General features: G+C 71.7%; 56 protein-coding genes and 3 pseudogenes (1 of these 59 cut by a window edge). 38 read left to right on the top strand and 21 right to left on the bottom strand.

Features of this window, described 5'->3' with window-relative positions; genetic code table 11:
- Nucleotides 1-602, top strand: partial view of a membrane integrity-associated transporter subunit PqiC gene (locus LRS14_RS00295; RefSeq protein ID WP_257798162.1) — the 3' portion only. 10 nt of this gene lie to the left of the window's left edge; 602 of the gene's 612 nt are visible here — the last part of the coding sequence; the start codon falls outside the window, past its left edge; it ends in the stop codon at nt 600-602.
- On the opposite strand, the gene LRS14_RS00290 is transcribed toward LRS14_RS00295, so the two are convergent.
- A complete protein-coding gene (locus LRS14_RS00290; protein ID WP_257798161.1) occupies nt 599-1,357 on the bottom strand; it encodes a Crp/Fnr family transcriptional regulator in 759 nt (252 codons plus the stop codon). The two genes, LRS14_RS00295 and LRS14_RS00290, sit on opposite strands and share 4 nt — an antisense overlap.
- Nucleotides 1,358-1,435: 78 nt before the next feature.
- Here LRS14_RS00290 and LRS14_RS00285 point away from each other — a divergent pair, with 78 nt between their 5' ends.
- Together LRS14_RS00285 and LRS14_RS00280 are read left to right on the top strand one after the other, a co-directional pair.
- Complete coding sequence (locus LRS14_RS00285) at nt 1,436-1,840, top strand: BLUF domain-containing protein (RefSeq protein WP_257798160.1); 405 nt, start codon at nt 1,436-1,438, stop codon at nt 1,838-1,840.
- Nucleotides 1,841-1,892: 52 nt separating this feature from the next.
- A complete protein-coding gene (locus LRS14_RS00280; RefSeq protein ID WP_046115477.1) occupies nt 1,893-2,315 on the top strand; it encodes a DUF2177 family protein in 423 nt (140 codons plus the stop codon).
- A gap of 22 nt (nt 2,316-2,337) precedes the next feature.
- On the opposite strand, the gene LRS14_RS00275 is transcribed toward LRS14_RS00280, so the two are convergent.
- The gene (locus tag LRS14_RS00275; RefSeq protein ID WP_257798158.1) at nt 2,338-2,841 is read right to left on the bottom strand and encodes a hypothetical protein; all 504 of its coding nucleotides are present in this window, start codon (nt 2,839-2,841) and stop codon (nt 2,338-2,340) included.
- Nucleotides 2,842-2,853: 12 nt separating this feature from the next.
- Nucleotides 2,854-3,408 carry a hypothetical protein gene (locus LRS14_RS00270; protein WP_046115479.1) on the bottom strand — a complete coding sequence of 185 codons (555 nt, stop codon included), beginning with the start codon at nt 3,406-3,408 and terminating at the stop codon, nt 2,854-2,856.
- 416 nt (nt 3,409-3,824) lie between these two features.
- On the opposite strand from LRS14_RS00270, the gene LRS14_RS00265 reads away from it, so the two are divergent.
- Complete coding sequence (locus tag LRS14_RS00265; protein ID WP_157039755.1) at nt 3,825-4,235, top strand: response regulator transcription factor; 411 nt, start codon at nt 3,825-3,827, stop codon at nt 4,233-4,235.
- Between the two features lie 47 nt (nt 4,236-4,282).
- Here LRS14_RS00265 and LRS14_RS00260 read toward each other — a convergent pair whose 3' ends face one another.
- On the bottom strand, nt 4,283-4,915 hold the full coding sequence (locus tag LRS14_RS00260; protein ID WP_046115480.1) for a response regulator transcription factor: 633 nt from the start codon (nt 4,913-4,915) through the stop codon (nt 4,283-4,285).
- Nucleotides 4,916-4,962: 47 nt separating this feature from the next.
- On the opposite strand from LRS14_RS00260, the gene LRS14_RS00255 reads away from it, so the two are divergent.
- The 11 genes from LRS14_RS00255 to LRS14_RS00205 all read left to right on the top strand — a co-directional run bounded on the left by LRS14_RS00255 (nt 4,963) and on the right by LRS14_RS00205 (nt 12,079).
- Nucleotides 4,963-6,336: a CHASE3 domain-containing protein gene (locus tag LRS14_RS00255; protein WP_046115481.1), complete on the top strand. Its 1,374-nt coding sequence runs from the start codon at nt 4,963-4,965 to the stop codon at nt 6,334-6,336.
- A 143-nt stretch (nt 6,337-6,479) separates the two neighbouring features.
- Complete coding sequence (locus LRS14_RS00250; RefSeq protein ID WP_046115482.1) at nt 6,480-6,644, top strand: DUF1328 domain-containing protein; 165 nt, start codon at nt 6,480-6,482, stop codon at nt 6,642-6,644.
- A gap of 93 nt (nt 6,645-6,737) precedes the next feature.
- The gene (locus LRS14_RS00245) at nt 6,738-7,124 is read left to right on the top strand and encodes a hypothetical protein (RefSeq protein WP_046115483.1); all 387 of its coding nucleotides are present in this window, start codon (nt 6,738-6,740) and stop codon (nt 7,122-7,124) included.
- A gap of 126 nt (nt 7,125-7,250) precedes the next feature.
- The gene (locus tag LRS14_RS00240; RefSeq protein ID WP_257798156.1) at nt 7,251-7,634 is read left to right on the top strand and encodes a hypothetical protein; all 384 of its coding nucleotides are present in this window, start codon (nt 7,251-7,253) and stop codon (nt 7,632-7,634) included.
- Nucleotides 7,631-8,203 carry a hypothetical protein gene (locus LRS14_RS00235; protein ID WP_257798155.1) on the top strand — a complete coding sequence of 191 codons (573 nt, stop codon included), beginning with the start codon at nt 7,631-7,633 and terminating at the stop codon, nt 8,201-8,203. Before LRS14_RS00240 ends, LRS14_RS00235 begins: the two co-directional genes overlap by 4 nt.
- Before the next feature lie 238 nt (nt 8,204-8,441).
- Nucleotides 8,442-8,624, top strand: coding sequence for a DUF1328 domain-containing protein (locus tag LRS14_RS00230; protein WP_046115486.1), 183 nt, complete (start codon nt 8,442-8,444; stop codon nt 8,622-8,624).
- A gap of 26 nt (nt 8,625-8,650) precedes the next feature.
- On the top strand, nt 8,651-9,196 hold the full coding sequence (locus LRS14_RS00225; protein ID WP_046115487.1) for a bacterioferritin: 546 nt from the start codon (nt 8,651-8,653) through the stop codon (nt 9,194-9,196).
- Between the two features lie 58 nt (nt 9,197-9,254).
- Complete coding sequence (locus tag LRS14_RS00220; RefSeq protein ID WP_404977512.1) at nt 9,255-9,572, top strand: BON domain-containing protein; 318 nt, start codon at nt 9,255-9,257, stop codon at nt 9,570-9,572.
- A 29-nt stretch (nt 9,573-9,601) separates the two neighbouring features.
- Entirely contained in the window at nt 9,602-9,835 is a 234-nt protein-coding gene (locus tag LRS14_RS00215; protein WP_046115489.1) for a CsbD family protein, read from the top strand.
- A 104-nt stretch (nt 9,836-9,939) separates the two neighbouring features.
- Nucleotides 9,940-11,166: an AI-2E family transporter gene (locus LRS14_RS00210; RefSeq protein ID WP_257798154.1), complete on the top strand. Its 1,227-nt coding sequence runs from the start codon at nt 9,940-9,942 to the stop codon at nt 11,164-11,166.
- Between the two features lie 10 nt (nt 11,167-11,176).
- A complete protein-coding gene (locus LRS14_RS00205; RefSeq protein ID WP_257798153.1) occupies nt 11,177-12,079 on the top strand; it encodes a YihY/virulence factor BrkB family protein in 903 nt (300 codons plus the stop codon).
- Here LRS14_RS00205 and LRS14_RS00200 read toward each other — a convergent pair.
- Nucleotides 12,061-12,486 carry a hypothetical protein gene (locus LRS14_RS00200; RefSeq protein ID WP_046115492.1) on the bottom strand — a complete coding sequence of 142 codons (426 nt, stop codon included), beginning with the start codon at nt 12,484-12,486 and terminating at the stop codon, nt 12,061-12,063. The genes LRS14_RS00205 and LRS14_RS00200 overlap by 19 nt on opposite strands.
- Before the next feature lie 140 nt (nt 12,487-12,626).
- On the opposite strand from LRS14_RS00200, the gene LRS14_RS00195 reads away from it, so the two are divergent.
- The 8 genes and pseudogenes from LRS14_RS00195 to LRS14_RS30080 all read left to right on the top strand — a co-directional run bounded on the left by LRS14_RS00195 (nt 12,627) and on the right by LRS14_RS30080 (nt 21,376).
- Nucleotides 12,627-15,578 (top strand): monovalent cation/H+ antiporter subunit A, encoded by a 2,952-nt coding sequence (locus LRS14_RS00195; RefSeq protein WP_257798152.1) that lies wholly within the window; start codon nt 12,627-12,629, stop codon nt 15,576-15,578.
- Nucleotides 15,578-17,629 (top strand): monovalent cation/H+ antiporter subunit D, encoded by a 2,052-nt coding sequence (locus LRS14_RS00190; RefSeq protein ID WP_257798151.1) that lies wholly within the window; start codon nt 15,578-15,580, stop codon nt 17,627-17,629. The genes LRS14_RS00195 and LRS14_RS00190 overlap by 1 nt, the downstream gene beginning before the upstream one ends.
- Nucleotides 17,629-18,129, top strand: a complete 501-nt coding sequence (locus LRS14_RS00185) for a Na+/H+ antiporter subunit E (protein ID WP_046115496.1) — start codon at nt 17,629-17,631, stop codon at nt 18,127-18,129. The genes LRS14_RS00190 and LRS14_RS00185 overlap by 1 nt, the downstream gene beginning before the upstream one ends.
- The gene (locus LRS14_RS00180; RefSeq protein WP_198157043.1) at nt 18,126-18,416 is read left to right on the top strand and encodes a K+/H+ antiporter subunit F; all 291 of its coding nucleotides are present in this window, start codon (nt 18,126-18,128) and stop codon (nt 18,414-18,416) included. The genes LRS14_RS00185 and LRS14_RS00180 overlap by 4 nt, the downstream gene beginning before the upstream one ends.
- Entirely contained in the window at nt 18,416-18,832 is a 417-nt protein-coding gene (locus LRS14_RS00175) for a Na+/H+ antiporter subunit G (RefSeq protein ID WP_257798150.1), read from the top strand. Before LRS14_RS00180 ends, LRS14_RS00175 begins: the two co-directional genes overlap by 1 nt.
- Nucleotides 18,808-20,499 (top strand): AAA family ATPase, encoded by a 1,692-nt coding sequence (locus LRS14_RS00170; RefSeq protein ID WP_310740777.1) that lies wholly within the window; start codon nt 18,808-18,810, stop codon nt 20,497-20,499. Before LRS14_RS00175 ends, LRS14_RS00170 begins: the two co-directional genes overlap by 25 nt.
- A pseudogene (locus LRS14_RS30085) lies at nt 20,457-20,561 on the top strand (hypothetical protein); the annotation flags it as partial. The gene LRS14_RS00170 and the pseudogene LRS14_RS30085, both read left to right, overlap by 43 nt.
- Before the next feature lie 2 nt (nt 20,562-20,563).
- Complete coding sequence (locus LRS14_RS30080) at nt 20,564-21,376, top strand: general secretion pathway protein GspB (protein WP_310740776.1); 813 nt, start codon at nt 20,564-20,566, stop codon at nt 21,374-21,376.
- Nucleotides 21,377-21,382: 6 nt separating this feature from the next.
- Here the strand turns inward: LRS14_RS30080 and LRS14_RS00160 are convergent, their stop codons facing one another.
- The gene (locus LRS14_RS00160; RefSeq protein ID WP_257798149.1) at nt 21,383-21,733 is read right to left on the bottom strand and encodes an H-NS histone family protein; all 351 of its coding nucleotides are present in this window, start codon (nt 21,731-21,733) and stop codon (nt 21,383-21,385) included.
- Between the two features lie 149 nt (nt 21,734-21,882).
- On the opposite strand from LRS14_RS00160, the gene LRS14_RS00155 reads away from it, so the two are divergent.
- On the top strand, nt 21,883-23,466 hold the full coding sequence (locus tag LRS14_RS00155; protein ID WP_257798148.1) for an MFS transporter: 1,584 nt from the start codon (nt 21,883-21,885) through the stop codon (nt 23,464-23,466).
- 2 nt (nt 23,467-23,468) lie between these two features.
- Here LRS14_RS00155 and LRS14_RS00150 read toward each other — a convergent pair whose 3' ends face one another.
- A complete protein-coding gene (locus LRS14_RS00150) occupies nt 23,469-24,437 on the bottom strand; it encodes a tripartite tricarboxylate transporter substrate binding protein (protein ID WP_257798147.1) in 969 nt (322 codons plus the stop codon).
- Nucleotides 24,434-25,396 carry a LysR family transcriptional regulator gene (locus LRS14_RS00145; protein ID WP_046114620.1) on the bottom strand — a complete coding sequence of 321 codons (963 nt, stop codon included), beginning with the start codon at nt 25,394-25,396 and terminating at the stop codon, nt 24,434-24,436. Before LRS14_RS00145 ends, LRS14_RS00150 begins: the two co-directional genes overlap by 4 nt.
- Nucleotides 25,397-25,500: 104 nt before the next feature.
- On the opposite strand from LRS14_RS00145, the gene LRS14_RS00140 reads away from it, so the two are divergent.
- Both LRS14_RS00140 and LRS14_RS00135 read left to right on the top strand, forming a co-directional pair.
- Nucleotides 25,501-26,736, top strand: coding sequence for a PEP-CTERM sorting domain-containing protein (locus LRS14_RS00140; protein ID WP_257798146.1), 1,236 nt, complete (start codon nt 25,501-25,503; stop codon nt 26,734-26,736).
- Between the two features lie 119 nt (nt 26,737-26,855).
- Entirely contained in the window at nt 26,856-28,409 is a 1,554-nt protein-coding gene (locus tag LRS14_RS00135; protein ID WP_046114622.1) for a methyl-accepting chemotaxis protein, read from the top strand.
- A gap of 6 nt (nt 28,410-28,415) precedes the next feature.
- On the opposite strand, the gene LRS14_RS00130 is transcribed toward LRS14_RS00135, so the two are convergent.
- The 3 genes from LRS14_RS00130 to baeS form a co-directional block, all read right to left on the bottom strand.
- Nucleotides 28,416-30,257: an ATP-binding protein gene (locus tag LRS14_RS00130; RefSeq protein WP_257798145.1), complete on the bottom strand. Its 1,842-nt coding sequence runs from the start codon at nt 30,255-30,257 to the stop codon at nt 28,416-28,418.
- 66 nt (nt 30,258-30,323) lie between these two features.
- Nucleotides 30,324-31,004 (bottom strand): response regulator, encoded by a 681-nt coding sequence (locus LRS14_RS00125; protein WP_046114623.1) that lies wholly within the window; start codon nt 31,002-31,004, stop codon nt 30,324-30,326.
- Complete coding sequence (gene baeS, locus LRS14_RS00120; RefSeq protein WP_257798144.1) at nt 31,001-32,422, bottom strand: sensor histidine kinase efflux regulator BaeS; 1,422 nt, start codon at nt 32,420-32,422, stop codon at nt 31,001-31,003. The genes LRS14_RS00125 and baeS overlap by 4 nt, the downstream gene beginning before the upstream one ends.
- A 128-nt stretch (nt 32,423-32,550) precedes the next feature.
- Between baeS and LRS14_RS00115 the strand changes: the two genes are divergently transcribed.
- The 5 genes from LRS14_RS00115 (at nt 32,551) to LRS14_RS00095 (ending at nt 40,743) form a co-directional block, all read left to right on the top strand.
- The gene (locus LRS14_RS00115) at nt 32,551-33,840 is read left to right on the top strand and encodes an efflux RND transporter periplasmic adaptor subunit (RefSeq protein WP_257798143.1); all 1,290 of its coding nucleotides are present in this window, start codon (nt 32,551-32,553) and stop codon (nt 33,838-33,840) included.
- 14 nt (nt 33,841-33,854) lie between these two features.
- Nucleotides 33,855-37,025: an efflux RND transporter permease subunit gene (locus LRS14_RS00110; protein WP_257798142.1), complete on the top strand. Its 3,171-nt coding sequence runs from the start codon at nt 33,855-33,857 to the stop codon at nt 37,023-37,025.
- Nucleotides 37,022-38,539, top strand: a complete 1,518-nt coding sequence (locus LRS14_RS00105; RefSeq protein WP_257798141.1) for an efflux transporter outer membrane subunit — start codon at nt 37,022-37,024, stop codon at nt 38,537-38,539. Before LRS14_RS00110 ends, LRS14_RS00105 begins: the two co-directional genes overlap by 4 nt.
- Before the next feature lie 108 nt (nt 38,540-38,647).
- Nucleotides 38,648-39,220 (top strand): DUF2242 domain-containing protein, encoded by a 573-nt coding sequence (locus tag LRS14_RS00100; protein WP_232315430.1) that lies wholly within the window; start codon nt 38,648-38,650, stop codon nt 39,218-39,220.
- A gap of 11 nt (nt 39,221-39,231) precedes the next feature.
- A complete protein-coding gene (locus LRS14_RS00095) occupies nt 39,232-40,743 on the top strand; it encodes a M20 family peptidase (protein WP_257798140.1) in 1,512 nt (503 codons plus the stop codon).
- On the opposite strand, the gene LRS14_RS00090 is transcribed toward LRS14_RS00095, so the two are convergent.
- Complete coding sequence (locus LRS14_RS00090; RefSeq protein WP_257798139.1) at nt 40,736-42,367, bottom strand: alpha-D-glucose phosphate-specific phosphoglucomutase; 1,632 nt, start codon at nt 42,365-42,367, stop codon at nt 40,736-40,738. The two genes, LRS14_RS00095 and LRS14_RS00090, sit on opposite strands and share 8 nt — an antisense overlap.
- 183 nt (nt 42,368-42,550) lie before the next feature.
- Between LRS14_RS00090 and LRS14_RS00085 the strand changes: the two genes are divergently transcribed.
- Nucleotides 42,551-43,945 (top strand): MFS transporter, encoded by a 1,395-nt coding sequence (locus LRS14_RS00085; protein WP_404977510.1) that lies wholly within the window; start codon nt 42,551-42,553, stop codon nt 43,943-43,945.
- Nucleotides 43,946-43,966: 21 nt separating this feature from the next.
- On the opposite strand, the gene LRS14_RS00080 is transcribed toward LRS14_RS00085, so the two are convergent.
- Nucleotides 43,967-44,341: a response regulator gene (locus LRS14_RS00080; RefSeq protein WP_257798137.1), complete on the bottom strand. Its 375-nt coding sequence runs from the start codon at nt 44,339-44,341 to the stop codon at nt 43,967-43,969.
- Nucleotides 44,280-44,669, bottom strand: a complete 390-nt coding sequence (locus tag LRS14_RS00075; RefSeq protein ID WP_257798136.1) for a hypothetical protein — start codon at nt 44,667-44,669, stop codon at nt 44,280-44,282. The genes LRS14_RS00080 and LRS14_RS00075 overlap by 62 nt, the downstream gene beginning before the upstream one ends.
- Nucleotides 44,670-44,851: 182 nt before the next feature.
- On the opposite strand from LRS14_RS00075, the gene LRS14_RS00070 reads away from it, so the two are divergent.
- The 6 genes and pseudogenes from LRS14_RS00070 (at nt 44,852) to LRS14_RS30545 (ending at nt 48,899) form a co-directional block, all read left to right on the top strand.
- A complete protein-coding gene (locus LRS14_RS00070) occupies nt 44,852-45,838 on the top strand; it encodes a transglycosylase SLT domain-containing protein (RefSeq protein WP_257798135.1) in 987 nt (328 codons plus the stop codon).
- A gap of 136 nt (nt 45,839-45,974) precedes the next feature.
- Entirely contained in the window at nt 45,975-46,871 is an 897-nt protein-coding gene (locus LRS14_RS00065) for an amino acid ABC transporter substrate-binding protein (protein ID WP_257798134.1), read from the top strand.
- A 7-nt stretch (nt 46,872-46,878) separates the two neighbouring features.
- Complete coding sequence (locus LRS14_RS00060; protein WP_257798133.1) at nt 46,879-47,334, top strand: aspartate/glutamate racemase family protein; 456 nt, start codon at nt 46,879-46,881, stop codon at nt 47,332-47,334.
- Nucleotides 47,220-47,603, top strand: a complete 384-nt coding sequence (locus LRS14_RS00055) for an aspartate/glutamate racemase family protein (protein ID WP_257798132.1) — start codon at nt 47,220-47,222, stop codon at nt 47,601-47,603. The genes LRS14_RS00060 and LRS14_RS00055 overlap by 115 nt, the downstream gene beginning before the upstream one ends.
- An 11-nt stretch (nt 47,604-47,614) precedes the next feature.
- Nucleotides 47,615-48,376: pseudogene (locus LRS14_RS30550) on the top strand (FAD-dependent oxidoreductase); the annotation flags it as partial.
- A gap of 121 nt (nt 48,377-48,497) precedes the next feature.
- Entirely contained in the window at nt 48,498-48,899 is a 402-nt protein-coding gene (locus LRS14_RS30545; protein ID WP_404977565.1) for an FAD-dependent oxidoreductase, read from the top strand.
- Between the two features lie 35 nt (nt 48,900-48,934).
- Here the strand turns inward: LRS14_RS30545 and LRS14_RS00045 are convergent, their stop codons facing one another.
- From LRS14_RS00045 to LRS14_RS00005, 7 genes and pseudogenes are all read right to left on the bottom strand, one after another.
- Nucleotides 48,935-49,330 (bottom strand): type VII toxin-antitoxin system HepT family RNase toxin, encoded by a 396-nt coding sequence (locus LRS14_RS00045; protein ID WP_257798130.1) that lies wholly within the window; start codon nt 49,328-49,330, stop codon nt 48,935-48,937.
- 30 nt (nt 49,331-49,360) lie between these two features.
- The gene (locus tag LRS14_RS30075; protein ID WP_310740775.1) at nt 49,361-49,594 is read right to left on the bottom strand and encodes a hypothetical protein; all 234 of its coding nucleotides are present in this window, start codon (nt 49,592-49,594) and stop codon (nt 49,361-49,363) included.
- A 115-nt stretch (nt 49,595-49,709) separates the two neighbouring features.
- A complete protein-coding gene (locus LRS14_RS30540; protein ID WP_404977509.1) occupies nt 49,710-51,989 on the bottom strand; it encodes a LysR substrate-binding domain-containing protein in 2,280 nt (759 codons plus the stop codon).
- A gap of 69 nt (nt 51,990-52,058) precedes the next feature.
- Nucleotides 52,059-52,877, bottom strand: coding sequence for a response regulator (locus LRS14_RS00020; protein ID WP_257798129.1), 819 nt, complete (start codon nt 52,875-52,877; stop codon nt 52,059-52,061).
- On the bottom strand, nt 52,844-53,173 hold the full coding sequence (locus LRS14_RS00015) for an ATP-binding protein (protein WP_257798128.1): 330 nt from the start codon (nt 53,171-53,173) through the stop codon (nt 52,844-52,846). Before LRS14_RS00015 ends, LRS14_RS00020 begins: the two co-directional genes overlap by 34 nt.
- 121 nt (nt 53,174-53,294) lie before the next feature.
- Nucleotides 53,295-53,717 (bottom strand): hypothetical protein, encoded by a 423-nt coding sequence (locus LRS14_RS00010; protein ID WP_257798127.1) that lies wholly within the window; start codon nt 53,715-53,717, stop codon nt 53,295-53,297.
- Between the two features lie 34 nt (nt 53,718-53,751).
- A pseudogene (locus tag LRS14_RS00005) lies at nt 53,752-54,271 on the bottom strand (hypothetical protein); the annotation flags it as partial.

Genomic DNA, 54,271 nt, shown 5'->3' with positions numbered 1-54,271 from the left:
TGCGCGCCACCCTCCTGTCGGCAGCGGTGCTGCTGTCCGCCTGCGCCAGCTCGCCGCCTCCCGCCTGGCACAGCCTGCTGCCGGAGGCGGCTTCGGCCGCTGCGGCCACCGCCCTGCCGGCGGCCGCGGCCGGCCCCAGCATCAGCGTCGGCCGCATCTCGGTGCCCGAGGCGGTCGACCGCTCGCCGCTGGTGGTGGCGCAGGGCAGCGGGCTGGCGGTGCTGGACGGGCAGCGCTGGGTCGAGCCGGTGAAGGCCCAGCTGCCGCGGGCGATGGCCCTGCTGCTGGCCGAACGCCTGCCCGGCGCCACCGTCACCGCCTGGCCGGCCGCTGGCGTGGCGCAGCCGGACTGGCGCCTCAGCGCCGATGTGCAGCGCTTCGACCTGGCCGGCACGCCCGCGCGCGCGCAGCTGCGCGTGGTGTGGACGCTGCGGGCCGCCGGCACCGAGGCCGCACCGCCGCCGCGGGTGTTCGACACCACGGTGGCAGCCGAAGGCGGCTCGGAGGCCGCCCTGGTGGCCGCCATGCGCACCGCCGTGGCCCGCTGGGCCGACGCGGTGGCCCAGGCGGCCGGCGGCACCGCCGCCGCGGCGGGGCGCTAGATCAGCGGCCGGCGCGGCACCGGCTGCTCGTAGTAGTCGGCCAGCCGGCCCAGCGCATGCACGTCGGGCAGGTACAGCCAGCCCTCGTCCACCGCGAAAAGGCCCTGCCGGTAAAGGCGGCGAAGCGTCTTGTTGGTATGCACCAGCGACAGGCCCACCGCATCGGCGATGTGCTGCTGGTTGATCGGCCAGGGCACCCGCCCTTCGCGCGCCATGCCCAGCGACACCGCCCGCTTGTACAGGTGCAGCATCAGCGTGGCGATGCGCTCGGCCGCGCTGCGCCGGCCGACGGTCAGCAGGTTCTCGTCGACGAGGCTCTCCTCGTGCGCGGCCAGCCAGGTGATGTCGTAGGCCAGCTTGGGAAAGCGGCTGTACAGCGTCCACAGCTTGTCGGCGTCGAAGCGGCACAGCTCCACGTCGGTGATGGCCTCCACCCCGTGCGGCGAGACCTCGTGGCTCTGGTCCTGCAGGCCGATCAGGTCGCCGGGCAGCATGAAGTTGAGGATCTGCCGCCGCCCGTCGGACAGCGACTTGAAGCGGAAGGCCCAGCCCGAGAACAGCGTGCTCAGCGTGGCCGGCTGGCCCTGCCACACGATGGGCTGGCCGGCCGCCACTGCCAGGTGCGATTCCTTGAAGCTCTGCAGGAAGGCCAGCTCGTCCGCGGTGTTGGGCTTGAAGGCCTCCATCCGCCGCAGGGGGCATGCCACGCAGGGCGGGCCGGGGTAGGTATGTCGCTGGAACTGCGGAATCAGCATGGTGGATGTCATTTGACATGGCGGCGGCCAGGCCCGGCGGTTAGCCTGCCGCTCCATCGAAGTGTGACAAGAGGCAGAGTGACCGCACCAGCACTGTACGAAGTGCTCTACACCAGCGAACTGGAACCGGCGGTCGAGGTCTCGGCCATCGCCGGCATCGTCCGTCGCGCGCGGGTGTGGAACGCCGCCCACGGTATCACCGGCGTGCTCGTCTTCGACGGCGGCCGCTTCTGCCAGTACCTGGAAGGCCCGGCCGCCGAAGTGCATGCGCTGGCCCTGCGCATCGCCGCCGATGCGCGCCACACCGGCTTCCGCCGCCTGCATGCGGCCACGCGCGTGGGCACGCGCCGGCTGGAAGGCCATCCGATGAGCTATGGCCTGGCCTACGAGGAAGCCGAGATCGACGCCGTGCTGCAGCTGGCCGGCGCGGCCGCCGCCGACCGCCTGATGGACATGCTGCCGCGGCTGGAACTGGAGCCCTGAGGCGTTACTCTCACCCGCGCTGCCGGCGCTGCTGCCGGCCCGGAGCGCGCGAATGCCTGTTTTCCTGATCGCCTACCTGGGCGCCCTGCTCGGCCTGCTGGTGCTGGACGCCGTGTGGCTGGGCGTGGTGATGGGGCCGGTGTACACGGCCGCGCTGGGCGAGCTGCTGCTGCCCGAGCCCCGCTGGGGCGCGGCCGCGGTGTTCTACCTGGCCTATCCGGTGGGCATCGTGGTGTTTGCGGTGCTGCCGGCGTGGCGGGAAGCAGCCCCGCGGCGCGCGCTGGCGCTGGGCGCCTTGTACGGCGCGCTGGCCTATGCCACCTACGACCTCACCAACCTGGCCACGCTCAAGGGCTGGCCGCTGCACATCGTGGTGATCGACATCGCCTGGGGCGCGGTGCTCAGCGCCGCGGCGGCCGCCAGCGGCCTGTGGGCGCTGCGGCGCTTCTGCGGCCCGCGGCCGCTGCCCGCCTGAAGCGCCGCGCCCCGGGCCGCCTTCAACCGACGGGCGTGCCCACCGGATCGGCGGCCTCGTCCTCCGGCGGCTGGCCGCGCGAACGCAGGCGCTTCCAGGTCTCGCGCGCGGCCTCGTGGGCGGCGCGGTACTGGGCGGCCAGCGCGGGGCCGTCGCCGCCTTGCAGCTGCGGCCACAGCTGGTCCCGCTGGTGCGCGGCCAGCTGCAGCGTGGCCTGCCGCAGCTGGTCCACCAGCTGGTCGCGCTGCGGGCCGCTCAGGTCGCTGGCGGCGGCGCGGGCGGCCAGCCATTCGCAGCTGGCCAGCGCGTCGCTGTCCTCCGGCCGGCGTTCGCCAGGCTGCGGCAGCGCCGGGAACAGCGCCTGCCGCACCGCCACCGAATAGGCATGCATCTCCAGCGCCAGCTGCTCGGCGACGGCCTGGGCTTCGGCGGCGGCATCGGCCCGGCCGGCCACCACGCCATAGGTGTCCAGCAGCCGGGCCAGCCGCGCCTCGTCGGCGGCCACGCTGTCCAGCACGGGAGACATGGAGGCGGTCACTCAGCTCTTGCCGAAACGCGCCTTGGCGCTGCCGATGCACTGCGACTTGGCATCGCCGGCCAGGGCGTCGCACTTCTCCGCGGCAGCCTCGTAGTTGGCCTCGCGCTTGTCGTCGGCGGCCTCGCGGCGGGCTTCGCCGCCGGCCCGCGCGGCCTTGGCATCGGCCTCGGCACTGGTGCGCGCGGCCTTGGCTTCCTTCAGGCACACGTCCTTGTCGTTGCCGGCCTTGTCCTCGCAGCGTTCCTCGGCCACCTCGTAGGCGGCCTCGGCCTTCACCAGGGCCAGCTTCTCGGCGTCCTTGGCGCTGCCGGTGCGGCGGTATTCCAGCTCGGCCTTGGCCACCTTTTCCTTGGCCTCGGCCTCTTCCTCGCAGATGTCCTCGGCGTTGCCGGACAGCGCGTCGCAGCGGGCCTTGTCGGCCTTGTAGTCCGCCTCGATGCGGTCCTTGGCGGCGCGGTACTCCGCCGCGGGAATCTTGTCGGCCGCGCTCACGCCGCCACACAGGGCCAGCACGCCGGCCATGCACACGCTCTTCAGCATCAAGGTCTTGTTCATGTCTTGTTCTCCTTCAAGGCCCGCAGCGGGTGCCGCAGGGCTGGCGAAAGTATCTGGACCGCCCGCCGCAGGCCCCAGCGGACTGCGCCCTGATGCACCGTAGTTCACGTCCTACCGGCCGGCGCGGGCAAGGCGATGTCCGACATGGGCTCGGGCAGGAAGCCGATGGCAGCGACGGCCTGGCAGGCGCCCAATGTGCTCCATACGTCCCGCCTCGCCAGCCTGGTTCCTACGGTCGTGCGCTCCTGTAGGAATCGTCTGACGCTTCGCCTTGCGGGTGGCTGTTAGAGTTTTGCGAGCGCGCCGGGACTTTGATTGTGTCTTTGAATATTGGTAGCCATCACCCACCGGCGAAGAACAAGCCAGCCACGCCGCCGCAGGCCGTCGCTGGCGGTGCCCAGATGCCGCAGCATTCGATGGTGAATCTGAAGACCTACATCGTCGAAGACAGTCCGGTCATTCGCGAAAACCTGATCGCCACGCTCGAGGAGATGGTGCCGCTGGAAGTGGTAGGCACCGCCGAGGACGAATCGAGCGCCGTCTACTGGCTCAGCCACCACGCGCAGCAATGCGACCTGGTCATCATCGACATCTTCCTCAAGGGCGGCTCCGGCCTGGGCGTGCTGCGTTCCACCGTGAATGCACGCGGGCGCTGCAAGCTGGTCGTGTTCAGCAACTACGCCACGCCGGACATGCGGCGCAAGTGCCTGGAACTGGGCGCGGACAAGGTGTTCGACAAGTCGAACGAGATCGATGCGTTGATCAACTATTGCGAGCGCCTGGCTGCCGGCGGCAGCGGCGACACGCACCACGGCGACCTCATCTGAGGCCGCTCGCGGCGGGCCTTGCACCCGCCGCCCTGCTACGCCGCAGGCTACTGGATGAGCCCGTTCTTCAGGGCGTAGTACGTCAGGTCGCTGTTGGAGGAGAGGTTCATCTTCTCCATCACGCGCGAACGGTAGGTGCTCACCGTCTTCACGCTCAGCGACATGCTGTCGGCCATGTGGCCGATGGTCTCTCCCTTGGCCAGCCGCAGGAACACCTGGAACTCCCGCTCCGACAGCGTCTCGTGCGGCGCCTTGTCGCCCGCGCCCGAGAGGCCGTCGGCCAGCAGCTGCGCCACGCCCGAGGTGATGTACTTGCGGCCGCGGTACACGGTGCGGATGGCGGTGACGATCTCTTCCGGATCGCATTCCTTGTTGAGGTAGCCGCTGGCACCCTGCTTGAGCAGCGTGGTGGCGTAGTGCTCCTCCGGGAAGCCGCTCAGGATGAGCACCGGCAGGTCGGGCGCACGGGCCTTGATGGCCGCAAGCGCATCGACGCCGCTCTGGTCAGGCATGGACAAGTCCATGACCAGCACATCCACTTCCCCTTTGCGCACCAGGTCCAGCGCTTCCCGGCCGTTGGAGGCTTCGCCCGTCACGCGAAGGTCCACCTGCTCGGAGAAAAACTGCTTGAGACCGGAGCGCACAATGGCATGGTCATCCACGATGGCGATTCTGATCATGCTCGATACAACCCCAACGAACGTCTGATATACGAAGGCAAGTGTAGATGCAAGCCGCGGCCCTGAACATCCTGGCGCGGGTCAAGCGCAGTCCCTTCCTCTTTCCGTTGGCGTTGGTCGCCGGCATGGCGATGGTGCTGATCACCGAGACGGCCTATGTTCAGGCCACCGGCACGCTGGATGACCTGGGCCGCACCGCCCGTGCGCGCGAGCACCTGCAGACGCTGCTGCGACGTACCGTGGATGCCGAGAGCGGCCAGCGCGGCTTCCTGCTGACCGGGCGCGAGCAGTACCTGGACCCCTACCGTGCGGCACTGAATGAAATCCATGCGTCGCAGCGCTTCCTGAGCGACTATTACGGCGCGATGCCGGACCACGCCGGTCTGATGACCCGCATGAACAAGGCCCTGGATGCCAAGCTGTCGGAACTGGCCACGGTGATGACGCTCTACCGCGAAGGGAGACACGATGCCTGGCGCAACCTGCTGCTGCTGGACATCGGACGAGAAAAGATGGCCGAGATCAGAAACCTGTCGGAAGACCTGTTGAGCGTGGAGTCGCGTCGCGTGGAAAGCGGACGTCGCGGCATCTACGACACCTTGCTGCTGCACCGCATCGGCGTGGGTGCGATGAGCGCCGTGAGCCTGCTGGCGCTGTTCATGTACCTGCGACAGACGCGCGCGCTGGAAGCCGAGCAGGAGGAGCGCCAGCAGGCCATGGCCCGCCAGCGCGACGAGCTGGAGCGCGAGGTGGTGGAGCGCACCCGGCAGCTCACCGAGCTGGCGCAGCACCTGCAGACCGCACGCGAGGACGAGCGCAGCCGCCTGGCGCGCGAGCTGCACGACGAGCTGGGCGCACTGCTCACCGCGGCCAAGCTGGACGCCGCGCGCATCAAGTCGCGCCTGGGTGGCAACTCGCCCGAGGCCTCCGAGCGGCTGGCCCACCTGAGCGAGACGCTCAACAGCGGCATCGCGCTCAAGCGCCGCATCATCGAGGACCTGCGGCCTTCCACGCTGAGCAACTTCGGCCTGGTGCCCGCGCTGGAGATCCTGGCGCGCGAGTTCGGCGAGCGCAGCCAGATCGAGGTGTTCAACCGCATGTCGCCGGTGTCGCTCAAGCCCGCCGACGAGCTCACCGCCTACCGGCTGGTGCAGGAGGCCTTCACCAACATCGCCAAGCATGCGCAGGCCAGCCGCGTGGAGCTGACGCTGGAGGAGCATGAAGGCATGGTGCAGGTGGCGGTGCGCGACAACGGCGTGGGCTTCGACACCGGTGGCAAGACCCGCTCGGCCCATGGCCTGCTGGGCATGCGCTACCGGGTGGAGGCCGCCGGCGGCGAGCTGAGCATCGTCTCCACGCCCGGGCTGGGCACGCAGGTGCTGGCCCTGCTGCCGATGAAGCCGGCGGGCGCGACCGCCTGAGGCCTCGCCGCCTGTGGGCCTTGTCCTACAGCGCGCGAACAGGTCCACCGACAGCGCAGCGGCCCGCCCTCTCATGGGCGGCGCCGGGCCCTCGCCTTACGCTGTATCCATCCCAGCCCCCACCAAGAGAACAGGAGAGCCCCATGCTGCATTACGCCGTCGTCTTCTTCGTCATCGCGCTGGTGGCAGCGCTCTTTGGCTTCGGTGGCATCGCTGCCGGCGCCGCAGGCATCGCCAAGATCCTGTTCTTCGTGTTCGTGATCCTGGCCGTTGCCAGCTTCATCATGGGTGCGATCCGCAAGGGTTGACGCACCGTTGTCAGCCGTTAACCTAGCAGGCCACCGCATGCAGTCTCGACGGTTGATTTTTCTTCCCCTCTGAACCGAAAGAAAGGATCCACCATGGTTTCCACCACGTCTGCAGCCCCGGCCAAGAGCGCGAACGACGTTGCCGACCAGGCCGCCCGGTCTGCCGACAGCGCGATCCGTTCCACCCAGCGCCTGGCCAACGAGTCGCTGGACCAGCTCTCCGACAAGATCCACGAGCTGCGCGATACCGCGGTGCCGGCGATCAACCGCCTGGCCAGCGAAGCCGAGACGCTGGCGCGCCGCGGCCTGGACACGATGCGTGAGCGCAGCGCCCAGATCCGCGACCGCGCGGTGCGCGTGTCGGACAACACCGTCGGCTACATCAAGGACGAGCCGGTCAAGTCCATGCTGATCGCCGCCGCCACCGGTGCGGCGCTGATGGCGCTGGTGTCGCTGCTGAGCCGTTCGCGCGACGACTGATCCACCCGGGCGCCCGGGCCCTGCAGTGCGCTGCAGGTCCGGGCGCTGTCACGAGTGCACCCCGATGAAGCGGTACGGGGCAGCAAGCCGGCAAGCCCCTTCCCTTCCCCCTTTTTCCAGCCGCCCATGTTCCACGCGATATTCCGCCTCATCACCTCGCAGCCGGAGTTGCTGGCCGAGCATGCCGAAGGCTATGCCGACCTCATCGCGCAGGAGATGCAGGCCGCCAGTGCCCGCTGGAAGCGCAGCCTGGTGCTGGGCACCGTGGGCGCCGTCTCGGGCCTGGTGATGCTGATGCTGGCGGGCATGGCGCTGATGCTGTGGGCGGTGACCCCCGACGCCGCGATGCGCGCGCCGTGGCTGCTGGTCGTGGTGCCCGCGGTGCCGGCGGTGGTGGCCATCGGCTGCTGGTCTGCCTTGAGCAGCCAGGCCAAGGGCAGCGGTTTTGCCACGCTGCGCGAGCAGCTGGCCGCCGATGCCGCGATGCTGCGTGAAGTGAGCGCGTCATGAGCGGCCTGGCCCCCGATCCTTTCGACCAGCAGGCCGCGGGCCAGGAGCCGCCGCTGCCGCCCGCGGGTGAACCGCTGCCGGTGCTGTCGCCGGCCGAACGCCTGTCCATCTCGCGAGCCCGCATGCGTGGCTTCCTGATGGAGCGCACCGCGGCCGGCCGCCGCCGTCGCGCCACGGTGGGCGATGCGTCGGCCCTGCCGGGCATCGACCTGCTCATGGCCAAGCTGCAGGAGCATCCCATGGCCGCGGCCGTGGTGGATGCGGTGACCAACTGGTGGAAGAGCCATCCGGTGCATGCCTTCGGCGTGATCCTCGGCTCGGCCGCGCGGGATGCGGCCGGCCCGCTGGTACGGCGCCATCCGATCGCGGCCGTGGCCGCGGCGGTGGTGGGCGGCGCGCTGCTGCTGCGCATGCGGCCGTGGCGGTTGGTGCTGAAGTCGGCCCTCTTCGCCGGGCTGGCTTCGCAGGTGGCCTCGCGGCTGGTGTCGGCGGTGCCGCTGGACACGGTGATGGCTACCCTGATGAAGTTCACCGGCGGCAAGCCCGCCAACGGCGGTCCGCCGCCCTGACAGGACCCCAACGTCCATCGCTCGAAGTGCATCTCTCCCTCCTCCCTCAGCACTTCGGAACCCCAGCGATGGACTTTTTCCAGGCGCGCTTCGGCGCGCTTTTTTTGGCCTGCAGCCAGGCGTTTCAAACGTAACACCACACGCGGCCCCGTCCTACAGCGGGAGGGCCCGCCTTCCGATTCGTTGCGCAAGGCCTGAAACCTAGAGTCACCTCATCGCACAGCAGGAGGGACACACGATGTTGAAGTGGGCACTGATCTTCGCGGTCATCTCGTTGGTGGCCGGCGTGCTCGGCTTCAGCGGCGTGGCGGCCGGCGCCGCGGGCATCGCCAAGGTGCTGTTCGTGGTGTTCCTGGTGATGTTCATCGTGGTCGTGGCCCTGGCACTGCTGGGCATCGGCGCGGTGAAGAAGAAGCTCTAACCGTCCGACCCAGAAGGCAAGACCCCATGAACGACAACGAATCGAACGACGCGCCCCAGCTGAAGCTGGACGAGCAAGCCATCGAAGCCGCCAAGCGCAGCCTGGACGAAGGCGCGGTGACGCCCAGCTACGGCCCCTGGCGCGACCAGATCGTCAAGCTGCTGAACGACGCGCTGGCCACCGAGCTGGTGTGCGTGCTGCGCTACAAGCGCCATCACTTCACCGCCAAGGGCATGGCCTCGCCGGCCATCGCCGACGAGTTCATGGTGCATGCGCAGGAAGAGACCGCGCACAGCGACAAGATTGCCGAGCGCATCGTGCAGCTCGGTGGTGAACCCGACTATTCGCCGGCCACGCTGCTGCAACGCAGCCATGCCGACTACGACGAGAACCTGGACCTCAAGGCCATGGTCCGGGCCAATCTCGTCGCCGAGCGTGTCGCGGTCGAGACCTACCGCCAGATGATCGACCTCATCGGCGACAAGGACCCGACCACCCGCAGGCTGCTCGAAGACGTGCTCCGTGATGAGGAAGAGCACGCCGACGAGATGGCCGACCTGCTGGACCAGTGAGTCCCGCAGACAGCAACAACCACCCAGACCCTGCACCCGAAAGAGAAGGAGAACCTCCATGCTGAACGTCCGTACCACCCTCGCCGCCGTCGTGTCCGCCGTTGCCCTGACCGTGATGGGCGGCTGCGCCGTCGTGCGCGACCAGCAGACCGCGGGCGCCTATGTCGACGACGCCGCCATCACCGCCGCGGTGAAGGCCAAGTTCATCGAGAGCAAGCAGGTCGACGCCGGCGCCATCAACGTGGAGACGCTCAACGGCACCGTGCAGCTGGCCGGCTTCGCCAAGAGCTCGAGCGAGAAGGCCATGGCCGAATCGCTGGCCGGCGGCGTGAAGAACGTCAAGGGCGTGCGCAACTCCATCGTGGTCCGCCCGTAAGGCAGCCGCGAGACCTGCAGGAGCCCGCCATGAACTGGGACCGCATCGAAGGCAACTGGAAGCAGCTCAAGGGCAAGGTCAAGGAGCAGTGGGGCCAGCTGACCGATGACGACTTCGACGTCGTCAACGGCCGGCGCGAGCAGCTGGCCGGCAAGATCCAGGAACGCTACGGCGTCGCCCGGGACGAAGCCGAACGCCAGGTTGCGAGCTGGGAACGCAGCGCCACCGACAACTGGTTTGCCAACGAGCGTGACCGCATCTGACGGCGCACCTGCATGACTGATCCGGGCAGCCTTCGCATGGGCGGCCCGCACGGGCCCGATGCTCCCCTGGTGGACATCGGGCCCTTGTTGTTCGAAGCCACCCCATGAAGTCCGCCGACCCTCCCTGGCCCGCCCTGGCCTCCGCCGACCCGCAGTCGGCGCCCCGCCCGCCGGCACCACGGCCGCGTTCCAGCGCGGCGGCCATCGTGCTGGCCACCCTGGCGGTGGTGGCGGTGCTGTGGTGGGGCCAGCGCTTCATGATCCCGGTCGTCACCGGGCTGCTGCTGGCCATGCTGCTGATGCCGGCCGTGGCGGCACTGGGGCGGCTGCTGCGCACGCAGGCCGCCGCCGCGGGCATCGCGCTGGTGGTGTGCCTGGCGGTGATCGGCGTAGCGGTGGGCGCCTTCGGCGGCCAACTGGTGCGCATGGCCGAGCGGGTGCCGGAGATGATCTCGCTGGCCGCGCAGCGGGTGGCCGAGATGGAGCCGGCGCAGGACACCCTGTTCAGCCGCGCACGCCGTGCGCTGCGCGACCTGGACCGCGCGGCCAACCGGGTGATGGGCGCTTCGCCGCCCGCGCCGGATTCGGCGCCGCGGCCTGCCCGCACGCGGGTGGCGCCGCCGGCCGCCGCGGGCGCGCCGGCGGATGCGGCCTCGGCGCCCGCGCTCAGCGACCGCGCCGCCGCCGCGCTGCAGGAAACCGCGGTCAGCGGATCCGGCGTGGTGCTGGAGTTCGTGGCCGACCTGCTCATCATCTTCTTCACCGCCTTCTTCGTGCTGGCCGGTGGCCGCCGCATGCGGCTGCGGGTGATCGACCTCTGGGGCGACCATCCCGGCACCCGGCGGCGGGTGGAGATCGCGATGGTGGAGTGCGCCCAGCAGGTGCGCCGCTACATCGTGGTGCTGATGATCACCAACGTGCTCACCGGCGTGGCGGTGTGGATCGCCTTCCTGGCTGCCGGCCTGCCGGACGCCGGCAGCTGGGGCCTGACGGCCGGCGTGCTCCACATGGTGCCGTACATCGGCATGGCGCTGATGACGGCACTCGCCGGTGCCGAGGCCTTCCTGGCCCACGGCACCTGGACCGCGATGATCGGCATGGCCGCCTTCGTGGTGGCGCTGTCCACCGTCATCGGCATGCTGGTGACGGCCTGGCTGCAGGGCCGCGCGGCCAAGATGAACCCGGCGGCGGTGTTCATCGGCATCGTGTTCTGGGGCGCGCTGTGGGGCGTGTGGGGCCTGTTCCTCGGCCCGGTGCTGATCGCGCTGCTCAAGACCGTGGCCGCGCACACCCGTTGGGGCGTGCGGCTGGCCTACCTGCTCAAGGGATGACACTGTCGGGATGAGCTTCGTCACCACCTGGACCGAACGTGTCACCCGATGGCTGCCGCTGCGCATCGCGCTGGCGGCCTTCGAACGTTTCAGCGATGCCAAGGGCGCCAGCCATGGCGGCGCGGTGGCCTTCTATGCGGCCTTTTCCATCGCGCCGATGCTGGTGGTGGTCACCAGCGTGATGGTGTGGCTGCTCGGCGACCAGGGCGCGCAGGCGTCGTTGCTCGACACCATGTCCCGGCTGATCGGCGAGCGCGAGACGCAGGTGCTGCAGCAGCTGCTGGAGCAGGCCTCGGGCCGGCTGTCGGCCGAGAACACGGCCTGGGGCTCCTGGCTGGCGCTGGGCACCACGCTGGTGGGCGCCACCGCGGTGTTCGTGGAGATGCGTGCGGCGCTGCAGTCCATGCTGAACGAGAAGCCCAGCGGCGCGGCCTGGTGGCGGCTGCTGCGGGTGCGGCTGCTGGCCGCCGGCATGGTGCTGGGCTGCGGCTTCCTGCTGTCGGTGGCGCTGCTGGTGCAGACGGCCGCGCTGGTGGCGTTGAAGTGGGTGTCGGTGCGCTGGCCACTGCTGGCGCCGCTGCTGGCGCTGGTGGAAAGCCTGTGGTCATGGGCCGTCATCACGCTGCTGTTCGCGGCCATGATCCGCTGGCTGCCGACCACCCGGCTACCCAAGCGGCATGCGCTGATCGGCGCGGCCGTGGCGGCGGGCCTGTTCATGCTCGGGCGCTTCGGCATCAGCCTGTACGTGGCCACCACGGCCACGCAGTCGGCGCTGGGCGCCGCGGGCTCCTTCGCAGCCCTGCTGGTGTGGGTGTACTGGTCGAGCCAGATCTTCCTGCTGGGTGCCGCGGTGGCGGTGGAGCTGGGCGCGGTGGGCCGCGAGGGCCCGGCGGCTCAGGGCCAGCGGGTGTAATGCACGCTGGCAGGCGCCGCACCCGGGCCGGCCGGCAGGCTGTAGATCGCATGCACCCGGTCGATGGCGGCGCCGGCTTCCTCGCCGCGCTCCATCGCCTGCGCATCGGCGGCGGCCACCGCGGCCGCGGGCGCGGCCTGGGCGCGCAGCTCGCTGCGTTCCACCGCGCCGTCCACCACGCCATAGAAGCCCCACAGCAGCCCCACGGCGGCCACGCTGCCGATGGCGGCCAGCCAGCCTTCGCGCTGCTGCGCACGCGGCGGCGGCGCCGGCTGCAGCGGCCGGGCCTCGGGCTCGGCGACCACGTCCGCATCGTCGGCACCGGGCGCACCGCCCTGGTACCAGCGCTCGAAGCCGTCGTCGATGTCGTGTGCGCCGTCCTGCGCACGGGGGGTGGGTGCTTGCATGGGGCTGCTCCTCGATTCGCTCTGGACAGCATGGTGGCGCCCGCCGCGCGGCGGTGCAGGCAGCGCAGGCCGGCACCTGCTGTAGGCCGCTGCCTACCGTGGCTGCCAGCCGAAAACCGCCTTCTAGAATGGGTCGGCCGATGCCTGATGCACTGACCCTCCTCGTCCTCCTCCCGTTCATCGGCAGCGCCGTGGCTGCGCTGCTTCCCTCGAACGCCCGCAACACCGAATCCACGCTGGCCGGCATCGTGGCGCTGGCGGGCACGCTGCAGGTGGCCTGGCTCTATCCGCAGGTGGCCGATGGCGGCGTGCTGGAGCACCGCATCGGCTGGATGCCCAGCCTGGGCGTGGACATCGTGCTGCGCATGGACGGCTTTGCCTGGATGTTCGCCATGCTGGTCATGGGCGTGGGCACGCTGGTGGTGCTGTACGCCCGCTACTACATGAACCCGGCCGACCCGGTGCCGCGCTTCTTCTCGTTCCTGCTGGGCTTCATGGGCTCGATGATGGGCGTGGTGCTGTCGGGCAACCTGGTGCAGCTGGTGCTGTTCTGGGAACTCACCAGCCTGTTCTCCTTCCTGCTCATCGGCTACTGGCACCACCGCGGCGATGCCCGCCGCGGGGCCCGCATGGCCCTCACCGTCACCGGTGCCGGCGGCCTGGCGCTGCTGGCCGGCGTGCTGATGCTGGGCCAGATGGTGGGCAGCTACGAGCTGGATGCGGTGCTGGCCTCGGGCGACGTGGTGCGGGCCCATCCGCTGTACCTGCCGATGCTGGTGCTGGTGCTGCTGGGCGCGCTGACCAAGAGCGCGCAGGTGCCCTTCCAGTTCTGGCTGCCGCATGCCATGGCCGCGCCCACGCCGGTCTCGGCCTACCTGCATTCGGCCACGATGGTGAAGGCCGGCGTGTTCCTGCTGGCCCGGCTGTGGCCGGTGCTGGCCAACACCGAGGCCTGGTTCTGGATCGTGGGCGGCGCCGGTGCGGCCACGCTGCTGTTCGGTGCGTACACCGCGATGTTCCAGCGCGACCTGAAGGGCCTGCTGGCCTATTCCACGATCAGCCACCTGGGGCTGATCACGCTGCTGCTGGGCCTGAACAGCCCGCTGGCCGCGGTGGCGGCGGTGTTCCACATCATGAACCACGCCACCTTCAAGGCCTCGCTGTTCATGGCCGCCGGCATCATCGACCACGAGACCGGCACGCGCGTCATCGGCCGCCTCAACGGCCTGTTCAAGGCCATGCCCATCACCGGCACGCTGGCGATGGTGGCCAGTGCGGCCATGGCCGGCGTGCCGCTGCTCAACGGCTTCCTGTCCAAGGAGATGTTCTTCGCCGAGACGGTCTACATCAGCTCGCTGCCGTGGGTGGAGACCGGGCTGCCGGTGATCGCCACGCTGGCCGGCATCTTCAGCGTGGCCTATTCGCTGCGCTTTTCCTATGACATCTTCTTCGGCCCGCTCACGCCCGACCTGCCGCGTGCGCCGCATGAGCCGCCGCACTGGATGCGGGTGCCGGTGGAGCTGCTGGTGCTGGCCTGCGTGGTGGTGGGCATGTTCCCGGCGCTGTCGGTGGGTGCCTTCCTGGCCACCGCCGCGCGGCCGGTGGTGGGCGGCACGCTGCCGGACTACAGCCTGGCCATCTGGCACGGCTTCAACGCGCCGATGATGATGAGCCTGGTGGCGCTGGCCGGCGGCACGCTGCTGTACTTCGCGCTCAAGCGCCAGTTCGAGCGCGGCCGCCTGCACCGCACGCCGATGACCGGCGGCCTGCATGGCAAGGCGGTGTTCGAGCGGGCGGTGACGCAGCTGTCGTGGTTTGCGCGCTGGGCGTCGCGCGCCTTCGGCACCCGGCGGCTGCAGCCGCAGATGCGCTGGCTCTTCTTCTCGGCCATGGTGGCGGCCTTCATGGCGCTGCAGCCGCTGGGCCTGGCCGCCGGCGGGCGGCCGCTGGTGGAGCCCGCGGCCACCTTCGTGCTGATGTGGGTGGTGGGCGCGGCCTGCGCGGTAGGCGCGGCCTGGCAGGCCAAGTACCACCGGCTGGTGGCGCTGATCCTCGCGTCCGGCGCTGGCCTGATCACCTGCCTGACCTTCGTCTGGTTCTCGGCGCCCGACCTGGCGCTCACCCAGCTGGCGGTGGAGATCGTGACCACGGTGCTGCTGCTGCTGGGCCTGCGCTGGCTGCCGCAGCGGCTGATGCCCGAGGCCCTGGGCACGATGCGCCGCGGCCGCGGCCCCGGCTGGCGCCGCACCCGCGACCTGCTGCTGGCCCTGGGGGCCGGCAGCGGCATGGCGGTGCTGGCCTACGCGATGATGACGCGGCCCTTCCCGCAGAGCATCTCGCCCTACTTCCTGGAGCGCTCGCTGCCGCAGGGCGGCGGCACCAACGTGGTCAACGTGCTGCTGGTGGACTTCCGCGGCTTCGACACGCTGGGCGAGATCAGCGTGCTGGGCGTGGTGGCGCTCACGGTGTATGCGCTGCTGCGCCGCTTCCGGCCCGCGCCCGAGAGCGTGGAGCTGCCGCCGCAGCAGCGCCACCTGCCCACCGAGCCCTTGAGCACCGACCTGCTGCCGCCGCCCACCGCGGCGCAGGCCGCGGCATCGCCGCTGGCCTTCGGCTACATGGTGGTGCCCAAGGTGCTGTCGCGGCTGCTGCTGCCGGTGGCCATGGTGTTCGCGGTGCATCTGTTCCTGCGGGGGCACAACCAGCCGGGCGGCGGCTTCGCGGCGGGGCTGGTGGTGGCATCGGCGCTGGTGCTGCAGTACATGGTGGCCGGCACCCAGTGGGTGGAGTCGCACTTCTGGCTGCGGCCGCAGCGCTGGATCGCCACCGGACTGGGCATCGCCTGGCTCACCGGCATGGGCGCGCTGGCGCTGGGCTACCCCTTCCTCACCACCCACACCGCGCACCTGCACCTGCCGGTGGTGGGCGAGCTGCACGTGGCCAGCGCGCTGTTCTTCGACATCGGCGTGTTCGCGCTGGTGGTGGGCGCCACCATGCTGATCCTCATCGCGCTGGCGCACCAGTCGCTGCGCAGCCACCGCGTGGCGCGCGAGCCGCTCACCGGGCCGCTGGCCGACGGACGGAGCAGCTGATGGAGATCACCCTGTCCATCGCCATCGGCGTGCTCACCGCCTCGGGCGTGTGGCTGCTGCTGCGCCCGCGCACCTTCCAGGTGGTGATGGGCATGGCGCTGCTGTCGTATGCGGTCAACCTCTTCATCTTCGGCATGGGCCGGCTGTCCATCGACAAGGAACCCATCATCCGCCCCGGCGTGCCGCTGGACCTGCTGCACTACGACGACCCGCTGCCGCAGGCGCTGGTGCTCACCGCCATCGTCATCGGCTTCGCGATGACGGCGCTGCTGCTGGTGGTGCTGCTGGCCTCGCGCGGCCTCAACGGCACCGACCACGTCGACGGCGAAGAATCCCCGACCGCCGCCCCCCGGCGGGCCGGCCGGCGTACAAGCCGGACGGGGGCAGACCTCATGACTTCGTTGATGGTCGCCCCCATCCTGCTGCCGATGCTGGCCGCGGTGCTGATGCTGGCCGCGCAGCACCGGCGCCGCTGGCACCTGGCCATCAACCTCGTGGCCACCACCGCCAGCCTGGGAGTGGCGCTGATGCTGCTGCACTGGGTCAAGCACAACGGCGCGCCCGGCGCCGTGGGCGTGTACCTGCCGGGCAACTGGAACGTGCCCTTCGGCATCGTGCTGGCGGCCGACCGGCTGTCGGTGCTGATGCTGGTGCTCACGGCCGTGGTGGCGCTGGCATCGCTGGTGTTCGCCATCGCCCGCTGGGACCGCGCGGGCGTGTACTTCCATCCCCTCTTCCAGCTGCAGCTGATGGGGCTGAACGGCGTGTTCCTCACCGCCGACCTGTTCAACCTGTTCGTGTTCTTCGAGGTGATGCTGTCGGCCAGCTACGGCCTGCTGCTGCACGGCTCGGGCCGCTGGCGGGTGCGCGCCGGGCTGCACTACCTCGTCATCAACCTGGCCGCCTCGTCGTTGTTCCTGGTGGGCGTGAGCATGCTGTACGGCGTGACCGGCACCCTCAACATGGCCGACATGGCGCAGCGCATCGCGGTGCTGCCGGCCGAGGACCGCGGGCTGCTGCATGCGGGCGCCGCCATCCTGGCCATCGCCTTCCTCACCAAGGCGGCGATGTGGCCGCTCAACTTCTGGCTGGTGCCGGCCTACACCGCGGCCAGCGCGCCGGTGGGGGCGCTGTTCGCCATCCTGACGAAGGTGGGCCTGTACACCGTGCTGCGGCTGTGGTCGCTGATGTTCCCGGCCGGCGCGGGCGATTCGGCCTATTTCGGCGGCCGCTGGCTGCTGCTGGCCGGCATCGCCACGCTGGCGGTGGCCGCGCTCAGCATGCTGGCGTCGCAGAAGATCGACCGGCTGGCCGCGCTGGCGGTGGTGGTGTCCTCGGGCACCTTGATGGCGGCCATCAGCTTCGGGCAGCCGGGGCTCACCGCGGGCGCGCTGTTCTACCTGCTGAGTTCCACGCTGGCGCTGGCCGCCTTGTTCCTGCTGGCCGAGCTGATCGAGCGCTCGCGCCAGATCCAGGCCGGCGCCGAGAAGGCCGAGGCCCGCGGACTGGCCTTTCCGGTGGAGGACCTGGAGCCGTCGGAATTCGACGATGCCGGCGAGGCCATCACCGGCCGCGCCATCCCGGCGGCCATGGCCTTCCTGGGCGTGAGCTTCATCGCCTGCACGCTGCTGGTGGCGGGCATGCCGCCGCTGTCGGGCTTCGTGGGCAAGTTCAGCATGCTGGTGGCGCTGATCCATCCGCAGGGCCTGGGCGGCCTGGGCGTGGCCGACACGCCGCGCCAGGCCTGGCTGCTGCTGGGGCTGCTGATCGTCTCCGGCCTGTTGTCGCTGTGGTCGCTCACCGGCGCCGGCGTGCGCTACTTCTGGACGCCGCTGCACCGGCCCGCGCCGCACCTGAAGATCATCGAATGCGCGCCCATCGCCGGCCTGCTGCTGGCCTGCGTGCTGCTCACGGTGCATGCCGAGGCCGTGCTGCGCTACACCCGCGCCACCGCCGAGGCCCTGCAGACGCCTTCGCTGTACATCGAGGCGGTGATGACCACCCAGCCCAAGCCCCAGCCCACCGACGCCGACGTGGGGGTGCTGCAGTGATGCGCCGCCTGCTGCCTGCGCCGCTGCTGTCGGCCGCGCTGCTGGCGCTGTGGCTGCTGCTGGCCGACAGCGGCTCGGCCGGCCAGTGGTTGCTGGGCGCGGTGGTGGCCATCGGCGCGCCGCTGCTCACCGCTTCGCTGCGGCCGGGGCGGGTGCGCATGCGCCGACCGGGCGTGGCCCTGCTGCTGCTGGCCCGCGTGGCGCGCGATGTGGTGGCCTCCAACCTGCGGGTGCTGCACGGGGTGCTGCGCGGTGCCTTCGGCGGCCCGCAGCGCTGGCCGCGCTCGGGTTTCGTGCAGGTGCCCATCACGCTGCGAGACGCCAATGCGCTGGCCGCGCTGGCCGTCATCCTGGCGGTGATCCCGGGCACGGTGTGGTGCGAGCTGTCGCCCGACGGCCGCACACTGCTGCTGCATGTGTTCGACCTGGGCGACGAGGCGGCGCTGGTGGCCGAGATCCACCAGCGCTACGAGCGCCCGCTGCAGGAGATCTTCGAATGACGCCCGCCATCTCTCCGCTGCTGTGGACGGCCATGCTGATCGCCTTCGGCTGCTTCGCGCTGGCCATGGTCATCACCGTCGTGCGCCTGTTCATCGGCCCCAGCGCCCAGGACCGCGTGCTGGCGCTGGACTACCTCACCATCACCGCGCTGCTGCTGATGCTGGTGCTGGGCCTGCGCCACCACAGCAGCATGTACTTCGAGGCGGCGCTGCTGGTGGCGATGCTGGGCTTCATCACCTCCATCGGGCTGGCCCGCTTCCTGTTGCGCGGCGAGGTGGTGGAGTGATGGCCTGGTGGATCGAGGTCCTGGTGGCCGCCCTGCTGGTGGCCAGCGGCCTGCTGGCGCTGGCCGGCGCGGTGGGCCTGCTGCGCCTGCCCGACTTCTTCCAGCGCATGCACCCGCCGGCGCTGGCCATCACGCTGGGCAGCTGGTGCGTGGCGCTGGCCTCGGTGCTGTACTTCTCGGCGCTGGACGAGCGGCCGGTGCTGTCGGCCTGGCTGATCCCCATCCTGCTGGCCATCACCGCGCCGATCACCAGCCTGCTGCTGGCGCGCGCGGCCCTCTTCCGCCAGCGCGGCTTCGCCGCCAAGCGGCATGCGGGGCCGCCGCGCGACGGCCCCGGCGAGGCGCCGCCGCCCTCTTCCGCGGCGCGGCACGGTCCCCCCCTGAGCCTGCCATGTACGAGAAGTTCTTCGGCCTGAAGCAGGCGCCGTTCTCCATCGCGCCCGACCCGCACTACCTCTACATGAGCGAGCGCCACCGCGAGGCGCTGGCCCACCTGCTGTACGGGCTGGGCGGCGGTGGCGGCTTCGTGCTGCTGACCGGCGAGATCGGCGCCGGCAAGACCACCGTGTGCCGCGCCTTCCTGGAGCAGATTCCGGCGGGCTGCCATGTGGCCTACATCTTCAATCCCAAGCTCAGCGCGCTGGAGCTGCTGAAGACGGTGTGCGACGAGTTCCGCATCGCGCCCCCGGCCGCCGGCGCCGCGGCCACGGTGAAGGACTACGTCGACGTGCTGAACGGCTTCCTGCTGCAGGCCCATGCGGCGGGGCGCAACAGCGTGCTGGTGATCGACGAGGCGCAGAACCTGTCGGCCGACGTGCTGGAGCAGCTGCGCCTGCTCACCAACCTGGAGACCAGCGAGCGCAAGCTGCTGCAGATCGTGCTCATCGGCCAGCCCGAGCTGCGCACCATGCTGGCCAGCCCGGCGCTGGAGCAGCTGGCGCAGCGGGTGATCGCGCGCTTCCACCTCGATGCGCTGAGCGCGCCCGAGACAGCGCAGTACGTGGCCCATCGGCTGGCCGTGGCCGGGCTGCATGGCGCCCTGCCCTTCGATGCCGATGCGCTGGCCCGGGTGCACCTGCGCGCCCGCGGCGTGCCGCGGCGCATCAACCTGCTGTGCGACCGCGCGCTGCTGGGCGCCTATGCCCGCGGCCTGCCGCGGGTGGACCGCGCGCTGGCGGACCTGGCGGCGGCCGAGGTGTTCGACGCGCCGGCGACGCCGCCCGCCCGTCGCCCGAGCCGCCGCACCATGGGCTGGGGCCTGGCCGTGGCCGCCACCGCCGCCACCGCCGGCCTGGCGGCGGGCGTGCTGCTGCTGGCGCCGGACCGGCTGGCCGGCCTGTGGCAGCAGCAGCCGGCCGCGGTGGCCGGGGCACGGCCGGCCGGCGCGACCGGCACCGCGCCTGCCGCACGCACGCCGGGCACGACGGGGCCCCAGGCGGCGGCCTCGGGCGCCGGGCCGGTCGCGGCCGCAGCCAGCGCGGCCTCCTCGGTGACGACCGGTGCACCGGCGGGCGCCCTGCCCGCCACGGCGACGGCTGCTGCCGACAGCCCCGGCCCGGCGGCCAGCGCCGCCGGCTTCGACCTGCCCGCGCTGCTGGCCATGCTGCCGCGCGACGAGCGGGCCGCCTGGCGGCTGCTGGCGCCGGCCTGGGCCCTGCCGGCCGATGCGGCCGAACCCTGCGCCGACTGGGCGCGGCTGCAGGTGCAGTGCTTCCGCGGCCCGGCCAACCTGGCCCAGGTGCGGCTGCTCGACCGCCCCGGCCTGCTGACGCTGGCCGACGGCCGCGGCGGCCAGGTCTATGCGCTGCTCACCGGCATCAGCGCCGGCCAGGCGCAGCTGCAGGTGCAGGGCCAGTCGCGCGCGGTGCCGCTGGGTGCGCTGGCGCAGGCCTGGACCGGCGAGTTCGCCACGCCAGGCGGCTGCCGCCCGAGCCTGTCGGCGCCGAGGCCCAGTCGGCCGCGCTGGCCGACCGCCTGGACCGCGCGCTGGGCACGCCGCGCGACGGCGCCGCGCTGCGCGAGCGCCTGCAGACCTTCCAGCGCGCCCAGGGCCTGCGCGCCGACGGCGTGCTGGGCCCGATGACCACCATGCAGCTCAACCGCGCCACCGGCGTGCAAGAGCCCCGGCTTGCGCAAGGAAGTTGACGATGTCGCTGGTTCTGGAAGCCCTGAAGAAGGCCGATGCCGAGCGCGAACGCGAGCGCGGCGCGGTGCCCGACCTGCATGCCCGCCCCGTGCCGCTGGCGCCCGCGCCGCCGGCCGCCGCCTCCCGCGGGCCGGCGCTGGCCTGGACCGTGGCCGGCCTGGCGCTGGCCGCCGCGGCGGTGTTCGGCTGGCAGGCGATGCGACGGCCGGCGCCGGCGGACACGGCGGTGCCGCCGCCCGCGCCGCAGGCTTCGCCGACCCTGCCGCCGGTGGCGGACCGGCCAGTGGCCGCGGCGCCGGCGCCCGTGCCGACACCGATCCCCTCGCCCGCGCCCGCGCCCGCCCCGGCCCGGGTCCCGGCGCCCGCACCGTCACCGGTGCCATCGCCGCCGCCACCCGCCGCCGCGCCACCGGCCGCACGCGCACCTGCGCCATCGCCAGCGCCCGCCGCACGGCCGGCCCCGCGACCGGCCCCAGCCGCACCGGCTACGCCGCCGCCAACGGCCGTGTCACCGACGCTGCCACCGGCTCGGCCCGCCACACCGGAAAGCGAGCGCCCGCCCACCGCATCCCGCGGCGACGAGCGCATCCACGACAACCTGCAGTCCTTGCCCGACGACGTGCGCCGTGCAATACCGCGGCTGGTGATGGGCGGCGCGATGTATTCCGAATCCGCGGCCAACCGCATGCTCATCGTCAACGGACAGTTGTTCCGCGAAAACGACGAACTGGCTCCAGGCCTGGTCCTGGAGCAGATTGCGCTGAAATCCGCGGTACTGCGTTACCGCAATTACCGCTTTCGCGTCAGCTATTGAACGCGATCAGACCGCAAATTCTTCGAGCTTGCGTCCAGACGCAATGGCTTCGCGCAGCCATTTCGGGCGCGGGCCGCGGCCGCCCCACACATTGCCCGACGGATCGCGATACCGCGGCGTGGCACTGGCGGCCGAACGGCGGCGACCTTTTGCGGCCGGCCGCGCCTTCTTTGCGCCGCTCTTGCTGGTGCCGGCACGGCCGCTGCCAAAACCCAGGTCCTCGGCGGTCAGCTCATAAGCCTGGATGGCTTCCTTGATGCGGGCCACCACGCCGGCCACTTCCTTGCGCCGCACGGCTTCGGCTTGCTGCGACAGCGCTTCGATCTGCTTTTTCAACTGGTCGTACGTCTTGGTCATGGCCTGGCTGTGGTTAACGTCAATATTCAACATTGGACTCCACCTGTGGGTGGATGGCAATTATCTCTATTTGGTGTAGCAGCCACCGTACCCGCAGCCAGGGTATGTCTTTTTCGTCACAAAACCGGGTTCCTGCAATCGCCACCGACATGACCACCGCCAACAGTTCCATCTGGGTCACGCTGCGCCACGACGTCTTCCGCGCTTTGTGGCTGGCCGGGGGTTTGTATTTCGTCGGCAATGCGATGCAGACGATGGCGGCGGCCTGGATGATGGTGGAGCTGACCGGCTCCGCGTTTCTCGCGGCATTGGTGCAAACCGCGGTGTTCCTGCCGATGTTTCTGCTGGCGCTGCCGGCCGGCGTGCTGGCCGATATCACCGACCGGCGCCGATTGATCGTCGGCGCCCTCGTCACGCAGGCCATCACCGGCAGTTTGCTGGCGGTGCTGCTGCTGGTCGGCTGGGCCGGGCCCACCACCATGCTGCTGCTGATCTTCGTGGCCGGCTGCTGCACCGCGCTGCTGTCGCCGGCCTGGAACTCCACCATCAACGACTCCATCCCGCGCGAGGAGATGCCGCAGGCCATCACCTGCGTGTCCATCGCGTTCAATGCCGCGCGGGCGCTGGGCCCGGCGCTGGCAGGGCTGGTGTTCGCCCAGGTGGGCGGCTCCTGGAACTTCGCGCTGGCGGTGCTCACGGTGCTGGCGATGCTGGTGATCGTGCGCCGCCATCCGCCGGCGCCGCACCCGCCTTCGCGCCTGCCGGCCGAGCGGCTGTGGGGCGGCATGCTGAGCGCGCTGCGCTTCGCGCGCCATTCGCAGCCGGTGTTCGCGCAGCTGGTGCGCACCGTGGCCTACAGCGGCACCGGCTCGGCGCTGTGGGCGCTGCTGCCCATCATCGGGCAGCGCCAGCTGGGCCTGGGCGCGGAGGGCTACGGCCTGCTGATGGCCTGCCTGGGCGGCGGCGCGGTGGCCATCGGCCTGGTGATCGGGCCGCTGCGCCAGCGGCTGGGGCTGGAGACCATCGTCAACGGCGGCTGCGTGGTCTACGGCCTGGTGATGCTGGTGGCGGCGCTGGTGCGCTGGCCGCCGGTGGTGTACCTGGCGCTGGCCATCGGCGGCGCCTGCTGGATGGCGGCGATGTCCACCTTCAACACCGCCACCCAGTCCAGCGCACCGCCGTGGGTACGCGCGCGGGCGATGGCGCTGCACACCGTCAGCGCGCTCGGCTCGTTTGCCATCGGCTCGGCGCTGTGGGGCGCACTGTCGGGGCTGTTCGGCCTGCCGTTCACGCTATGCCTGGCCGCGGGCGGCATGCTGGCCGGCGCGTTGCTGGCGCGGCCCTTTCCGCTGCGCATGGGCGAGCGCTCCGACGTGACGCCGGCCTCGGTGGACGAGCTGCTGATCCTGGCCGACGAGCCGGCGCCCGAGGCCGGCCCGGTGGCGGTGGAGATCGGCTACCGCATCAGTCCGGCGGCGGCGCCTGAATTTCTGGACGCGGTGGCCGCGCTGCGCGGCCCGCGCCGCCGCGACGGCGCCACCTTCTGGCGGGTGTATCGCGACCTGTCCGATCCGGCACGCTACGTGGAACGCTTCATCGTCACCTCCTGGGCCGACTACCTGCACCAGCGCGCCCGTGCCACGCAGGCCGACTCCCACCTGGAAACGCGCGTGCGCTCCTTCCTGGCCCCCGGCGAGGCGGTCACCATGCAGCACTACCTCGCGGAACGGTAGGCCTACCGCTGCGGCTGCCCGCGGGCGCGGGCCTCCTCCTCGATGCGGCGGCCGAAGTCTTCGGCGGAGCCACCGGTGGGCAGGTTGTCGGCGGCCTGCAGGGCCGCGCGCAGATCGGCGGATTGCAGCGCGGCATTCAGCTCGGCGTTCAGGCGGCCCAGCACCGCCGGCGGTGTGCGGCCGGGGGCGAAGATGCCGAACAGCGACACCAGGTTGGCCCGCGGCACGCCCAGCTCGGCCAGCGTGGGCACCTCGGGCAGCACCGGCAGCCGCGCCGGCGCGCCCACGGCCAGCGCCTTCAGCCGGCCGCTGCGCAAGTGGCCCAGCTGCAGCGGCCCCACGTTCGTGGACAGCACCTCGAACTGAGCGCCCAGCGCATCGGTGAGCTGCTGCCCGCCGCCCTTGTACGGCACATGGGTGATGCGCCCGCCGGCCACGGCCTCCACCGCCTCCAGCACCCGGTGGCCCACCGTCTGCGGTCCCGAGGTGGCCCAGCGCAGCCCCTGCGGCCGCCGCGCGGCCGCCAGCAGCGCCTCGAAGCCCTCGCCCGGCAGCGCCGTGGTGCCGGCCACCAGCACCGGCGTGGCCATCACGCTCATCACCGGCGCCAGCTGCGCCCGCAGCGCCGCGCCGCCGCCGGCCTGGCTGTCGGGCGTGGTCAACGGGCTGATGGCCGAGAAGCACAGGGTGTGGCCATCGGGCGCCGCCCGCGCCAGGGCCGCCAGCGCCAGCGCACCGCCCGCGCCGGCCCGGTGCGTCACCAGCACCGGCACGTTCAGCCTCGCCGACAGCCGCTCCGCCAGCGCACGGGCCGCCGCATCGCTGACCCCGCCCGGCGGATAGGCCACCACCAGCTGCAACGGCCCGGTGGGCCAGTCCGCCGCCGCCAACGGCCCCGCCACGGCTCCCAGCCAGGCCGGCAGCGGCCAGCGCAGCAGCGGGGCGGCCAGCCAGCAGCGGCGGCGGATCACGCGCCCACCGCCTTGGCCCGCCGCGACCGGCTGCGGCGCGGCGCGGTGGCCGCCGGCACCAGGCCGAGCACCAGCGCGATGAAGGAGGCCACCACCTGGCCTTCGCCACCGGCCTCGTCGCCCTCGCGCCAGACCAGGGTGAGCGGTGCGCACAGCGCGCCGCCATCGGCCAGCGGGCGGTAGACGATGGCATCGCCGTGCGCGCCGCGCATCGACGCCGGCACCACCGACACGCCCACCCCCGCGGCCACCAGGTTGAGGTTGCTCATCATCCGTTCCACCTCGGCGGCCACGGTCACCGCCACGCCTTCGCGCTGGCACAGCGACAGCAGGTCGGCATACAGGCCGGGCGCACCGGGCCGGCGCACCAGCACCAGCCGCTCGCCGTGCAGCGCGCTCAGCGGCAGGGCCCGGCCCGGCCGCGCGGCCAACGCATGGTCGGCCGGCAGGGCCACCATCACCGGCTCTTCCAGCAGCGTGTGGAAGCGCAGGCCCGGCGGCCGGGCCACCGGCACCCGCAGGAAGGCACAGTGCAGCCGGCCGCTGGCCACCGCGTCGGTGAGCGTGGCGGCCGGGTCCTCGCTCATCTCCAGCGTGATGCCGGGGTAGCGCCGCCGGCATTCACGCAGCGCCTGCGGCGTGAAGCCGTGGGCCGCGGCCGAGCTGGTGAAGCCCACCGCCAGCCGGCCCTGTTCCCCGCGGGCGATGGAGGCCATGCGCTGCTGCAGCGCCGCCACGTCGGCCAGCAGCCGCTGGGCGTCGGCCAGCAGCACGCGGCCGCCTTCGGTCAGCGCCACGCCCTTGGGATGGCGGCGCAGCAGCTGCAACCCCAGCTCGGCCTCCAGCGCCTTGATCTGCTGGCTCAGCGGCGGCTGCTGGATGCCCAGCGCGGCGGCGGCCCGGGTCATGTGGCCGGCCTCGGCCACGGCGGCGAAATAACGAAGATGGCGCAGCTCCATATGCACAGCGTATCAGCATGGCCAGCTCGGTATATTTGACCGCTGCTTGCACCCCGCCTTAGCCTGCGGGCCGGACATCCACACCACAAGATCCGGAGACAAGCATGAGCTTCACCCCATCCCGCGCCGCCGCCTGCGCGGCCCTGCTGGCCGCCGGCCTGGCCGCCGCCGGCGCCGCACAGGCCACCACCCGCGTGCTCTTCGTCGGCAACAGCTACACCTTCGGCCGCACCAACCCGGTGATGAGCTACAACGCCGGCCAGGTGACCGACCTCACCGCCGCGATGTGGGCTGCCGACGCCACCGGCAGCAATGCCTTCGAGCCGCATCCCTGGGGCGGCGTGCCGGGCGTGTTCAAGCAGTTCACGGTGCAGGCGGGGCTGGACTACGAGGTGGCGCTGTCCACCCGCAATGCCGCCTCCCTGCGCGGCCACTACCTCAACAGCAACCCGGCCGGCTGGGACCTGCGCGGCAACATCGGCTCCCGCCAGTGGGACCAGGTGGTGCTGCAGGAGCAGAGCGACGAAGCCCTGCCCCGCCAGCCCGGGCTCAGTTCCAACCCGGCGTACTTCGAGGCCTATGCCCGCCAGATCGAGCGCTACGTGCACGACGGCGCGGCCACCAGCTACCGCGAGCGCGACCTGATCGGCGGCACCACCGCCGCCTGCCAGGCGGCCACCGGGGCCAGCGCCGGCACCTGCAACCTGCTGCGCAACATCCCCGCCAATGCCAATGCCAGCGCGGCCACGCAGCTGTACCTGTACCAGACCTGGGCCCGGCCCAACCTGATCAACGCGCCCTCCACCACCGTCACCGATCCGGTGACCGGCGTAGTCACGCCCACCGGCACGCCCGCGCCGTCCTTCTATCCCTCGCTGGAGGCGATGACCGCCGACCTGCATGCCGCCTACTACGGCCTGGCCGCAGGCGCGCCGGGTTTCGCGGGCGTGGCGCCGGTAGGAGACAGCTTCCTGCGCGCCGTGACCGAGGGCGTGGCCACCCGCGACATGTACGCCCCCGATGCCGCCACCGACGGCCTGGTGGACCTGTGGTGGGACGACGGCACCCATGCCAGCACCGCCGGCTCCTACCTGAGCGCGCTCACGCTCTTCGGCACCCTCACCGGACGCGACCCGGCCAGCCTGGGCGCCGGCGAGATCGCCGCCCGCGACCTGGGGCTCAGCCCCAGCCAGGCCACCGCGCTGCAGCGGGTGGCCAGCCTGCAGCTGGGCTTCACCCCCGCGGTGCCCGAGCCCGGCAGCTGGGCGCTGATGGCCGCCGGCCTGGCCGCGGTGGCCGGCCTGGCCCGCCGGCGCGCGGCGGGCCGCCGCGCCGGCTGAAGGCCGCGCGGGCCGCCCGCCGCGACGAAAAGCTCACTTCCGCCGGCTTCCTGCCGACAACAGGGAGGTTGCGTGGCGCCGAAGGCGGCGCCGCGCCTGCAACCGACAAGGAAGTACCGATGTTCTTGAGCAGCATGTCGATTGGCAAACGTCTGGCCGTGGTGCTGGGCGTGATCCTCAGCCTGTGTTTTGCCAGCAGCCTGTTCGCGGTGGTCAAGCTGCGCCACATTGGCCAGCACGTGGACAAGATGGTGACGGACAACGCCCGCACCGAGCGCGCCACCGCCGACTGGCTGCGCAACACCACCGCCGGCGTGCAGCGCGCCGCGGCCATCGCCAAGAGCAGCGACAGCGGCCTGATCGAATACTTCGCCCCCGCCACCGCCGCCTCCATCGCCGAGACCAACAAGCTGCAGGAGCAGATCGACAAGGCGATGCGCACGCCCGAGGAGCGCAAGCTGTTCGACGAGGTGGGTGCGATGCGCAAGGCCTACCTGGCCGCGCGGGCCGAGGTGAGCAAGCTCAAGCAGGCGGGTGACCTGGCCGGTGCCAGCAAGCTGTTCGATGAGCGCTTCGAGCCCACCGCCAAGGCCTACCTGGCCGGCGTGACGCAGATCGCCGACCTGCAGCGCAGCTACCTGGACCAGGCCGCCGCGCAGAGTGCCGAGCTCACCGAGCGCACCGCCAGCCTGCTGGTGGCCTGCGCGGTGCTGGCCACCGGCCTGGGCGTGGTGCTGGCCTGGCTGCTGGCCGGCAGCATCACGCGGCCGCTGCGCGAGGCCGAGAAGAGGGCCAGCGCCATCGCCCAGATGGACCTCACCGGCCAGCCGCAGGCCCGCTACGCCTCGGACGAGACCGGCCAGCTGCTGCGCGCCATCGACGCGATGCGCAGTGCGCTGCAGCAGGCGCTGGGGCAGGTGCGCGGCGTGGTGGACAGCATCTCCACCGCCAGCTCCGAGATCGCCACCGGCAACCACGACCTGAGCGCCCGCACCGAGCAGGCGGCCAGCAACCTGCAGCAGACCGCCAGCTCGATGGAGGAGCTGACCGCCACCGTGCACCAGAGCGCGGACATGGCCTCGCAGGTGAACCAGCTCGCCGCCTCGGCGGTGGATGCCGCCCGCCGTGGCGGCCAGGTGGTGTCGCAGGTGGTGTCCACGATGGAGGAGATCCACAGCAGCTCGCGCAAGGTGGCCGACATCACCGGCACCATCGACGGCATCGCCTTCCAGACCAACATCCTGGCGCTGAATGCCGCTGTCGAAGCCGCCCGCGCCGGCGAGCAGGGCCGCGGCTTCGCGGTGGTGGCCGGCGAGGTGCGGCTGCTGGCGCAGCGCTCGGCCGAGGCCGCGCGCGAGATCAAGGCGCTGATCGGCGCCTCGGTGGACAAGGTGGAGCACGGCACCAGGCTCGTGCAGGAAGCCGGCGGCACCATGGAGGACGTGGTCACCAGCGCCCAGCGCGTGACCGACATGATCGGCGAGGTGACCGTGGCCACCGCAGAGCAACGCGACGGCATCGGTCAGGTCAATGGCGCGGTGAGCCAGCTCGACCAGATGACGCAGCAGAACGCCGCGCTGGTGGAGCAGAGCACCGCCGCCACCACCAGCCTGCAGGAGCAGGCGCAGCGGCTGGCCGGCGTGGTGGCCGGCTTCCGGCTGCAGGGCCGCTGAAGGCCTCTATTTCGGTAGCCAGCGCGCCAGCGTGGCCGCCAGCTGCGCGATGGTCACCGGCTTGCTCATGAAGTCGTCCATGCCGGCGGCGCGGCAGGCGGCCTGGTCCTCGGGCATGGCGGCCGCGGTGAGGGCCACCACCGGCAGCCGACGCGCCGCGCCGGCAGCGGCCTCCGCCGCGCGGATGCAGCGCGTGGCCTCGAAGCCGTCGGTGCCCGGCATGTGGCAGTCCATGAACACCAGGTCGTAGTGCCGGCGCTGCACCGCGGCGCAGGCCTCGGCGCCATCGGCCACCACGTCCACCCGGCATTGCAGCCGGCCCAGCATCTCCCGCAGCACCAGCTGGTTCACCTCGTTGTCCTCGGCCAGCAGCACGCTGCTGGGGCGCAGCGGCGGCAGGGCCGGATCGGCCGCCGGGGCGCCGGCCGGCGCCGACACCGCGCCCACCGGCACGCTGAACACGAAGCGTGAGCCGCCCTCGGGCGGGCTGTGCAGCTCGATGTCGCCGCCCATCAGCCGGCTGAGCTGCCGCACGATGGACAGGCCCAGCCCGCTGCCGCCGTGCAGCCGCGTGGTGGAGGAATCGGCCTGCACGAAGGGCTCGAAGATGTGCGCCCGCTGCAGCGGCGTGATGCCGATGCCGGTGTCGGCCACCTCGAAGGACAGCAGCGCGCCGCCGCGGCCGCGCGGGTCGTCGTGGCAGCGCAGCCGCACCGACACGCTGCCGCGGTCGGTGAACTTCACCGCGTTGGACAGCAGGTTCAGCAGCACCTGCTGAAGGCGCAGCGCATCGGCCAGCACCCGAGGCGGCACCTCCGGCGCCACCTCCGCCGCCAGCCGCAGGCCCTTTCCCAGGGCCTGCGGCCGCACCACTGCCAGCGATTCGTCGACCAGCCGCCGCGGGTCCACCACGTCCTGCGCCAGGTCCAGCCGGCCGGCCTCGATGCGCGAGAGGTCGAGCACGTTGTCGATGATGCCCAGCAGCACCTGGCCGGATTGGCGCGCGGTCTCGGCATACCTGCGCTGCTCGGGGGTCAGCGGCGTGCCCAGCAGCAGCTCGGTGGCGCCCAGCACGCCGTTCATCGGGGTGCGGATCTCGTGGCTCATCATCGCCAGGAAACGCGACTTGGCCACGCTGGCCTGCTCGGCCATGCGGCGTGCCAGCCGCAGCTCCTGCGCCTGGGCCTGCAGCTCGGCGCTGCGGTTCTCCAGCGTGTCCACCAGCTGGCGGGCGGTGCGCACCGCGGTGCGGGTGCGCAGGCGCAGCCGCTCGTTCACCAGCCCGGTGAAGGCCAGGTAGACGCCCACCAGGTACATCACCGCGGCCAGCGTCAGCCGCTCGCCCCAGCGCGGCTGCAGCGCCAGCAGGTCCAGCAGCAGGGTGTAGCCCAGGTAGGCCAGCACCACCACGTGGCTGAAGTACAGCGCGCGGCGGAAGCCATAGCCCACCTGGTCGGCCACCCGCACCAGCAGCAGGTAGCCGAAGAACAGGTGCGTCTGCTCCAGCCAGTGCAGCGTCAGCAGCCACATCGGCAGGTCCAGGTGCATGAACAGCAGGCTCAGGTCGAAGCGACCGGTGCGGCCATAGAAGTGCCACAGCACGGCCCAGCTCAGCAGGCTGTAGGCCAGGTTGGCCGCCACCAGGCCCCACAGCCAGCGGTCCACGGGATGCGCGGGCTCGCTGTTGAGCACCGCCATCAGGCACAGGATGCAGAAGCCCACCACCCGCACGAGCGGGATCTGCGCCGCATGCACCCGCCGGGCGTTGGCGGTTTTGCGCTGCTGCAGTTCGGCGGGATCGAGCGTGAAGCTGGAGTCCTGCGGCGGCATCGGGTCCCTGCGAGTCAAGCCGGGGGCAGCTTAGCGCCAAGCACACTGGGCGCGGCGCCCTAATCCCGGGCCGACGCGGGGCCGCTACAGCTCCAGCTTGTAACCCACGCCGTAGATGGAGCGGATCGGGTCCTGCCCCGGCGCCGCCGCTTCCAGCTTGCGGCGCAGGTTCTTCACATGGCTGTCCACCGCGCGGTCGGTGACGGCGCGGCCGTCGTGGTGCAGGTGGTCCAGCAGGCTGTCGCGCGAGAACACGCGGCCGGGCGTGGCCGCCAGCGTGCGCAGCAGCCGGAACTCCACCGGCGTGAGCTCCAGCGGCACGTTGTGGTAGCTGGCGCGCCAGGCGGCCTCGTCGATGTGCAGCGGCCCGGGCGGCGGCGGCAGGCCGCGGCGCGAGCGGCGCAGGATGGCCCGCACCCGGGCCATGATCTCGCGTGGGCTGAACGGCGTCTTGCAGATGTAGTCGTCCGCGCCCAGGTCCAGGCCCAGCAGGCGGTCGGCCTCCTCCACCCGGGCGGTGAGCATCACGATGGGCACGTCGCTGGTGGCCCGCAGCGCGCGGCACACCGCCAGGCCGTCCATGCCGGGCAGCATGATGTCCAGCAGCACCAGGTCGGCCGGCTGCGCGGCCATGGCCGGCAGCACCTCGCGGCCATCGGCGATCCACTCCGGCACATGGCCCTCGGCGCGCAGGTAGTCGCCGATGAGCGAGGCCATCTTGGGCTCGTCCTCGACGACGAGGATGCGGGCGGCCGGACCGTTCATGCCGCCGCCTCGCCCGATGCGGGCAGCACCACCCGCATCGCCAGCCCGCCCAGCGGCGAGGCGCCGGCCTCGATGCGCCCGCCATGCGCGGCCACGATGCTGCGGCAGATGGCCAGGCCCAGGCCGGCGCCGCCGCTGGCCCGGTTGCGCGAGCCTTCCACGCGGTAGAAGCGGTCGAACAGCCGGGTGACGCGGTGCGCCGGCACGCCGGGCGCCGAATCCTCGAACTCCAGCTGCACCGCCTGCGCACCGGCCGGGCTGCTCACCCGCACCTGCAGCACGCCGCCGCGGTCGGTGTAGCGCACGCTGTTTTCCATCAGGTTGTTGAACAGCTGCTGCAGCCGGCGCTCGTCGGCCAGCACCATCGGCGGCTCGGCGGGCAGCTCGGTGCGCAGCGTCAGGCCGGCCTCGGCCAGCCGGGCCGTGAAGCCGTCCAGCGTGGTGCACAGCAGCGCCACGATGTCCACCGGCGCCTTGCGGTAGGTGAGCGCGCCCACGTCGGCCAGCGAGAGGTCGTACAGGTCGCTCACCAGCTTGTTCATCGTGGCCACCTCGGCCTGCAGCGACTTGACGGTGGCCGGGCTCATCGCATGCACGCCGTCCTCGATGGCCTCCAGCTCGCCGTGCAGCACGCCCAGCGGCGTGCGCAGCTCGTGCGACACGTCGGCCAGGAAATCACGGCGCATGCGCTCGTTGCGCTCCAGCGTGTCGGCCAGGGTGTTGAAGTCACGCGCCAGCTGGCCCACCTCGTCGTCCGACTCCACCTGCACGCGGCTGCCGTACTCGCCGGCGGCCAGCCGGTGGGTGGCCTGCGCCACGCTGCGCACCGGGCGCAGCAGCCGCCGCGCCACCCACAGCGCGATCACCGCCGACAGCAGGACGCACACCGCGCCGATGGCCCAGCTGGCGCGGATCTGGTGGCGCTCGAAGCGCTGGTCGCCGCCGCCGCTGACCGTCTGGAACGGCGCCATCAGCAGCCAGCCCACGCGCTCGCCGCCCACCACGATCTCCCGCCGCACCGAGTCGCCGTCCACCGCGCCGTAACCCACCACGAAGCGTTCCTGGTCGTCCAGCAGGGTGAAGCGCAGCAGCGCGCCGGTGAGGTCGGACACCTGCGGCGGCGCTCGGCCGCCGGACGGGGCGGCACCGGCCGGCACGGAAGCTGCATCCGCCGGCACCCGCAGGATGCGAAACCACTCGGGCCGGTTGCCCTGCACGAAGCCCCAGCTGCCGTTGGCCGCGTAGGCCCGGGCCAGGCGCGGCACGGCCGCTTCCATGCGCAGCATCGCCTGCTCGTTGAGGTAGCCGATGAAGCCGCGCGTGTAACTGAAGTGCGCGGCCATGCCCATGGCCAGCACGGCAAAGGCGGCGATGGCGAGCACGGCGAGGAACAACCGTGCGGTGATGCTGATCTTCATTCGACTGATTACGGCCAGGGGCCGATCACACCGCGTTCGGCGCCCGGCTGCAAGCGCCGGGGCCGCCGGCCCGCCGCCCGGCGCGGCTCTTCAACTTCCCTCCACATTCTGAGCACAGCATGGCCCGCATGAAATGCCCCCGCCCCCTTTCCGCCCGCCGCTGGCCCGCCGCCGCCCTGCTGTGCACCGCCCTGGCCCTGGCCGCCTGCTCCAAGGGCGAGGACAAGAAGGCCGCCGCCGCGCCGGCCGGCCCCAAGGAAGTGGGCGTGGTCACGCTGCAGACCGAGCGCCTGGCCGTCACCACCGAACTGCCCGGGCGCACCACGCCGCGGCTGGTGGCCGAGATCCGGCCGCAGGTGGGCGGCATCGTGCAGAAGCGGCTGTTCACCGAGGGCTCGATGGTCAAGGCCGGCGAGGTGCTCTACCTGATCGAGCCCGCCAGCTTCCAGGCCACCTTCAACAGTGCGCAGGCCAGCCTGCGCCGGGCCGAGGCGGCGGTGGCCGTGGCCGAGACCACCGCGCGCCGCAATGCCGAGCTGGTGAAGATCGACGCCATCAGCCAGCAGGCCGACGAGCAGTCGCAGGCTTCGCTGCAGCAGGCGCAGGCCGACCTGGGCGTGGCCCGCGCCTCGCTGGAGACGGCGCGCATCAACCTGGGCTTCACCCGCATCACCGCGCCCATCTCGGGCCGCGTGGGGCTGTCCTCGGTCACGCCGGGGGCGCTGGTCACGGCCAACCAGGCCACCGCGCTGACCACGGTGCAGCAACTGGACCCGATCCATGTCGACGTCACCCAGTCCAGCACCGAGGTGCTGCGGCTGAAGCGCGAGCTGGCCGCCGGCCGGCTGCAGCGCGCGGCCGATGGCGAGGCCCGCACCCGGCTGCTGCTGGAAGACGGCAGCACCTATGCGCAGGAAGGCCGGCTGGCCTTCAGCGGCGTGAACGTGGACACCGGCACCGGCGGCATCACGCTCCGCGCGGTGGTGCCCAATCCGCAGGGCCTGCTGATGCCGGGCATGTACGTGCGCGCGGTACTGCAGGAAGGCGTGCAGGACAACGCGCTGCTGGTGCCGCAGCAGGCCGTCACGCGCAATGCCACGGGCACGGCGTCGGCCCTGGTGGTGGATGCCGAGAACAAGGTGGTGCGCAAGCCGGTGAAGGTGGACCGCGCGATCGGCAGCCGCTGGCAGGTGCTGGAAGGCCTGCAGCCTGGCGACCGGGTGATCGTGGAAGGCTCGTTGCGGGTGAAGCCGGGTGACACGGTGCGTGCGGTGGCGGTGCGCGCCGCAGCGGGGGCCGCGGGCGCGGCCTCGGCGCCGGCCGGTGCGGCCTCGGGTGCATCGCCGGGCGGGGGCGCCGGAAGTGTCGGCGCCGGCGCGGGCGCCGCCGCGGCCGCCGCCCTGCCGGCCGCGCGCTGAAGGAGCACCGCCCCATGGCCCGCTTCTTCATCGACCGACCCATCTTCGCCTGGGTCATCGCCATCGTCATCATGCTGGCCGGCGTGCTGTCGATCCGCTCGCTGCCGCTGGAGCAGTACCCGGACATCGCGCCGCCGCGCATCTCGATCAACGCCACCTACACCGGCGCTTCGGCCAAGACGGTGGAGGACTCGGTCACGCAGGTGATCGAGCAGCAGCTCAAGGGGCTGGACAACCTCACCTACATGCAGTCGACGAGCAGCTCGTCGGGCACCTCGCGCACCACGCTCACCTTCAACGCGGGCACCGACCCGGACGTGGCGCAGATGCAGGTGCAGAACAAGCTGCAGCAGGCGATGTCTCGGCTGCCGCAGGCGGTGCAGAGCCAGGGCGTGACCGTCACCAAGGCGGGCAGCGACTGGCTGCTGATCATCAACTTCATCTCGGCCGACGGCAGCATGTCGAACGTCGACATCGGCGACTACGTCACCACCAACCTGCTGGACATCGTCAGCCGCATCGACGGCGTGGGCGAGGCCCGCACGCTGGGCACCGGCTACGCCATGCGGCTGTGGCTCGATCCCGCCAAGCTCGAGAAGTACGGCCTGATGCCGTCCGACGTGGCCACCGCCATCAATGCGCAGAACGCGCAGGTCTCGGCCGGCCAGCTGGGCGCGCTGCCCGCCACGCCGGGCCAGATGCTCAATGCCACCATCACCGCGCGCAGCAAGCTGCAGACGGTGGAGCAGTTCCAGAACGTGGTGCTCAAGAGCAGCCCCGACGGCGCGCTGGTGCTGATGAAGGACGTGGCCCGGGTGGAGCTGGGCGCCGAGAACCTCACCATCACCACGCGGCTCAATGGCCAGCCGGGCGCCGGCCTGGGCGTCATCCTGTCCAGCGGCGCCAATGCGCTGGACGTGGCCGAGGCGGTCAAGGCCAAGATCGAGGAGCTGCGGCCCAACTTCCCGCCCGGCCTGACGCCGGTGCTCAACTACGACACCACGCCCTTCATCAGCGCTTCCATCGACGAGGTGGTCAAGGCGCTGTTCGAGGCCATGCTGCTGGTGGTGCTGGTGATGTTCGTGTTCCTGCAGAACCTGCGGGCCACGCTGATCCCGGCGATCGCGGTGCCGGTGGTGCTGCTGGGCACCTTCGGCGTGCTGGCGGCCTTCGGCTACTCGATCAACACGCTGACGATGTTCGGCCTGGTGCTGGCCATCGGCCTGCTGGTGGACGACGCCATCGTGGTGGTAGAAAACGTCGAGCGGGTGATGCGCGAGGAGAAGCTGCCCGCGCTGGAGGCCACGCGCAAGTCGATGGAAGAGATCACGCCGGCGCTGGTGGGCATTGCGCTGGTGCTGTCGGCGGTGTTCATCCCGATGGCCTTCTTCGGCGGCTCCACCGGCGTGATCTACCGCCAGTTCTCCATCACCATCGTGTCGTCCATGGTGCTGTCGGTGCTGGTGGCGCTCACGCTCACGCCGGCGCTGTGCGCCACCTTCCTCAAGCCGCATCCGCATGGCGAGGGTGGCGAAGGCACGCCGCGCCGCGGCCCGCTGGGCCTGCTGGACCGCCTGTTTGCGCGCTTCAACCGTGGCTTCGACCGCACCGCCGACAGCTACCAGCGCGGCATCGGCGGCATCATCAAGCGGCCCAAGCGCATGCTGGTGGTGTACCTGGCCATCGCCGCCGGCATGGCACTGCTGTTCGCGCGGCTGCCCACCTCCTTCCTGCCCGACGAGGACCAGGGCATCCTGCAGGCGCAGATCAAGCTGCCGCCCGGCGCCACCGCCGAGCGTGCGCAGGCCGTGCTGCGCGAGGTGGAGGCCTATTTCGCGCAGCAGCCCGACGTGCTCACCTTCGGCTCGGTCAGCGGCCTGGATGGCGACCAGGCCTCGGCCCGCGCCTTCCTGCGCCTGAAGGACTGGAGCGAGCGGCCCAAGCCCGAGCAGAGCGCCTCGGCCATCGCCCGCAAGGCCACGCGCGACCTGTCGCGCATCCGCGATGCGCAGATCTTCGTGGTGCTGCCGCCGGCGGTGCGCGGCCTGGGTTCCAACGCCGGCTTCAACTTCTTCCTGAAGGACGTCAACGGCCTGGGGCACGAGGCGCTGCAGCGCGCACGCCAGCAGTTCGTCGACCTGGCGGCGCAGCGCAGCGAGCTCTCGCGCACCCGCGCCAACGGCCTGGACGACACCGCCGAGTTCGTGGTGGACATCGACGACCGCAAGGCCGGCGCGCTGAGCCTGGCCACCGCCAACATCAACAGCACCCTGTCCAGCGCCATGGGCGGCACCTACATCAACGACTTCCTGGAGAACGGCCGCGTCAAGCGCGTGTACATGCAGGGCGATGCACCCTTCCGCATGGCACCCGACGACTACCGCCAATGGACGGTGCGCAACAACGAGGGCCGCATGGTGCCCTTCAGCGCCTTCGCCAGCCACCGCTGGGGCTTCGGCTCGCCGCAGCTGCAGCGCTACAACGGCAGCCCGGCCGAGGAGATGGTGGGCGACGCAGCGGTGGGCGTGAGCTCGGGCACCGCGATGAACATCGTCGAGGACCTGGTGAAGGAGCTGCCGCCCGGCATCGCGCTGGACTGGACCGGCGCCTCCTTCCAGGAGCGGCTGTCGGGCTCGCAGGCGCCGCTGCTGTATGCGGTGTCCATCCTGTTCGTGTTCCTGTGCCTGGCGGCGCTGTACGAGAGCTGGTCGGTGCCTTTCTCGGTGATCCTGGTGGTGCCGCTGGGCGTGCTGGGGGCGCTGCTGTTCACCTCCGCCCGCGGGCTGACCAACGACGTGTACTTCCAGGTGGGCCTGCTCACCACGGTGGGCCTGTCGTGCAAGAACGCGATCCTGATCGTGGAATTTGCCAAGCAGCTGCAGGAGCAGGGCAAGTCGGTGGTGGAAGCCACGCTGGCCGCGGTGCGGCTGCGGCTGCGGCCCATCCTGATGACCTCGCTGGCCTTCGGCTTCGGCGTGCTGCCGCTGGCCATCGGCACCGGCGCCGGCGCGGGAGGCCGCCAGTCCATCGGCACCGCGGTGCTGGGCGGCATGGCGGTGGGCACGGCGCTGGGCATCTTCTTCGTGCCGCTGTTCTTCGTGCTCATCCGCAGCTTCTTCGCCAGGCGCAAGGCTGCCCGTGCCGAAGCCACGCCGCCGGCCAAGCTGGAAGGGAGCCACGCATGAATCGGCTGACCCTGCTCCCCGCGGCCCTGGCCGCCGCGCTGCTGGCCAGCGGCTGCGCCAACCTGGCGCCGCCCTACAGCCGGCCCGCGGCACCGCTGCCAGCCGACTGGTCGGCCGCGGTGCCGGGCACCGTGCCGGCGGCCAGCGCGCCGCAGGACGTGCCTGCCGCATCGGCCCCCACATCACCCGCTGCGCCCAACCAGGCCAATGCGCCGGGGCCGACCGTGGCGGCCGATGCCGCCGCCGCGCTCGCCTGGCGCGAGTTCTTCACCGAGCCGCGGCTGCGCAGCACCATCGAGCTGGCGCTGGCCAACAACCGCGACCTGCGGGTGGCCGCGCTCAACATCGAGCGGGCGCGCGCGCAGTTCCGCATCCAGGAGGCGGCCGGCCTGCCCGCCGTCAATGCCACCGGCAGCGGCAACAACCAGCGCCAGCCGGCCAGCGTGTCAGCGAGCGGCGAGGCGCGCACCACCAGCACCTACAGCGCGCAGCTGGCCATCTCGGCCTACGAGCTGGACTTCTTCGGCCGCGTGCGCAACCTCAGCGACGCGGCGCTGCAGACCTTCTTTGCCACCGAGCACAACCGCCGCACCACGCAGATCGCGCTGGTGGCCGACACCGCCACCGCCTGGCTCAACCTGGCCGCCGACCAGCAGCGGCTGCTGCTGGCCCGCCAGACGCTGAAGGCCCGGCAGGACGCCTACGACCTGACGCGCCGCGCCTACGAGCTGGGCGGCCAGTCGGGCCTGACGCTGGCACAGGCGCAGACCACGGTGGACAGCGCCCGGGTGGACGTGGCCGCCTTCACCACGCAGGTGCAGCAGTCCCGCAATGCGCTGGAGCTGCTGGCCGCGGGCCCGGTGCCGACGGCGCTGCTGCCCGACGGCGCCATCGAGCGCCCGGTGGCCGCCCTCGTGGAGCTGCCGGCCGCGCTGCCCTCCAGCGTGCTGCAGCAGCGGCCCGACGTGATGGCCGCCGAGAGCCTGCTGCGTGGCACCCAGGCCAGCATCGGCGCGGCACGGGCGGCCTTCTTCCCGCGTATCACGCTCACGGCGGCGGCCGGCGTGGCCAGCGGCGAGCTGTCGGCGCTGTTCGGTGGCGGCAACGGCGCCTGGAGCTTCGTGCCCTCGATCAGCCTGCCCATCTTCAATGCCGGCAGCAACCAGGCCAACCTGGACGTGGCCACCGCCCAGCGCGACATCCAGCTGGCCACCTACGAGAAGACGCTGCAGGTGGCCTTCCGCGAGGTTGCCGATGCGCTGGCCCAGCGCAGCACGCTGGCCGAGCGGCTGGCCTCGCAGCAGTCGCTCACCGAGGCCACCGGCCGCACGCTGCAGCTGTCTCAGGCGCTGTTCCGCAGCGGTGCCTACAGCTTCCTGGAAGTGCTGGATGCGCAGCGTTCGCTCTACACCGCGCAGCAGGCGCTGATCACGCTGCGGCTGGCCGAGCAGGCCAACCGGCTCACGCTGTACCGGGTGCTGGGCGGCGGCTGGCAGGAGGGCACGGGCGGTTGAAGGCCACGCGCGGCGCGGGCGGTGCTTTACACCGCGCCAACCTCGGCGTTTCCGGCTTGGCTTAGCATTTCGCCCATGTTCCGCACCGCCTCATTGCGCGTCCGTCCGTTGCAGTCGTCCCCCCTGGTCGCGGCCCTGCTGGCCGTGGCGCTGCTGGCCAGCGGCTGCGCCGCCACGCAGAAGCAGCGCCACACCACCTACGAGACCTTCCAGTCGGACGACACGCATGCACGCCGTTTCGACGTCAGCGATGCGCAGGCCTGCGAGGCCGCGCGGCGCGCGCTGCTCAGCCAGGGCTACCTGGTGGGCCAGGCGAAGAACGACTTCGTCAACGGCCGCAAGAACTTCCAGCCCGAGCGCGAGACGCATGTGGAGATCGACCTGCGGGTGGTGTGCGCCCCCGAGGGCGGCGACAACACGACGGCGGTGGTGTTCGTCAGCGCGCTGCAGGACCGCTACACGCTGAAGAAGAGCAGCACCTCGGCCAGCCTGGGCGTGGGCGCCATCGGCTCGCTGTCGCTGCCGTTTTCCGCCAGCGACGACTCGATGGTGAAGGTGGCCAGCCAGACCATCGCCGACGCGGTGTTCTACGAGCGCTTCTTCGCGCTGATCGACCGCTACATCGACCGCACCGGCCCCACGCCTGCCACCGCCGCCTCGGCGGCCGCGGCCGACCACTGAAGCCGCCACCGATGCGACGCCGCCTGCTGGCCCGAGCCGCCGCCGCGCTGGCCGGGGCCCTCGGGCTGCTGGCCTTGATCCTGGCCCTGAACACCTGGCGCCAGCCCTCGCGCCAGGTGGCGGTGCCGGCCGTGGCGCCGGTGGCGGTGGATGCGCAGGCCGTGGCCGGCCGCCTGGCCGCCGCGGTGCGGCTGCGCACCGTGTCCGTCGACGGCCAGCCCGATGCAGCCGCGGCCGAGTTCCTGAAGCTGCACGACTGGCTGGCCGCCAGCTATCCGCAGGCCCACGCCGCGCTGCGCCGGGAGACCGTGGGCGGCTACAGCCTGCTCTACACCTGGACGGGCACCGATGCCGGCGCGCGGCCGATGATGCTGATGGCCCACCAGGACGTGGTGCCCATCGCACCCAACACCGAGCGCGACTGGCAGGCCGAGCCCTTCGCCGGCACGGTCCGCGACGGCTTCGTGTGGGGCCGCGGCGCCTGGGACGACAAGGGCAACCTGGTGGCGATGATGGAAGCGGTGGAGCTGCTGGCACGCCAGGGCTTCCGCCCGCGCCGCACGCTGTACCTGGCCTTCGGCCATGACGAGGAGACCGGCGGCGAGCGGGGTGCCGCGCAGATCGCCGCGCTGCTGAAGTCGCGCGGCGTGCGGCTGGACTTCGTCATCGACGAAGGCCTGCTCATCACCGACGGCGTGCTCAAGGGCCTGGATGCGCCGCTGGCGCTGGTGGGCGTGGCGGAGAAGGGCTACGTCAACCTGCAGCTGACCACGCATGGCACGCCCGGGCATGCGTCGATGCCGCCGCCGGCCACGGCCATCGGCACGCTGGCGCAGGCGCTGCAGCGCATCGAATCGCAGCCGATGCCGGCCGGCATCCGCGGCGTGGCGGCGGAGATGTTCGCGCGCATCGCGCCGGAGATGTCGGCGCCGATGCGGGTGGTGCTGTCCAACCTGTGGCTGTTCGGCCCGCTGGTGCGCCACCAGCTGGAGCAGGGCCCCAGCACCAATGCGATGCTGCGCAGCACCAGCGCGCTGACGGTGGTGGCCGCCGGCAACAAGGCCAATGTGCTGCCGGGCGAGGCCACCGCCAACGTCAACGTGCGGCTGCTGCCGGGCGACACCGTGGCCGCGGCGGTGGACCATGCGCGCCAGGTGGTGGCGAATCCGGCGGTGGAGGTGGCGACGGCGCCGGGCATGCAGTCGGAAGCCTCGCCGGTCTCGCCCGTCGAGTCACCGAGCTACCGGCTGATCGAACGCACCGTGCGCGAGCTGTTTCCGGGCACGGTGGTGGCGCCAGGGCTGATGATCGGCGCCACCGACTCACGCCACCTGCTGGGGCTGGCGGACCAGGTCTACCGCTTCTCGCCGGTGCGTGCCCGGGCCGAGGACCTGCCGCGCTTCCACGGCACCAACGAGCGCATCTCCACCAGCAACCTGGCCGAGCTGGTGGCCTTCTACCACCGGCTGCTGGTGGCCGATGCGCAGGCCGGCTTGCAGGCCGGCGTCCAACCGGTCAGGTGACCACCGTCGGCGTCTTGCGGCCGGTGATCTCGGCGATGCGGGCCACGTTGCGCGCCACTGCGATCAGCGGCGCCAGCGCGGCCTGGGTGTCCTCGCCCTGCCGGGCCACGTCGGCCTCGTAGCGCTCCAGGTACACCCGCAGCGTGGCGCCTTCGGTGCCGGTGCCCGACAGGCGGAACACCACCCGCGAGCCATCGTCGAACAGGATGCGCACGCCCTGCTTGGCCGACTTGCTGCCGTCCACCGGATCGACGTAGCCGAAGTCGTCGGCCTGCCTCACCCGCCGGCCTTCCAGCACCTGGCCGGCCAACTGCGGCAGCTGCGCGCGCAGGCCGCTCATCAGCTTGTCGGCCGCGGCGGTGTCGATGCCTTCGTAGTCGTGGCGGGAGTAGTAGTTGCGGCCGTACTGCGCCCAGTGCGACCGCACCAGCTGCTCCACCGACTGGCCGGTGGCCGCCAGCACGTTGAGCCAGAACAGCACCGCCCACAGGCCGTCCTTCTCGCGCACGTGGTCGGAGCCGGTGCCGTAGCTCTCCTCGCCGCACAGCGTCACCTTGCCGGCGTCCAGCAGGTTGCCGAAGAACTTCCAGCCGGTGGGCGTCTCGTAGCAGGGCACGCCCAGCGCCGCGGCCACGCGGTCGGCGGCCATCGAGGTGGGCATGGAGCGGGCGATGCCGGCGATGCCCTCGGCATAACGCGGCGCCACCGTGGCATGCGCGGCCAGCAGGGCCAGGCTGTCCGACGGCGCCACGGGGAAGTTGCGGCCCACGATCATGTTGCGGTCGGCATCGCCGTCCGACGCAGCGCCGAAGTCGGGCGCGTCGGCCGCCGCCATGTGGGCGATCAGGTCCTCGGCATTCACCGGGTTGGGGTCGGGATGCAGGCCGCCGAAGTCCTCCTTCGGCTCGGCGTTCACCACCGTGCCGGCGGGCGCGCCCAGCACGCCTTCGATCAGCGCCCTGGCATAGGGGCCGCCCACCGCCCACATGGCGTCGTAGCGCATGCGGAAGCCGCCGGCAAACAGCTTGCGGATGGCATCGAAGTCGAAGCACTCGGCCATCAGCGCGGCATAGTCGGCCACCGGGTCGATGACCTCCACCACCATGCCTTCGATGCGCCGCTCGCCCAGGGTGTCGATGTCGATGTCGGCCGCGTCGCTGATGCGGTACTGCGTGATCTGCTGCGTGCGGGCGTGGATGCCGTCGGTGATCTTCTCGGGCGCCGGGCCGCCGTTGCCCACGTTGTACTTGATGCCGAAGTCGCCATCGGCGCCGCCCGGGTTGTGGCTGGCCGACAGCACGATGCCGCCATAGGCACCGCGGGCGCGGATCACGCAGCTGGCCGCGGGCGTGGACAGGATGCCGCCCTGCCCCAGCAGCACGCGCCCGAAGCCATGGGCCGCCGCCATGCGCAGGATGACCTGCACCGCCTGGCGGTTGTGGAAGCGGCCGTCACCCCCCAGCACCAGCGTGCTGCCCTGCGCCCCCTCCAGGCCGTCGAACAGCGCCTGCACGAAGTTCTCGAGATAACGCGGCTGCTGGAAGACGGTGACCTTCTTGCGCAGCCCGGAGGTGCCCGGTTTCTGTCCGTCGAATGGTTGGGTGGTGTGGGTGACGATGGTCATGGAAGCTCCTGGACCCGGGCCTGGAATGGACTGCGTGGCGTCCGGTGTCGTCGATTGTGAGGGGGCCGCCCGGCGAAGCCTGGCTTGAGCAAACGGCAAGCCCGTGCGCGGGCAGCGGCATGGTGCGGCGGCTAGGATCGGTGCCCCTTTCCATGCCGCCTTCCTGGCCGCCACGCAGGTTACATGCTCGTATCGGATGGTCTGCCCCCGCCCGCCCGCACCCATGCCATGGCCGCCATCATCCTGGGGCTGGTGCTGGCGGTGCTGGACGGCACCATCGTCAACCTCGCGCTGCCCGGCATCGCCCGCGACCTGAACGCCACCGCCGCGCAGGCGGTGTGGGTGGTCAACGGCTACCAGCTGGCCACGCTGGCGCTGCTGCTGCCGCTGGCCACGCTGGGCGACCGCATCGGCTACCGCCGCGTGTACTTCGCCGGCGTGGCGGTGTTCACCGCCGCATCGCTGGCCTGCCTGCTTAGCGGCAGCCTGTGGGCGCTGGCGCTGGCGCGCGTGGTGCAGGGCATGGGCGCGGCCGGGATCATGAGCGTCAACACCGCGCTGGTGCGGCAGATTTACCCCAAGGCGATGCTGGGCCGCGGCGTGGCCATCAACTCGCTGACGGTGGCCGGCGCCTCGGTGGCCGGGCCGACGGTGGCGGCGGCCATCCTCTCGGTGGCGCCCTGGCCGGCGCTGTTCGTGCTGAACATCCCGCTGGGGCTGCTGGTCATCTTCCTGGGCTACCGGGTGCTGCCGCACAACCCGGCGCCCACGCCGGAACATCCCGCGCCGGCCGCGCCCGCGCCGCTGGACGTGCTGCTCAACATCGCGATGTTCAGCCTGGTGTTCCTGGGCGCCGACCTGCTGGGCGCCCGCCACGGCGCTGCCGGCGGCAGCCTGGCGCAGGGCCTGGGGCTGCTGGGGGCCGGGCTGTTGCTGGGCGCCTTCTACCTGCGCCGGCAATGGCACCAGCCGGCGCCGCTGATGCCCATCGACCTGCTGCGCATCCCGCTGTTCAGGCTGTCCATCGGCACCTCGGTGTGCGCATTCGCGGCGCAGATGCTGGCCTTCATCGCGCTGCCCTTCCTGCTGCTGGACGGCCTGGGCCGCAGCCACCTGGCGGCCGGGCTGCTCATCACCGCCTGGCCGCTGGCCATTGTGGTGGTGGCACCCATTGCCGGGCGGCTGATCGGCCGCTTCCACAACGGGCTGCTGGGCGGCATCGGCCTGGCGCTGATGGCCCTGGGCCTGGGGCTGCTGGCGGCGCTGCCGGCCGTCCCGTCGGATGCCGACATCGTCTGGCGCATGCTGCTGTGCGGCGCGGGCTTCGGGCTGTTCCAGTCACCCAACAACCACACCATCGTCACCTCGGCGCCGCCGCGGCGCTCGGGCGCGGCCAGCGGCATGCTGGGCACCGCGCGGCTGACGGGGCAGACGCTGGGCGCGGTGCTGCTGGCTGGCATCTTCAGCCTGCTGGGCGCGCAGGACGGCCGCGGGGCAGTGGTTGCGCTAACCCTGGCGGCCGGCTTCGCGGCCGCGGCGGGACTGCTCAGCCTGCTGCGTGTGCGGCACGCCGGCTGAAGCCCGCCGCGGTTGGCGGCTTCAGTGCAGGGCCGGCTCGGGCACTGCGCGGGGCTGCGCCGGCCGGGCCCGCAGGGCCACCAGCGCCTCCACCCGGCGCAGCAGCTCGCGGTCGTTCCAGGGCTTGCGGAACAGGCCGTAGAGGCCCTGGCAGTCTCGCACATGGGCCTGCAGCTCGTCATGGCCGGTGATGGCGATGATGGGCAGGTCCTCGGTCTCCAGGCTGCCCTGCACGCTGGCGATCAGCTCCAGACCGCCCATGTTCGGCATCTCCAGGTCGGTGATCAGCAGCGAGAAGAACTCGCCCGGCAAGGCTGCCAAGGCCTGCTGTCCGTCATGGGCCAGCACCACGCGGTAGCCGGCGCCTTCCAGCAGCTTGCGCAGCTTGGCGCGCACCACGGCGGAATCGTCGACGACGAGCAGCGCGGGGGCCGGTGCGGGCGGGGCTGCCGGCGCGGGGCGCGGGGGTCGCCACGAGTGGCGCGCGGCTGGCGGCCGGCGCGGCGGCATGGGGAATCACCTCCGCCGGGCGTGCCCGCCGGGCGATGCCCTCGGTGCGCGAGCCGGCGCTCGGCGGCGCATGGCCGTCGGCGCCGTCCTTGCGGCCCAGCAGCAACAGCAACACCAGCAAGGCCGCCGCGATCAGCGTGGGCACCAGGTAGGGGCCGAAGGCGTTCCAGGCCTGGGACCAGAACAGGTCGAGCGGCGGCAGTCGGACATTCATGACAACGATCCCGAAGACGGCAGGGTGGCCTGTTACTTCGGCGCGGCCAGGCCGGCGCTTGAGACGCTTCGCACATGCACCGCCGCGGTGCGCGGCAGAAGGCAATCCCCTCAAGGTCGGGGTCGACGCCCCGGTTCGCATGGCCTTCAATCGCGGGTCCGCTGCCGAAACCGCCGCCTCACGTGAAGTACGTCATTCCACGCCTCCCCGTCCGTGCCGCTGGCCGCGGTGCGGCGCTGCGCGTGCTGGCCGGCACCGTGCTGCTGGTCGCGGCCGCGGCGGCGCAGGCCATGGCCGCGTCTGGGCAGGCGGCGGCGCCGGGCGCCGACGAGGAGCTGGTGGCCATGCTGCGTGCCGACGCCCAGCGCCACGAGACCGGCAACGGCCTGCCGCGCGATCCCGGCTTCGCCGCCGCGCTGTACTGCCGCGCCGCCAAGCTGGGCGATGCCGAATCGCAGTTCCACCTCGGCTGGATGTACGCCCACGGCCGCGGCGTGGAGCGCCAGGACGGCTGGGCCGCCTGGCTGTTCGAGGCCGCCGCCGCACAGGGCATTCCGCAGGCCCCCAACCAGCTGCGGCTGCTGGGCGGCGCCGCGCCGGTGCAGCCCGAGTGCCTGAAGGACCCGCCGCCGCCGATGGTCGATCCCGCCGTGGCCGCCGCGGCGGAAGCGGCCGCGGCCTCCGCCGCCGCCATCGAGCGCCTAAAGGCCAGCTCGCCCCAGCCCATCGTCGAGATGGTGATGAAGATGGCGCCCGAGTTCGACGTCAACCCAGGGCTGGCGCTGGCCATCATCAAGGCGGAGTCCAACTTCGATGCGCAGGCGCTGTCGCCCAAGAACGCGATGGGCCTGATGCAGCTGATCCCCGAGACCGCCGAGCGCTTCCGGGTGAAGAACGCCTTCGACCCCAAGCAGAACATCCGCGGCGGGCTGGCGTACCTGCGCTGGCTGCTGGCCTACTTCGAGGGCGACGTGAGCCTGGTGGCCGCCGCCTACAACGCTGGCGAAGGCACGGTCGAGCGCTACCAGGGCGTGCCGCCCTACAACGAGACCCGCGCCTATGTGAAGCGGGTGCTGGGCGTGGTGGGCGCGCTGGCCCATCCGTTCGACGCACGGGTGACGCAGCCGTCGCCGCGGCTGCAGAAGATCCGCACCGCCGCACAGCCCTGAGCCGGCGCCGCCGCGCCGCGCCATAAGCGGGGCTTATGCCCTGCGGGCAATTCACGATGCCGCAGGTGGAACGGGGTCCCTAGCATCGGGGCTCGTTGTTCACCCGCCCCCTGTCGGCACCGAAAGGATCTCCCGCATGCGCACTTCGTCCCGCCTGGCCCTTGCCATCGCCACCGCCGCCGCGTTGTGCGGCACCGCCGGTGCCCAGACCCCGCTCACGCTCGACAAGATCAAGGCCAGCGGCGCCATGACGGTGTCGTACCGCGAGTCGTCGATCCCCTTCTCCTACCTCGGCGGCGACACGCAGCCGGTAGGCTTCGGCTGGGAGATTTGCCAGCGCGTGGTGGCCGAGGTGAAGAAGGCCACCGGCCGTGCCGACCTGAAGGTCAACACCCAGGCCGTGACCTCGCAGAACCGCATTCCGCTGCTGGCCAACGGCACCATCGACATCGAGTGTGGCTCCACCACCAACAATTCGGACCGCGGCAAGCAGGTGGCCTTCGCCATCAACTACTTCTACACCGGCACGCGATTCCTGGTGAAGGCGGATTCGGGCATCAAGTCCATCGCCGACCTGAAGGGCAAGAAGGTGGTGTCCACCACCGGCACCACCAACTACCAGTTGCTGCGCCGGCTCAATACCGAGCAGAACCTGGGCTTCGAGCTGCTGGCCGCCAAGGACCATGCCGAGTCCGCGCTGATGGTGCAGAGCGGCCGCGCCGAGGCCTTCGGCATGGACGACATCCTGCTGTACGGCCTGCGTGCCGGCGCGCAGAACCCGGCCGAGCTGGCCGTGGTGGGCGAGGCGCTGCAGGTGGAGCCCTACGCCATCATGGTGCGCAAGGACGACGCGCCCTTCAAGAAGCTGGTGGACGACACCCTGGCCGGCATGATGAAGAGCGGCGAATTCGAGACGCTCTACAAGAAGTGGTTCCAGTCGCCGATCCCGCCGAAGGGCATCAACCTGGCCGCCCCGATGAGCAAGGAGCTGGCCGACAACCTCAAGGCCCTGTTGGACAAGCCGGCCCTGTGAGCGCGTGATGAGCGAAGGCCTGGGCGTGGTGGGGGTGCTGGGCGGCATGGGGCCGCTGGCCACCATCGACTTCATGCGCAAGATGATCGAGGCCACGCCCGCCACCACCGACCAGGAGCATGTGCCGGTGGTGGTGAGCAGCATCCCGCAGGTGGCCGACCGCACCGCCGCCTTCCGCGGCGAGGGCGATTCACCGCTGGCCGCGATGGTGGCCAGCGGGCGCCGCCTGGTGGATGCCGGTGCCGGCCTGGTGGTGATGCCCTGCAACACCGCCCACCTGTGGTGGGAGGCGCTGGCGCCCGCACTGGGCCTGCCGATGCTGCACCTGGTGGATGCGGCGCTGGCCGAATGCGTGCAGCGCATCGGCCGCGGCGCGCCATCGGCCTGCTGGCCACCGACGCCACCATCGCCTCCGGCCTCTATCCCAACCGCACGCCCGAGGGCAGCGGCCTGCAGTGGCTGATGCCCACCGCAGCCGAGATGCTGCAGGGCGTGATGCCCGGCATCGGCGCGGTCAAGTCGGGCCGGCTGCCCGAAGCCCGCGCGCTGCTGCAGCCGGTGGCCGAGGCCCTGGCGCGTCGCGGTGCGCAGGCGCTGGTGCTGGGCTGCACCGAGATCCCGCTCGTGGTGGACGAACGCTCGGCACCGGTGCCGGTGATCGACGCCACCGACGCGCTGGCCCGCCAGGCCGTGGCCTGGTCGATGGCCCAGCGCGTCGCCATGACCGCCTGAGGAGCCCTGCGATGACAAGCCCGACCGCCCTGGCGGGGCCGCGCCATGCCTGCGTCATCGGCGCCGGCATCGTGGGCGCGGCCACCGCCCATGCCCTGGCCGAGCGCGGCTGGCGCGTGACGCTGGTGGACGCCCATGCCCAGCCCGGCCGCGGCGAAAGCCTGGGCAACGGGGCGCAGCTGAGCTACAGCTATGTGGAGCCGCTGGCCACGCCCGACGCACTGAAGAACCTGCCCAAGTGGTTGCTGCTGCCGGACAGCCCGCTGCGCTGGCGGCCGCAGCCGCGCTTCAGCCATGCCCGCTGGCTGAGCGAGTTCGTCGCGGCCTGCCAGTGGCCCACCGTGCGCCGCACCAGCGAGCAGCTGCTGTCGCTGGCCGAGGAGAGCCGCCGCACGCTGCACCGCTGGCTGGCCGCCTTGCCGGGCAGCGCCGAGGCCACGCGCCATACGCAGACCGGCAAGCTGGTGATCTACCGCAAGCCCGAGGCGCTGGCCGACGTGCAGCGGCAGATCGAGTGGCAGCGTGCCTGGGGCTGCGCGCAGGCCATCGTCGGCGCCGACGAAGTGCGGCGGTTGGAGCCCGCACTCGCGGCCACCGGCGGCGGGCCCATCGCCTTCGGCGTGTGGACGGCCACCGAGGAAGTGATCGACGCCGCCCGGCTGGCCGTGCTGCTGGCCCAGGCCAGCGGTGCCACGCTGCGGCTGGGCCGCCCGGTGCAGCGGCTGGTGCGTGATGCCGCCGGCCGCGTGGTGGCGGCCGAGCTGGCGGGCGGCGAGCGCATCGAGGCCGACGCCATCGTGATGGCGGCCGGCCCGGCCACGGTGCAATTGCTCGCCGCTGGGCGCACGGCCGCCCATCGAGCCGATCAAGGGCTACAGCGTCTCATTGCCGATCGTGGACGACGCCGCCGCGCCGCGCGTGAGCATCACCGACAACGGCCGAAAGCTCGTCCATGCCCGGCTGGGCGACCGGCTGCGCGTGGCGGGCTTTGCCGAGCTGATCGGCATGAGCCGCGTGCTGCCGCCAGCGCGCATCGAGGCGCTGTGCCAGTCGGTGCGGGAGACCTTCCCCGGCGCCTGCAGCTTCGACGATCCGCAGCCCTGGACCGGCCTGCGGCCGGCCACGCCGAGCGGCCGGCCGCAGGTGGGCGCCACCCGCTGGCCCGGGCTGTGGGTCAACGCCGGCCATGGCGCGCTGGGCCTTACCCTGTCCTGCGGCAGCGCCAGCCTGCTGGCCGATTTGATGGAGGGCCGCGAGCCGGCGGTGGATCCGACAGCGTTCCGGGTGACGGGCTGAGCGCCGTGCTCAGGCGGCCGGCTCGTCGCGCTGGATCAGCGCCCGGCTGTACCGGAGAAATTCGTCGAGGTGGTCGCGGATGATGGCCACCGTGATCGGCAACTGAAGCTTCGGTACTCGTGCACCGCGATGTTGCGGAAGCCGACCATGCGCTTCATCGCGTCCGCCAGCGCCACATCGATATGGCCGGCCCGAGCCAGCAGGTCGAAGACCTGACGCGCACTCTGCGGCAGGCCAAGTTGGTCGCGCCGGACCAGGTGCTGCCCCATGTCCAGCGCGGCCTCGCAAGCGCGCTGGATGTTCAGGATGGCGGCGTCCTGGCGGGTGAAATCGGTGGCGAAGCTGTCTGGGCCGCGCTCGTATTCCTCCCGCGCACGGCGCACGCAGCGCTCGATCGCAGCAGCCTTGTTCAGCAGGACCTCATTGGCCATAGACGCTGCCCCGACGAAGGATGTCTGCCATCAGCGGCGCGCGCGTTCGTCCAGCGCCAGCATCTCGTTCAGCATGGCCGCCTCCCACATCATGACGTCGTCGTCGCGCCGCCACCAGGTCACGCCCGTGGTCAGCACCTGGTGCTGCATCACGGTGGAGGCAGCACGCATGTCCAGCAGGTCGACATGGCAGCCCGCCACGTCCGCCACCTCGCTGGCCAGCGACCACAAGGCCACCGGCTCGGCATAACCCGGCACCAGCACGGCCAGGTCGAGGTCGCTGTCCGCATCGGCGGTGCCCTGATGCGGCTGCCGAAGGCGTACACCGCCATCAGGTTGGGCAGGCGCTGGCGTAGCAGATGGACGATGGCGTCGGCATTCATGGGCCGCATTGTCGGCCCAGCCGCCGGAGCAGGCCCTGGCGCAGCCCGCTTTTCCGCCCGCCGGCCCGGCCACGGGCGGCCGATGATGCGCACCATGACCCGCGTGTCCATGCTGCGCAGCGATGCACCGACCAAGCCCGCCGCCGGCCAGCCCTGCAACGGCTGCGGCGTGTGCTGCGCGGCCGAGCCCTGCCCGGTCGGCATGCTGGTGAGCCGCCGCCGCACCGGCCGCTGCCGGGCGCTGGTGTGGCAACAGGGCCGCTACCGCTGCGGCATGGTGTCGCACACCGCACGCCACCTGCCTCGGCCGCTGCGCTGGCTGGCACCGGTGGCCCGGCACATGGCCCTGCGCTGGATTGCCGCCGGCAGCGGCTGCGACAGCCTGGCCGAAGTGCAGCCCACCGACCGCGCCTGAAACCGCCCCGCTGAATCAGGCCGCCGCGCCCGCCGCGGCACCGAAGGCCTCGATGAAATCCGCCACCGGCTGCGGCGAGCGCAGGCCCTGCGGCAGCAGCGCACGCACCTCCACCGGTACCTGGCAGCAGCGTGCGCACATGCAGGCTGCGGCTGCGGCTGTCGTGCGCGGTGAAGGAATCGATGATGGCCGGTCCGAAGCCCTGCTCGGCCAGCAGCATCGCGATGTGGTGCGTCTGCACCGTGATGCCCGGCGCCGGCGTGTGGCCCAGCCGGTTCCACTGGTCGGCCAGCATGGCGCCCACCGGGTCGCGCTCGTCGATGCGGATGAAGGGCGTGCGCACCACGTCCTCCAGCGCCACCGTGGTGCGGCGGTCGGCGCGCTCGCCCTGCGGCGTGACGCACACCAGCCGGCCGGTGGCCACCCGCTCCTCATGCACCGCCGGGTGGCCCAGGCTGCCGTAGACGATGCCGACGTCGCCCTCCTGCAGCGCGATGGCGCGGGCGATCTCGCGGGTGTGCAGCGTCTGGATCGACACCGGCCGCTTCGGGTGCCGGCGCCTGAAGCGCTTGAGCGCCGCCGGCAGCACATGCACCGCCAGCGAAGGGACGATCAGGATGCGCAGCTCGCTGTCCTCGCCGCTGCCCAGCGCGGTGGCGATGCGCCGCACCGATTCCAGCTGCGACATCAGCCGCTGCACCTCCGGGTACAGCGACTGCGCCTCGTGCGTGGGCACCAGCCGGTTGCGCTGGCGGGTGAAGAGCGAATAGCCCAGCTGCAGCTCGGCATGCTGCAGCGCCTGGGTGATGGCCGGCTGCGTCACGTGCAGCAGCCGCGCCGCGGCGCTGGCACTGCCGGTGAGCATGATGGCGTTGAAGACCTCGATGTGCTTGAGCCGCATGCGTGTGTGCGCCGATGCCCGCCTCAGCGTTTCAGCTGCCGCACGCGCTGGATGGCCAGCGCGGCGGCGGCGGTGCGGGTCTCGACGCCCAGCTTCGTACACCCGTTCCAGGTGCTTCTTCACCGTGGCGGCGCTGGCGCCGAGGATATCGCCCACGTCGCGGTTGGTCTTGCCCTTGACGACCCAGTACAGCACCTCGGCCTCCCGTGCGGTGAGCTTGAAGGCGAGCATCATGCCTTCCAGCATCGCGGCGTCGTTGGCCTCGCGCAGCACGATCAGCCATTCGTCCTCGCCGGTGCTCTCGTGCAGCGTGAAGTGCAGCCGCCGCGCGCCCTGCACCAGCGAGCCGGCCTGCGAGGCGCTGCCCACCGCGCCGGCGGCTACCGCTGGCGCACCCAGTCCAGCAGCGGCGGCGGTGTCCAGGCTGTCGCCGCCGAACCATTGCTGCAGCATCTGCCGCGCCAGCGCGGTCTGCCACACCAGCCGGCCGTCGCCCGCGCGCACCACCAGCGTGGCATGGCCGAAGGCATCGAGCGCACTGCGGGCCTGGTGCGCCTGCCGCGCGTTGTTCACATGGGCCGCCAGCCGGGCCAGCACCTCGCGCGGGCGGATGGGCTTGGTGACGTAGTCCACCCGCCGGCGGCAAAGGCGGGCCAGCACATGCTCGGTCTCGGTCAGGCCGGTCATGAAGACGATGGGGATGGCCGCTGTGGCCGGGTCGGCCTTGAGGCGGCGCGCCACCTTGAAGCCGTCCATGCCCGGCATCATCGCGTCGAGCAGCACGATGTCGGGCTGCGCCTGCGCCGCGCGCCGCAGCGCGCCTTCGCCATGGTGGCCACCAGCACGGTGTAGCCGCTCGTCCAGCGCGTCGTGCAGCATCGACAGGTTGTCGGGCTGGTCGTCGATGATCAGCACCACGTCGCCGGCGACCTGGTCGAAGGCACTCGTCTGCACTGTCATGACACGTCCGCGGGCCGGGCACCCGGCCGCTCAGAAACTTCCATCGCCAAGCCCTCCCGCACCGCAGTGTCATGGCATCCAGCTGGAAACCTTGCGCCAGCGCACGCATGCGCGCGACGAAGCGGGCCGAGCCGGCATGCGCGGCCTCGATCTCGTCGAGCTTGCGCACGATGCCGCGCGCACGTAGCCCAGGCTCACCAGCTTGTCGAGTTCCTCCAGCTGCGCACGCGGCGGCAGGGGCACGCTGCCACCGTCGTCGGGCGGCGGCGCGTCCGGCGCGGCCTCCAGCACCCGCGGCACCGAAGAGGCCGCCGACACGTCGATCCACTGCAGCTGCAGCCGCCGGCCCAGCCAGTCCAGCAGCTCGCCCACCCGCACCGGCTTGACCATGAAGTCCTCGGGCGTGATGCCCACGTCGTTCTCCAGCCCCTTGTCGAAGGCATTGGCCGAGACGATGGCCGCCGGCGCTGCGCCCAGGCCCTGCGCGCGCAGCCGGCGCAGGGTCTCCCAGCCGTCGATGCCGGGCATGGCCAGGTCCATCAGGATGACGTCGGGCGCCAGGCCTTCCACCCGAGCCAGCGCTTCCTCGCCCGAGGCGGCCTGCGCCACCTCGAAGCCCAGCGGCTCCAGCACGCTGGCCAGGAAGCCGCGGTCCAGCTCCTCGTTGTCCACCACCAGCACCTTGCGGCGCGGCCCGACGTAGCCGGTGCGGCGCTGCTGCACGATGGCCGGTATCGCCAGCGCGGCGCGCATCTCCGGCAGGAACAGGCGGATGGTGAACTTGCTGCCCGCGCCCAGCTGGCTCTTGACGGTCATCTCGCCGCCCATCAGGTCGGTCAGCATCTTGGCGATGGTCAGGCCCAGGCCGGTGCCGCCGCTGGCGGACATGCCGCGGCCGAGCCGCGCATGAAGGGCTCGAACACCCGCTCCAGCTCGGCGTCGCTCATGCCGGGGCCGGAGTCCTCGATCTCGAAGCGCGCCAGCTCCCGCGCCCAGGTCACGCGGAAGGCCACGCGGCCCTGCGCGGTGAACTTCACCGCATTGCCCAGCACGTTGATCAGGATCTGCCGCAGCCGCTTCTCGTCGGCGCGCACCACGTCGGGCAGGCTGTCGGCGATCTGCGGCTCGAAGGCGATGCCCTTGCCGGCGGCCTGCAGCTCGAACAGGCGCGACAGCTCGTGCACGCATCTCGCGGAAGCGCATCGGCTGCGGGGCTGAGGTTGAACTTGCCGCCCTCGATGCGCGCGATGTCCAGCGTGCCCTCGATCAGGCTCAGCAGGTGGTCGCCGCCGCGGCGGATCACGCTCACCGCACGCTTGCGGTGCCGGGCAGGCCTCGTCCTCCTCCAGCAGCTGCGCATAGCCCAGGATGCTGCTTGAGCGGCGTGCGCAGCTCATGGCTGATGGTGGTGATGTAGCGGCTCTTGGCCTGGCTGGCCGCGTCGGCCGCGCGCTTGGCCTCCTGCAGCGCGGCGTCGGTGCGGCGGTGGGGATTCGGCTTCGCGCTGCAGGGCCTGCGTCTGCTCGTGCAGCCCTGCGTCTGGCGATTGGATTCCTCCCGCGCCACCTGCCGGCTCTTGTGCGTGAGCACCAGCCACCAGGCCACGATGCCCGAGACCAGCAGCAGCGCCGCGAAGGCCTTGACGAAGCCCAGCCGCAGCGCCGGCTGCACCGCCACGCCGGCCTCGCCCAGCAGCCGCAGTTCATGTGCATAGAGCGCGCCGAACATAGCGCCAGCACCGGCACCACCATCAGCATGACCATCAGGCAGTGGCCCAGGCCGGAGTCGATCGAAGGCCACAGTGCCCGCGGCATGAGTTTGCGCAGCAGCGCCGCCCATTGCGCCGACAGCCGCACATGGCTTGCACAGGTCGTCGCAAGCGGGCGTCGAGCGAGCAGCACAGCGAGCAGATCGGCCCCTGGTAGGCGGGGCACTGTGCCATATCGGGGTGCTCGTATTCGCGCTCGCAGATGCAGCAGAGTTGCAGGTCGTAGGCGGCTAGCGCCGCCGGCCGCGACCCGGCGCTGTTGCCCTCGGGCACCAGCCGGAAGATGCGCCGTCTCGGCACCACCGGCGGTGGGAGCTGGCGCCGTCGGGGGGTGTTAGGTAGTAACGTCCGCCAGTGGCCCAGGCGATCAGCGGCGAGGGCGACGAAGGCCGTGACCATCGCGATCACCGCCGAGAAGGCCTGCGCCAGCTCGCCGAAGGCGCCCATGTGCGCCGCCACTGACAGCACCGAGGCGATGCCCATCGCACCGACGCCCATGGGTCTACGTCGTACA

Source organism: Aquincola sp. J276, assembly GCF_024700035.1.
Classification (GTDB): Bacteria; Pseudomonadota; Gammaproteobacteria; order Burkholderiales; family Burkholderiaceae_C; genus Aquincola; species Aquincola tertiaricarbonis.
Note: the sequence above shows the minus strand (reverse complement) of the source record. Positions and strands in the feature narration are given on the sequence as shown.

Excerpts from the sequence above, each read along its gene's own strand:
- LRS14_RS00245 (WP_046115483.1), top strand. The coding sequence starts at position 6,738 with ATGGTTTCCACCACGTCTGCAGCCCCGGCCAAGAGCGCGAACGACGTT.
- LRS14_RS00045 (WP_257798130.1), bottom strand. The coding sequence starts at position 49,330 with ATGGCCAATGAGGTCCTGCTGAACAAGGCTGCTGCGATCGAGCGCTGC.
- LRS14_RS00270 (WP_046115479.1), bottom strand. The coding sequence starts at position 3,408 with ATGAACAAGACCTTGATGCTGAAGAGCGTGTGCATGGCCGGCGTGCTG.
- LRS14_RS00055 (WP_257798132.1), top strand. The coding sequence starts at position 47,220 with ATGCGTGCAGCGCATCGGCCGCGGCGCGCCATCGGCCTGCTGGCCACC.
- LRS14_RS00155 (WP_257798148.1), top strand. The coding sequence starts at position 21,883 with ATGACCACCGCCAACAGTTCCATCTGGGTCACGCTGCGCCACGACGTC.
- baeS (WP_257798144.1), bottom strand. The coding sequence starts at position 32,422 with ATGAAGATCAGCATCACCGCACGGTTGTTCCTCGCCGTGCTCGCCATC.
- LRS14_RS00175 (WP_257798150.1), top strand. The coding sequence starts at position 18,416 with ATGGCCTGGTGGATCGAGGTCCTGGTGGCCGCCCTGCTGGTGGCCAGC.
- LRS14_RS00010 (WP_257798127.1), bottom strand. The coding sequence starts at position 53,717 with ATGTTCGGCGCGCTCTATGCACATGAACTGCGGCTGCTGGGCGAGGCC.
- LRS14_RS00205 (WP_257798153.1), top strand. The coding sequence starts at position 11,177 with ATGAGCTTCGTCACCACCTGGACCGAACGTGTCACCCGATGGCTGCCG.
- LRS14_RS00195 (WP_257798152.1), top strand. The coding sequence starts at position 12,627 with ATGCCTGATGCACTGACCCTCCTCGTCCTCCTCCCGTTCATCGGCAGC.
- LRS14_RS00060 (WP_257798133.1), top strand. The coding sequence starts at position 46,879 with ATGAGCGAAGGCCTGGGCGTGGTGGGGGTGCTGGGCGGCATGGGGCCG.
- LRS14_RS00180 (WP_198157043.1), top strand. The coding sequence starts at position 18,126 with ATGACGCCCGCCATCTCTCCGCTGCTGTGGACGGCCATGCTGATCGCC.
- LRS14_RS00255 (WP_046115481.1), top strand. The coding sequence starts at position 4,963 with ATGCAAGCCGCGGCCCTGAACATCCTGGCGCGGGTCAAGCGCAGTCCC.
- LRS14_RS00280 (WP_046115477.1), top strand. The coding sequence starts at position 1,893 with ATGCCTGTTTTCCTGATCGCCTACCTGGGCGCCCTGCTCGGCCTGCTG.
- LRS14_RS00090 (WP_257798139.1), bottom strand. The coding sequence starts at position 42,367 with ATGACCATCGTCACCCACACCACCCAACCATTCGACGGACAGAAACCG.
- LRS14_RS00125 (WP_046114623.1), bottom strand. The coding sequence starts at position 31,004 with ATGAACGGTCCGGCCGCCCGCATCCTCGTCGTCGAGGACGAGCCCAAG.
- LRS14_RS00290 (WP_257798161.1), bottom strand. The coding sequence starts at position 1,357 with ATGCTGATTCCGCAGTTCCAGCGACATACCTACCCCGGCCCGCCCTGC.
- LRS14_RS00065 (WP_257798134.1), top strand. The coding sequence starts at position 45,975 with ATGCGCACTTCGTCCCGCCTGGCCCTTGCCATCGCCACCGCCGCCGCG.
- LRS14_RS30540 (WP_404977509.1), bottom strand. The coding sequence starts at position 51,989 with ATGACAGTGCAGACGAGTGCCTTCGACCAGGTCGCCGGCGACGTGGTG.
- LRS14_RS00225 (WP_046115487.1), top strand. The coding sequence starts at position 8,651 with ATGAACGACAACGAATCGAACGACGCGCCCCAGCTGAAGCTGGACGAG.
- LRS14_RS00140 (WP_257798146.1), top strand. The coding sequence starts at position 25,501 with ATGAGCTTCACCCCATCCCGCGCCGCCGCCTGCGCGGCCCTGCTGGCC.
- LRS14_RS00220 (WP_404977512.1), top strand. The coding sequence starts at position 9,255 with ATGCTGAACGTCCGTACCACCCTCGCCGCCGTCGTGTCCGCCGTTGCC.
- LRS14_RS00105 (WP_257798141.1), top strand. The coding sequence starts at position 37,022 with ATGAATCGGCTGACCCTGCTCCCCGCGGCCCTGGCCGCCGCGCTGCTG.
- LRS14_RS00145 (WP_046114620.1), bottom strand. The coding sequence starts at position 25,396 with ATGGAGCTGCGCCATCTTCGTTATTTCGCCGCCGTGGCCGAGGCCGGC.
- LRS14_RS00170 (WP_310740777.1), top strand. The coding sequence starts at position 18,808 with ATGTACGAGAAGTTCTTCGGCCTGAAGCAGGCGCCGTTCTCCATCGCG.
- LRS14_RS00260 (WP_046115480.1), bottom strand. The coding sequence starts at position 4,915 with ATGATCAGAATCGCCATCGTGGATGACCATGCCATTGTGCGCTCCGGT.
- LRS14_RS00075 (WP_257798136.1), bottom strand. The coding sequence starts at position 44,669 with ATGAATGTCCGACTGCCGCCGCTCGACCTGTTCTGGTCCCAGGCCTGG.
- LRS14_RS00250 (WP_046115482.1), top strand. The coding sequence starts at position 6,480 with ATGCTGCATTACGCCGTCGTCTTCTTCGTCATCGCGCTGGTGGCAGCG.
- LRS14_RS00215 (WP_046115489.1), top strand. The coding sequence starts at position 9,602 with ATGAACTGGGACCGCATCGAAGGCAACTGGAAGCAGCTCAAGGGCAAG.
- LRS14_RS00095 (WP_257798140.1), top strand. The coding sequence starts at position 39,232 with ATGCGACGCCGCCTGCTGGCCCGAGCCGCCGCCGCGCTGGCCGGGGCC.
- LRS14_RS00115 (WP_257798143.1), top strand. The coding sequence starts at position 32,551 with ATGAAATGCCCCCGCCCCCTTTCCGCCCGCCGCTGGCCCGCCGCCGCC.
- LRS14_RS00235 (WP_257798155.1), top strand. The coding sequence starts at position 7,631 with ATGAGCGGCCTGGCCCCCGATCCTTTCGACCAGCAGGCCGCGGGCCAG.
- LRS14_RS00160 (WP_257798149.1), bottom strand. The coding sequence starts at position 21,733 with ATGACCAAGACGTACGACCAGTTGAAAAAGCAGATCGAAGCGCTGTCG.
- LRS14_RS30080 (WP_310740776.1), top strand. The coding sequence starts at position 20,564 with ATGTCGCTGGTTCTGGAAGCCCTGAAGAAGGCCGATGCCGAGCGCGAA.
- LRS14_RS00265 (WP_157039755.1), top strand. The coding sequence starts at position 3,825 with ATGGTGAATCTGAAGACCTACATCGTCGAAGACAGTCCGGTCATTCGC.
- LRS14_RS00110 (WP_257798142.1), top strand. The coding sequence starts at position 33,855 with ATGGCCCGCTTCTTCATCGACCGACCCATCTTCGCCTGGGTCATCGCC.
- LRS14_RS00020 (WP_257798129.1), bottom strand. The coding sequence starts at position 52,877 with ATGTCCGCCAGCGGCGGCACCGGCCTGGGCCTGACCATCGCCAAGATG.
- LRS14_RS00185 (WP_046115496.1), top strand. The coding sequence starts at position 17,629 with ATGCGCCGCCTGCTGCCTGCGCCGCTGCTGTCGGCCGCGCTGCTGGCG.
- LRS14_RS00085 (WP_404977510.1), top strand. The coding sequence starts at position 42,551 with ATGCTCGTATCGGATGGTCTGCCCCCGCCCGCCCGCACCCATGCCATG.
- LRS14_RS00200 (WP_046115492.1), bottom strand. The coding sequence starts at position 12,486 with ATGCAAGCACCCACCCCCCGTGCGCAGGACGGCGCACACGACATCGAC.
- LRS14_RS00135 (WP_046114622.1), top strand. The coding sequence starts at position 26,856 with ATGTTCTTGAGCAGCATGTCGATTGGCAAACGTCTGGCCGTGGTGCTG.
- LRS14_RS00275 (WP_257798158.1), bottom strand. The coding sequence starts at position 2,841 with ATGTCTCCCGTGCTGGACAGCGTGGCCGCCGACGAGGCGCGGCTGGCC.
- LRS14_RS00240 (WP_257798156.1), top strand. The coding sequence starts at position 7,251 with ATGTTCCACGCGATATTCCGCCTCATCACCTCGCAGCCGGAGTTGCTG.
- LRS14_RS00190 (WP_257798151.1), top strand. The coding sequence starts at position 15,578 with ATGGAGATCACCCTGTCCATCGCCATCGGCGTGCTCACCGCCTCGGGC.
- LRS14_RS00210 (WP_257798154.1), top strand. The coding sequence starts at position 9,940 with ATGAAGTCCGCCGACCCTCCCTGGCCCGCCCTGGCCTCCGCCGACCCG.
- LRS14_RS00230 (WP_046115486.1), top strand. The coding sequence starts at position 8,442 with ATGTTGAAGTGGGCACTGATCTTCGCGGTCATCTCGTTGGTGGCCGGC.